Origin of the sequence: Xenorhabdus entomophaga (assembly GCF_037996725.1) — a bacterium.
Classification (GTDB): Bacteria; Pseudomonadota; Gammaproteobacteria; order Enterobacterales; family Enterobacteriaceae; genus Xenorhabdus; species Xenorhabdus khoisanae.
Genome location: NZ_JBBMXH010000008.1, coordinates 1 through 57671 on the forward strand (window position 1 = coordinate 1; position 57671 = coordinate 57671).

At 47.3% G+C, this 57671-nt stretch carries 39 protein-coding genes, 1 rRNA gene, 2 pseudogenes and 1 riboswitch (1 of these 43 running past the window's edge); of the genes and pseudogenes, 17 read left to right on the forward strand and 25 right to left on the reverse strand.

All coding sequences use genetic code 11. The features are described 5' to 3' along the window. Positions 1–585 (reverse strand): 16S ribosomal RNA (locus AAC854_RS02610); the annotation flags it as partial. A 595-nt stretch (positions 586–1180) separates the two neighbouring features. On the opposite strand from AAC854_RS02610, the gene purH reads away from it, so the two are divergent. After that, the gene (purH, locus tag AAC854_RS02615) at positions 1181–2770 is read left to right on the forward strand and encodes a bifunctional phosphoribosylaminoimidazolecarboxamide formyltransferase/IMP cyclohydrolase (protein ID WP_340615775.1); all 1590 of its coding nucleotides are present in this window, start codon (positions 1181–1183) and stop codon (positions 2768–2770) included. A gap of 39 nt (positions 2771–2809) precedes the next feature. Beyond that, a complete protein-coding gene (gene purD, locus AAC854_RS02620) occupies positions 2810–4093 on the forward strand; it encodes a phosphoribosylamine--glycine ligase (protein WP_340615776.1) in 1284 nt (427 codons plus the stop codon). Between the two features lie 20 nt (positions 4094–4113). On the opposite strand, the gene AAC854_RS02625 is transcribed toward purD, so the two are convergent. The 5 genes from AAC854_RS02625 to hemE all read right to left on the reverse strand — a co-directional run bounded on the left by AAC854_RS02625 (position 4114) and on the right by hemE (position 7704). Beyond that, positions 4114–4773, reverse strand: a complete 660-nt coding sequence (locus tag AAC854_RS02625; RefSeq protein WP_340615777.1) for a DUF1481 domain-containing protein — start codon at positions 4771–4773, stop codon at positions 4114–4116. Between the two features lie 44 nt (positions 4774–4817). After that, positions 4818–5090, reverse strand: a complete 273-nt coding sequence (gene hupA, locus AAC854_RS02630) for a nucleoid-associated protein HU-alpha (protein ID WP_010848914.1) — start codon at positions 5088–5090, stop codon at positions 4818–4820. A gap of 185 nt (positions 5091–5275) precedes the next feature. Continuing rightward, the gene (locus AAC854_RS02635; protein ID WP_340615778.1) at positions 5276–5866 is read right to left on the reverse strand and encodes a YjaG family protein; all 591 of its coding nucleotides are present in this window, start codon (positions 5864–5866) and stop codon (positions 5276–5278) included. A 76-nt stretch (positions 5867–5942) separates the two neighbouring features. Then, positions 5943–6620 carry a deoxyribonuclease V gene (gene nfi / locus AAC854_RS02640; RefSeq protein ID WP_340615779.1) on the reverse strand — a complete coding sequence of 226 codons (678 nt, stop codon included), beginning with the start codon at positions 6618–6620 and terminating at the stop codon, positions 5943–5945. A 19-nt stretch (positions 6621–6639) separates the two neighbouring features. Beyond that, positions 6640–7704 carry a uroporphyrinogen decarboxylase gene (hemE, locus tag AAC854_RS02645; protein WP_187654737.1) on the reverse strand — a complete coding sequence of 355 codons (1065 nt, stop codon included), beginning with the start codon at positions 7702–7704 and terminating at the stop codon, positions 6640–6642. 122 nt (positions 7705–7826) lie between these two features. Between hemE and AAC854_RS02650 the strand changes: the two are divergent. Together AAC854_RS02650 and dcp are read left to right on the forward strand one after the other, a co-directional pair. Continuing rightward, a pseudogene (locus AAC854_RS02650) lies at positions 7827–8012 on the forward strand (hypothetical protein); the annotation flags it as partial. A gap of 97 nt (positions 8013–8109) precedes the next feature. Further along, entirely contained in the window at positions 8110–10317 is a 2208-nt protein-coding gene (gene dcp, locus AAC854_RS02655) for a peptidyl-dipeptidase Dcp (protein ID WP_340615780.1), read from the forward strand. An 87-nt stretch (positions 10318–10404) separates the two neighbouring features. Here dcp and nudC read toward each other — a convergent pair whose 3' ends face one another. Further along, entirely contained in the window at positions 10405–11178 is a 774-nt protein-coding gene (gene nudC / locus AAC854_RS02660) for an NAD(+) diphosphatase (RefSeq protein WP_340615819.1), read from the reverse strand. 156 nt (positions 11179–11334) lie between these two features. Here nudC and AAC854_RS02665 point away from each other — a divergent pair, with 156 nt between their 5' ends. Beyond that, the gene (locus AAC854_RS02665) at positions 11335–12006 is read left to right on the forward strand and encodes an HAD family hydrolase (protein ID WP_340615781.1); all 672 of its coding nucleotides are present in this window, start codon (positions 11335–11337) and stop codon (positions 12004–12006) included. A gap of 34 nt (positions 12007–12040) precedes the next feature. Here AAC854_RS02665 and AAC854_RS02670 read toward each other — a convergent pair. The 6 genes and pseudogenes from AAC854_RS02670 to AAC854_RS02695 all read right to left on the reverse strand — a co-directional run. Next, positions 12041–12162: pseudogene (locus tag AAC854_RS02670) on the reverse strand (IS1 family transposase); the annotation flags it as partial. A 117-nt stretch (positions 12163–12279) separates the two neighbouring features. Further along, positions 12280–12630 (reverse strand): hypothetical protein, encoded by a 351-nt coding sequence (locus tag AAC854_RS02675; protein ID WP_340615782.1) that lies wholly within the window; start codon positions 12628–12630, stop codon positions 12280–12282. Continuing rightward, positions 12630–17372 carry an RHS repeat-associated core domain-containing protein gene (locus AAC854_RS02680; RefSeq protein ID WP_340615783.1) on the reverse strand — a complete coding sequence of 1581 codons (4743 nt, stop codon included), beginning with the start codon at positions 17370–17372 and terminating at the stop codon, positions 12630–12632. Before AAC854_RS02680 ends, AAC854_RS02675 begins: the two co-directional genes overlap by 1 nt. A gap of 10 nt (positions 17373–17382) precedes the next feature. Further along, complete coding sequence (locus AAC854_RS02685; RefSeq protein ID WP_340615784.1) at positions 17383–17739, reverse strand: DUF4150 domain-containing protein; 357 nt, start codon at positions 17737–17739, stop codon at positions 17383–17385. Beyond that, entirely contained in the window at positions 17732–18949 is a 1218-nt protein-coding gene (locus AAC854_RS02690; protein ID WP_340615785.1) for a DUF2169 family type VI secretion system accessory protein, read from the reverse strand. The genes AAC854_RS02685 and AAC854_RS02690 overlap by 8 nt, the downstream gene beginning before the upstream one ends. Before the next feature lie 16 nt (positions 18950–18965). Further along, entirely contained in the window at positions 18966–21161 is a 2196-nt protein-coding gene (locus tag AAC854_RS02695) for a type VI secretion system Vgr family protein (RefSeq protein WP_422824033.1), read from the reverse strand. A gap of 903 nt (positions 21162–22064) precedes the next feature. Beyond that, positions 22065–22193: riboswitch (TPP riboswitch) on the forward strand. Positions 22194–22343: 150 nt separating this feature from the next. Between AAC854_RS02695 and thiC the strand changes: the two genes are divergently transcribed. From thiC to AAC854_RS02730, 7 genes are all read left to right on the forward strand, one after another. After that, positions 22344–24320, forward strand: coding sequence for a phosphomethylpyrimidine synthase ThiC (thiC, locus tag AAC854_RS02700; protein WP_340615787.1), 1977 nt, complete (start codon positions 22344–22346; stop codon positions 24318–24320). Beyond that, entirely contained in the window at positions 24304–24975 is a 672-nt protein-coding gene (gene thiE / locus AAC854_RS02705) for a thiamine phosphate synthase (protein WP_340615788.1), read from the forward strand. The genes thiC and thiE overlap by 17 nt, the downstream gene beginning before the upstream one ends. Next, positions 24969–25763, forward strand: a complete 795-nt coding sequence (locus tag AAC854_RS02710; RefSeq protein ID WP_340615789.1) for a HesA/MoeB/ThiF family protein — start codon at positions 24969–24971, stop codon at positions 25761–25763. Before thiE ends, AAC854_RS02710 begins: the two co-directional genes overlap by 7 nt. Further along, positions 25760–25960, forward strand: a complete 201-nt coding sequence (gene thiS / locus AAC854_RS02715; protein ID WP_047962515.1) for a sulfur carrier protein ThiS — start codon at positions 25760–25762, stop codon at positions 25958–25960. The genes AAC854_RS02710 and thiS overlap by 4 nt, the downstream gene beginning before the upstream one ends. Before the next feature lie 18 nt (positions 25961–25978). Then, positions 25979–26746, forward strand: a complete 768-nt coding sequence (locus tag AAC854_RS02720; RefSeq protein WP_340615790.1) for a thiazole synthase — start codon at positions 25979–25981, stop codon at positions 26744–26746. Beyond that, entirely contained in the window at positions 26743–27867 is a 1125-nt protein-coding gene (gene thiH / locus AAC854_RS02725; protein WP_340615791.1) for a 2-iminoacetate synthase ThiH, read from the forward strand. The genes AAC854_RS02720 and thiH overlap by 4 nt, the downstream gene beginning before the upstream one ends. Before the next feature lie 75 nt (positions 27868–27942). Then, the gene (locus tag AAC854_RS02730) at positions 27943–28119 is read left to right on the forward strand and encodes a hypothetical protein (RefSeq protein ID WP_340615792.1); all 177 of its coding nucleotides are present in this window, start codon (positions 27943–27945) and stop codon (positions 28117–28119) included. An 8-nt stretch (positions 28120–28127) separates the two neighbouring features. Here AAC854_RS02730 and AAC854_RS02735 read toward each other — a convergent pair whose 3' ends face one another. From AAC854_RS02735 to malT, 6 genes are all read right to left on the reverse strand, one after another. Beyond that, on the reverse strand, positions 28128–28724 hold the full coding sequence (locus tag AAC854_RS02735) for a DUF1349 domain-containing protein (RefSeq protein WP_273548884.1): 597 nt from the start codon (positions 28722–28724) through the stop codon (positions 28128–28130). A 14-nt stretch (positions 28725–28738) separates the two neighbouring features. After that, positions 28739–29848 carry an MFS transporter gene (locus AAC854_RS02740; RefSeq protein ID WP_420497871.1) on the reverse strand — a complete coding sequence of 370 codons (1110 nt, stop codon included), beginning with the start codon at positions 29846–29848 and terminating at the stop codon, positions 28739–28741. Between the two features lie 164 nt (positions 29849–30012). Further along, on the reverse strand, positions 30013–30675 hold the full coding sequence (locus AAC854_RS02745) for an HAD family hydrolase (RefSeq protein WP_273548886.1): 663 nt from the start codon (positions 30673–30675) through the stop codon (positions 30013–30015). A 27-nt stretch (positions 30676–30702) separates the two neighbouring features. Then, the gene (locus AAC854_RS02750) at positions 30703–31764 is read right to left on the reverse strand and encodes a zinc-dependent alcohol dehydrogenase (RefSeq protein WP_340615793.1); all 1062 of its coding nucleotides are present in this window, start codon (positions 31762–31764) and stop codon (positions 30703–30705) included. Continuing rightward, positions 31764–33014, reverse strand: a complete 1251-nt coding sequence (locus AAC854_RS02755) for a class-III pyridoxal-phosphate-dependent aminotransferase (protein ID WP_340615794.1) — start codon at positions 33012–33014, stop codon at positions 31764–31766. Before AAC854_RS02755 ends, AAC854_RS02750 begins: the two co-directional genes overlap by 1 nt. A 217-nt stretch (positions 33015–33231) precedes the next feature. After that, positions 33232–35946 (reverse strand): HTH-type transcriptional regulator MalT, encoded by a 2715-nt coding sequence (gene malT, locus AAC854_RS02760; RefSeq protein ID WP_340615795.1) that lies wholly within the window; start codon positions 35944–35946, stop codon positions 33232–33234. 356 nt (positions 35947–36302) lie between these two features. Here malT and malP point away from each other — a divergent pair, with 356 nt between their 5' ends. Both malP and malQ read left to right on the forward strand, forming a co-directional pair. Continuing rightward, the gene (gene malP / locus AAC854_RS02765; protein WP_340615796.1) at positions 36303–38747 is read left to right on the forward strand and encodes a maltodextrin phosphorylase; all 2445 of its coding nucleotides are present in this window, start codon (positions 36303–36305) and stop codon (positions 38745–38747) included. A gap of 9 nt (positions 38748–38756) precedes the next feature. After that, positions 38757–40904 (forward strand): 4-alpha-glucanotransferase, encoded by a 2148-nt coding sequence (gene malQ, locus AAC854_RS02770; protein WP_340615797.1) that lies wholly within the window; start codon positions 38757–38759, stop codon positions 40902–40904. Positions 40905–40951: 47 nt separating this feature from the next. Here malQ and malG read toward each other — a convergent pair whose 3' ends face one another. From malG to malE, 3 genes are all read right to left on the reverse strand, one after another. Further along, positions 40952–41842 carry a maltose ABC transporter permease MalG gene (gene malG / locus AAC854_RS02775; RefSeq protein WP_340615798.1) on the reverse strand — a complete coding sequence of 297 codons (891 nt, stop codon included), beginning with the start codon at positions 41840–41842 and terminating at the stop codon, positions 40952–40954. A gap of 12 nt (positions 41843–41854) precedes the next feature. Next, on the reverse strand, positions 41855–43411 hold the full coding sequence (gene malF / locus AAC854_RS02780; protein WP_340615799.1) for a maltose ABC transporter permease MalF: 1557 nt from the start codon (positions 43409–43411) through the stop codon (positions 41855–41857). A 115-nt stretch (positions 43412–43526) separates the two neighbouring features. Then, positions 43527–44705: a maltose/maltodextrin ABC transporter substrate-binding protein MalE gene (gene malE / locus AAC854_RS02785; RefSeq protein WP_422824034.1), complete on the reverse strand. Its 1179-nt coding sequence runs from the start codon at positions 44703–44705 to the stop codon at positions 43527–43529. Between the two features lie 385 nt (positions 44706–45090). On the opposite strand from malE, the gene malK reads away from it, so the two are divergent. Genes malK through malM form a run of 3 tightly spaced genes read left to right on the forward strand, consistent with a single transcriptional unit; the run spans position 45091 to position 48453 of the window. Further along, a complete protein-coding gene (gene malK / locus AAC854_RS02790) occupies positions 45091–46200 on the forward strand; it encodes a maltose/maltodextrin ABC transporter ATP-binding protein MalK (protein ID WP_099114166.1) in 1110 nt (369 codons plus the stop codon). A 34-nt stretch (positions 46201–46234) separates the two neighbouring features. Then, positions 46235–47491: a maltoporin gene (locus AAC854_RS02795; protein WP_340615800.1), complete on the forward strand. Its 1257-nt coding sequence runs from the start codon at positions 46235–46237 to the stop codon at positions 47489–47491. After that, on the forward strand, positions 47491–48453 hold the full coding sequence (gene malM, locus AAC854_RS02800; RefSeq protein WP_340615801.1) for a maltose operon protein MalM: 963 nt from the start codon (positions 47491–47493) through the stop codon (positions 48451–48453). The genes AAC854_RS02795 and malM overlap by 1 nt, the downstream gene beginning before the upstream one ends. A 429-nt stretch (positions 48454–48882) precedes the next feature. Here malM and AAC854_RS02805 read toward each other — a convergent pair whose 3' ends face one another. The 3 genes from AAC854_RS02805 to rpoB all read right to left on the reverse strand — a co-directional run. Beyond that, positions 48883–50178 carry a polysaccharide deacetylase family protein gene (locus AAC854_RS02805; RefSeq protein ID WP_340615802.1) on the reverse strand — a complete coding sequence of 432 codons (1296 nt, stop codon included), beginning with the start codon at positions 50176–50178 and terminating at the stop codon, positions 48883–48885. 95 nt (positions 50179–50273) lie between these two features. Further along, positions 50274–54494, reverse strand: coding sequence for a DNA-directed RNA polymerase subunit beta' (rpoC, locus tag AAC854_RS02810; protein ID WP_340615803.1), 4221 nt, complete (start codon positions 54492–54494; stop codon positions 50274–50276). Between the two features lie 142 nt (positions 54495–54636). After that, a protein-coding gene (gene rpoB / locus AAC854_RS02815; protein WP_340615804.1) for a DNA-directed RNA polymerase subunit beta crosses the window boundary here: on the reverse strand, positions 54637–57671 show its 3' portion. 994 nt of this gene lie beyond the right edge of the window; only the last 3035 of its 4029 coding nucleotides appear in the window; the start codon falls outside the window, past its right edge; the stop codon is at positions 54637–54639.

A 57671-nucleotide genomic window follows, 5' to 3' on the forward strand; every position in this document is an offset into this window, starting at 1 on the left:
CCTGCGTGCGCTTTACGCCCAGTAATTCCGATTAACGCTTGCACCCTCCGTATTACCGCGGCTGCTGGCACGGAGTTAGCCGGTGCTTCTTCTGTGGGTAACGTCAATCGTGAAGCCTATTCAACTTCACGCCTTCCTCCCCACTGAAAGTACTTTACAACCCGAAGGCCTTCTTCATACACGCGGCATGGCTGCATCAGGCTTGCGCCCATTGTGCAATATTCCCCACTGCTGCCTCCCGTAGGAGTCTGGGCCGTGTCTCAGTCCCAGTGTGGCTGGTCATCCTCTCAGACCAGCTAGGGATCGTCGCCTAGGTGGGCCGTTACCCCGCCTACTAGCTAATCCCATCTGGGTTCATCCGATGGCGTGAGGCCCGAAGGTCCCCCACTTTGCTCCAAAGAGGTTATGCGGTATTAGCCACCGTTTCCAGTGGTTATCCCCCTCCATCGGGCAGATCCCCAGACATTACTCACCCGTCCGCCGCTCGCCGGCAAAGAAGCAAGCTTCTTCCCGCTGCCGCTCGACTTGCATGTGTTAGGCCTGCCGCCAGCGTTCAATCTGAGCCATGATCAAACTCTTCAATTAAAGGTTTGATGCTCAAAGAATTAAACTGTTGTTAGTTCGTAATGAATTAACTGTTCAGTCACTCTTCAAGACTTAATATCTTTTTTCGCCTTTCGGCGGAGATAGTGTCCTGCGAGTGCCCACACAGATTGTCTGATTAATTTGTTAAAGAGCGTTGGCAACCGGAATCAATCTCCCGTGTTGCGAGGCTGCGTATCTTACGCTTTTCGCCTCCGGAGTCAAGCGTTTATTTTCGCTTTTCTCCCCCTTTCCTCAGCGGCCTGTGTCAGCTCAGCGTCGGTCAGTGGTGGCGCATTATAGGGAGTTTTACGGCGCTGACAATAGTTTTTTTCGAAAAATATTATCGTTTGCTGCATTACACAGCAAAATACCACCTTATACCAATTTACGCACAAACTTATCCACAATTGGATATTTTGTTAAAATTTGTCGGGCATCACGCAAACGTTTGCGCTACAATCTGCGAAGTAAAAATCGCCACATGATTTTTTCAAATTGTTTTGAAATGTTATTGCAGAAGCCATTTTTTCTATGAAGTCAGTGGTTTTTTCTCAATAGCACATTCTTGTTTTACGAAATTCAAGGGATCACACCAATGCAACAGCTTCGTCCAATCCGTCGTGCCCTGCTGAGTGTTTCTGACAAAGCGGGGATTATTGAATTTGCCAAAGCCTTATCCAGTCGCGGTGTCGAACTGCTTTCAACAGGGGGTACTGCTCGTCTGCTGGCCGAAGCCGGGCTAAATGTCACTGAGGTTTCGGACTATACAGGCTTCCCCGAAATGATGGATGGACGGGTTAAAACACTTCATCCCAAAGTTCATGGCGGCATTCTGGGCCGACGCGGGCAAGATGATGAAATGATGGAGCAACATCAAATTTCTCCGATTGATATGGTCGTCGTTAATCTTTATCCCTTCGCACAAACTGTCGCGAAACCAAATTGCTCTCTGGAAGATGCCGTAGAAAATATCGATATAGGTGGTCCAACTATGGTTCGGTCTGCCGCTAAGAACCACAAGGATGTAGCGATTGTTGTTAACAGTCAGGATTACGACAAAATTATCGAGGAAATGGATAACCATCAAAACTCGCTGACACAGGCCACCCGTTTTGATCTAGCCATTAAGGCATTTGAGCATACAGCCGCTTATGACAGTATGATCGCCAATTACTTCGGTAAACTGGTTCCTCCTTATTATGGCGAGATAAGCCAGCCATCAGGGCGATTCCCTCGCACGTTAAATCTGAACTTCATTAAAAAGCAGGATATGCGTTATGGCGAAAACAGCCATCAGGATGCAGCCTTCTATATAGAAGAACAAATTACTGAGGCTTCAATTGCAACGGCGATCCAGTTACAAGGCAAAGCCCTCTCTTATAATAATATTGCGGATACCGATGCCGCGCTGGAATGTGTAAAAGCTTTCGCCGAGCCAGCCTGTGTGATTGTAAAACATGCCAACCCTTGTGGTGTTGCAATGGGCACCGATATTCATGCCGCTTATGATCACGCCTTTAAAACCGACCCTACTTCCGCGTTTGGTGGCATCATTGCGTTTAATCGTGAATTAGGTGCAGTTACAGCACAAGCCATCATTGAGCGACAATTTGTTGAAGTCATTATTGCTCCTTCTATTAATAAAGCAGCCCTGCCAATACTGGCAACTAAATCAAACGTTCGCGTTTTGGTGTGCGGTGAATGGCATTCACCCGTGGCAGGTTTAGATTTCAAGCGTGTCAACGGTGGTTTGCTTGTTCAGGATCGCGATCTGGGCATGGTCGCAAAAGATGATCTGCGGGTTGTATCCAAACGCCAACCCACAGAACAAGAGATACAGGATGCCCTGTTTTGCTGGAAAGTGGCGAAGTTCGTCAAATCCAATGCTATTGTTTATGCCAAGAACAATATGACAATTGGCATTGGTGCCGGACAGATGAGCCGTGTTTACTCAGCCAAAATTGCAGGCATTAAAGCAGCCGATGAAGGGTTGGAAGTTCAGGGCTGTGTTATGGCATCAGATGCCTTTTTCCCATTCCGTGACGGTATTGATGCCGCCGCCGCAGTGGGTGTGAGCTGTGTTATTCAACCCGGAGGTTCTATCCGTGACGATGAAGTCATTGCGGCTGCCGACGAACATGGCATCGCGATGATTTTCACTGGCATGCGTCATTTCCGCCATTAATAAATTTCACCTTATATTCTTTATATATAGAGGGCTCAGATGAACATCTTGATTATTGGCAGTGGCGGAAGAGAACATGCACTCGCCTGGAAAGCGGCACAGTCACCTTTGGCGAATAAGATCTATGTTGCACCGGGTAACGCGGGCACTGCGCTGGAAACTAATCTGGAAAATGTAGATATTGCGGCAACAGATATTGATGGGCTACTTGCGTTTGCCCAGAATCATAATATTGATCTGACCATCGTGGGGCCTGAGGCTCCGCTCGTTATCGGCGTGGTGGATGCTTTCCTGCAAGCTGGGCTAACGATTTTCGGTCCGACAAAAGCAGCCGCTCAACTGGAAGGTTCCAAAGCTTTCACCAAAGATTTTCTCCATCGCCATCGTATCCCCACGGCAGCCTATCAAAACTTTACAGAAGTTGAGCCTGCTCTGGCCTATTTAGAAAAAATGGGCACACCTATTGTTATTAAAGCGGATGGTCTGGCCGCGGGTAAGGGTGTCGTCGTCGCCATGACGATGGAAGAAGCACAAAGCGCGGTTAAGGATATGTTGGCAGGTAATGTATTTGGTGATGCAGGGCACCGTATCGTTATCGAAGAATTTCTGGATGGAGAAGAAGCCAGCTTTATTGTCATGGTAGATGGCAATAACGTGGTTCCTATGGCAACCAGTCAGGATCACAAGCGTGTCGGTGACGGTGATACCGGGCCAAATACCGGCGGCATGGGCGCTTACTCGCCTGCTCCTGTGGTAACGGATGAGCTCCACCAGCGCATTATGGAAAAAATCATTCACCCTACAGTTAAAGGAATGGCAGCCGAAGGCCATACCTACGTTGGTTTTCTCTATGCCGGGTTGATAATTGATAAACAAGGAGAACCCAAAGTGATCGAATTTAACTGTCGCTTTGGTGATCCTGAAACCCAGCCTATTATGATGCGTTTGAATTCTGATTTAGTCGAACTGTGTTTTGCCGGAGCGAAAGGCCAGTTAAGTGGGAAAACATCCACATGGGACCCTCGTCCTGCGTTGGGTGTCGTATTGGCGGCGGGAGGCTATCCGGCCAATTATGCCAAAGGTGATGTTATCAGCGGGTTAGCTCAGGAAACGAATGCTGATGAAAAAGTCTTTCATGCAGGCACCGCATTTAAGGATGAAAATGTTATCACTGCGGGTGGGCGTGTTTTATGTGTTACTGCATTAGGTGACGATATTGCGGACGCACAGAAAAAAGCTTATCTGAGAGCAGAGCGAATTAATTGGGAAGGATGTTTTTACCGTAAAGATATTGGCTACCGAGCCATTGCCCGTTTGAAATAAACCAATTAAGCTGGCGGAAGTTACAGCTTATCTTCCGTCGGTTCCCAACGACAAAAATCATCATTAGCCACCAATAACAACTGTTTTCCTGCCGGCGAATCCAGCCACGCAATAGTCAATGGGCCAGAACTGTTGTTTTGCCTTTCTTCAATCCATCTCTGATCATGAGGCTCAAACTCAACGAGTAATTGTTTTCCAGCACAGGTGGTAACTCTGCCATACTGCCAATGTCCCTGTAATAGCTTAATATCTCCTGCAATTAAGGTATCACTGGTTTCCTCTATCTGCCTGGCATCAAACCGCAGGCGAGCCATATCATCGGCGGAAAGTGGTTCATTATGTTTTTCTGATTGCCGCAGATTAAAAATGACCGAGTTATTTTGATCGATACGCAATGTTTCTGCAATCGGAGGGTTATCAAGCACATTGCGACGAATCTGCCACAAGTTGCCATAACGATATTCATAAAAAGTAACAACAGTATTGTTATTACGATAAGGACTGTAAACACTCATGATAACCTGAGGTTTACTGTTTTGATCATTCAGACGCCATAAACGGATGGCACCCTCGTCGGTTGTAAAACCACTGGCATTGAAAAGAGGAGTGTTTGATTGAATCGAACAGGCGCTGAGCAAAGAGATGAACCCTAATGCAAACAGCCCCTGTAGAATCAACAAAAGGGGCTTTGAACTTCCCCCTCTTATCTTATTTCGCAATGCAATTACTTAACTGCGTCTTTCAATGCTTTACCAGCGGAGAAAGCAGGTACGTTTGCTGCTGCAATTTTAATTTCTTTACCAGTTTGTGGGTTACGGCCAGTACGTTCCGCACGGTGGTTAACTTTGAAAGTACCAAAGCCTACCAGCTGCACTGCATCACCATTTTTCAGAGATTCAGTGATTGCATTCAAAGTTGATTCCAGAGCTGCTTTAGCCTGAGTTTTAGTCAGATCTGCACCTGCTGCAATTGCATCAACTAATTCGGTCTTATTCATAGATTATCCTTACAGTGTGTTTATCGTTTGCAAAGCATCGAGTGCGACGGATATGCCGATTTGACAGCACCCCTGCATACACGCACCGATAGCCACTTCTTTTCGCCCCCCAATGTAGAACAGAGTGAGGGCAAATGTGAAGCCTTTAAATACGGCAAATCAAGCATTAAGTCACGTTTTATGTGTTACTGCTCCAAATTTATGCCGATGTTGCTAACCCCCGCTTCACGGAGATCAGCCTTTAATCCTTTAATCAATTCGATGTCCCGTTCTTCGCAATTTGCCAATAAACGGAAAATCTCCCATTGAATATCCCATTCTTCTTCAATGGCAGGTAATACTTTTAACTCATCCTCAGTCATTTCCTTACCAGCCTGCGTCATTTCCAACATGGCAACAGTACGGATGGATATCTCACTGGCTGCTATTGCATGTTCTAACGTCGAGCCACTCAGACGAGAATGAATTACTTCACTCAATGCAATGCACGCATCAATCGCTGGATACACACCATAAATATCATAATTTTCTGATGATGGAATAATGGCTTCTAATTTTTCCAGCTGACTATCAAAATTCACTTTTGCATCTTTGACGACCAAGATTTCCCACACTAAATCCAAAATGCGGCGATATTGTGCGGGGTCGGCAAACCCACTCTGGTGACAAAACACCTGATAATTTGGATACATTCGCTCACATAGACTAGCCATAAAAGTCAAATGTTGCCAACTTTCGAGTTTCTCCAACCTCAGATGGATCGGGTTTCTTAACATTGGTCGTTACTCATGATGCCTAATTTGCGTCGAAGTTTACCTGAAAATCAAGAATATCCACACATTTCCGCCGCAATTATAGATTTTTCTGCATTGTTTGCTTAAAAAATGGTCTATTTGAGGCGATCCCATCCGCCCAACGGGTCGGTTCAGGCAGTCTATACCCCTTCAAACAATGCTCAACCCAAAAAATCGCGCTATCAATACTGACCTTATGCCCGATGGAAATATAGAGTGGGTTACATCTTTTTTTGCTTTGTAATACAACCCCAATCTGTTCGCCATGATCCATCAATGGCTGGCGACTTCCCGGAAGTTCTCCTACCGGAGCATGTTCACCACACAAACGGCTTTTTGCCACACCAATTGTCGGAACATCGACCAATACCCCAAAATGACTGGCAACCCCAAAACGTCGGGGATGGGCAATACCCTGACCATCCACCATAAGCAAATCAGGCCGCAGGCTTAATTTTTGCCATGCAGCCATCAATGCAGGATATTCACGAAATGAGAGTAAACCCGGGATATAGGGAAGTACCGTATCAATTCTTGCGATTTGGTATTCGACTAATTCTAGCGAGGGGTATCGCAAAATCGCGATCGCGGCACGGGTTACCGTGCCATCTTTTTCAAAGCCAACATCAGCACCCGCAATGAACTCTGGCGTAAAAGAGGCAGAAAAAACATCATGACGGATAACCTGCCGTGATTTTTCTACCTGTTCCTGACGAAGTGCCTTTGTATTAATCATACTGTTATTACTAATATCGTTATTGATGATATTTTGCTGAAAGTCGGTGTACGGCTTCGACAAATGCACCGGCATGTTCTGGTGGAACATCTTGATGAATGCCATGCCCCAAGTTGAAAACATGCCCACTGCCTACACCAAAATCTTGCAATATTGTCGAAACTTCTTCTTCAATTCTGGCGGGTTGCGCATACAGCATGGATGGGTCCATATTGCCCTGCAAGGCAACCTTATCTCCGACACGACGACGAGCATCAGAAATATTCGTTGTCCAATCCAAACCAAGTGCATCACACCCTGTTGCCGCCATTGCTTCAAGCCATTGCCCTCCCCCTTTGGTAAACAGGGTCACAGGCACACGGCGGCCTTCATGTTCGCGGATCAGTCCATCAACAATTTTATGCATATACTGGAGGGAGAATTCCAAATAATCGCGATGAGATAAAACGCCACCCCAAGTATCAAAAATCATGACAGATTGGGCTCCCGCCCTTATTTGCGCGTTCAGATATAGAATAACGCTGTTTGCCAATTTATCCAGTAACAGATGTAATGTAGCAGGCTCGGCATACATCATGGCCTTGATCTTAGTGAACGCCTTACTGCTTCCGCCTTCAACCATATAGGTTGCCAATGTCCACGGGCTGCCAGAAAAGCCGATGAGCGGAACTTGTCCTGCCAACGCCTTGCGGATCGCACGAACGGCATCCATCACATAACCCAGTTCCATTTCTGGATCGGGTACAGGCAGTTTTTCCACATCGGCATGATTCATAATCGGGGAGTGAAAACGCGGCCCCTCACCCGTTTCAAAATAAAGCCCCAGCCCCATCGCATCGGGAATCGTCAAAATATCAGAAAACAGGATTGCCGCATCCAGTGGAAAACGGCGCAAGGGTTGAAGTGTGACTTCGCAAGCTAATTCGGTATTTTTGCATAACGAGATGAAATCTCCCGCTTCCTGACGTGTCGCTTTATATTCAGGCAAATATCGGCCAGCCTGGCGCATCATCCATACCGGTGTGACATCGACAGGCTGACGTAATAAGGCACGCAGATAGCGGTCGTTTTTCAACGCATTCATGACAAGCTCCCTTGATTATCAACAAAAAGCGCCCGCATGATAACACGTCGGAAGCCGAACTTCCGTCGTGACCACCAATAAATAAACGTCAAGCACCCATCCCCCAAAACGAACGACGTCAGATGAAAAAATTTATGTACAGAGTCACAAAACCCGGAACAAGAACTATGCACACTGGCTCATCGCTCTCATTATGTTACATTCATGTAACACATGCGTTACATGAAGGCAATGCCGTTTCTCACGTTGCCATAACCCTTCATTGTTTGCGCTCTTCAATTAATCGTTGGATGAATTGGTTTACGTTAGTTAATTGACTGTAGTCAATTGGCTGTATCAAAGCGCTTATGAAGTCATTTTCATTGATAAATAACCTATTAGACCTACATGGAGGAGTTTCTATTGATGCGTTTATCCACTTTAGTACTGGCTATTGGCTTAGCACTAGGCACTCAGGTGCAGGCCGAAGAAAATAAACCGGGATCTGACCATACGAACCTCTCAAGTGCTCAGGTAAAGGAGATGAGTGTGACTGGTGAAGCTAATCAACAGCAATACAAGAACAAAAACCCTTTCTTCTATCCGAGTGTACTACCGTTCCAGACTCCTCCGTTCGATAAGATAAAAGAAACAGACTATGCACCCGCGATTGCTGCCGGTATTAAACAGAAACTGAAAGAAGTAGAACAGATCGCCAATAATCCTGCCACGCCTGACTTTGAAAATACATTTGTCGCGCTGGAGAAATCGGGCGCAACGTTGACACGAGTGATGAACGTATTTGGGGCGATGACGTCAGCTAATACCACTGATAGACTGCAAAAACTGGATGAGGAAATTGCACCAAAGCTGGCGGCGATGAATGATGAAATTATGCTGAACAGTAAACTGTTCAACCGTATCAAAGCCATTTACCAGCAACGCGGGACGTTGAATCTGGATCCGGAATCGCGCCGATTGGTGGAGGTGACTTATCAAAGTTTCGAGTTAGCGGGAGCCAACTTGTCTGATGCGGATAAAGCCAAACTAAAGGCTTTGAATCAGGAAGCTGCCACACTCAGTACCCAGTTTACCAACAAACTGCTGGCAGCAACCAAAAATGGCGCACTGGCGATTCAGGATAAAGCCAGACTGAACGGTCTGTCCGATGGCGAAATTGCTGCGGCGGCGCAGGCTGCCAGTGAGCGTAAGCTAGACAAACAATGGCTGTTGGTATTGCAAAACACCACCCAGCAGCCGAACCTGCAAAGCCTGAAAGATCGCAATACGCGTAAAGCATTATTTGAGGCATCGTGGACCCGGGCCGAAAAAGGTGACGATAATGACACGCGTCAAACCCTGACCCGGTTAGCGAAGATCCGTGCTGAGCAGGCTAAGCTGCTGGGCTTCCCGGATTACGCATCGTGGAAACTGCAAAATCAGATGGCAAAAACGCCTAAAGCCGCGTTGAAATTTTTGCGTGATATTGTACCGGCGGCAACAGCACGCGCTGAGCGCGAGGCCAAAGACATTCAAGCGGTGATTGACCAGCAAAAAGGGGGCTTCGAGCTGGAGGCCTGGGATTGGCCGTTTTATGCCGAACAGGTACGCAAGGCAAAATATGATTTAGATGAATCACAGATTAAGCCGTATTTCGAGCTGAATAACGTCCTGAATAATGGCGTGTTCTATGCCGCCAATCTGCTGTATGGCATTACCTTTAAAGAGCGCAAAGACATCCCTGTTTATCAACCCGACGTCCGCGTGTATGAGGTTTTCGATAAAGACGGGAAGCCATTGGCGTTGTTTTATACCGATTACTTTAAGCGCGACAACAAAAGTGGTGGAGCCTGGATGAGTAATTTTGTCGATCAGTCAAAGCTCACCGGAACCAAACCGGTGATTTACAACGTCGCCAACTTTACCAAACCTGCGCCGGGCCAACCTGCACTATTGTCGTATGATGACGTGATCACAATCTTCCATGAATTTGGGCATGCCTTGCACGGCATGTTTGCCGATCAGGAATATCCGAGCCTGTCCGGCACCAATACCGCCCGTGACTTTGTGGAATTCCCATCGCAATTTAATGAGTATTGGGCGCGTGATCCCAAGGTGTTTGCCCATTACGCCAAGCATTACCAAACCAATGAGGCAATGCCACAGGCGTTGGTGGATAAGATCAATAAGGCTGACAAATTCAACAAAGGTTATAGCATGACCGAGCTGCTGTCAGCCGCGTTGTTGGATATGCACTGGCATATGCTGACCGCTGATCAGCCACAGCAAGACGTGGATAAGTTTGAAGCCGGGTCTCTGCAACAAGACAACATCTATATCAGCTACGTGCCGCCGCGCTATCGTTCCAGCTACTTCAAACACATTTGGGGTGGCGGTTATGCTGCCGGTTATTATGCTTATCTGTGGACCGAAATGCTGGCAGATGATGCTTTTGCCTGGTTTACCGAACACGGAGGCCTGACACCCGAGAATGGCCAACGTTTCCGCGATAAGGTGTTGTCACGTGGTAATAGTGAAGACTTGGAAAATCTATATATCAACTGGCGCGGTAAGCCACCAAGTATTGAATCTATGCTGAAAAACCGGGGCCTGAAGGAACAAAAACAGCCTTAATCTGCCACTGAACCTTAAGTGCTTGAGAGTTACCCGCTTTGGTAAGGTAGCTCTCATTTTTATACATAACTCATTGATCAATTAACATCACTGCTGACGACATAACGCCACAGTATCCTCGATCAAACGGCGAGCAATTGTATCAGGAGGTGGAATCAAAGGAAGTTTATCGTAGCGATACCAATCTGCACTGACTAATTCAACGGGGTCATGATTGATTTCACCGCTATCATAATCAGCTAAAAACCCCGTCATTAATGAATTCGGGAAAGGCCACGGCTGGGAAGCAACATAACGCAAGTTCCGGATTTTAATGCCACTCTCTTCCATCACTTCACGATGGACAGCTTCTTCCAGCGTTTCCCCCACTTCAACAAATCCGGCAAGTACGGTATGAATACCATTACTACGGTGACGCTGGTGTTGTGCCAACAAAATATGGTCATCACGACGGATACCCACGATAATACTGGGTGCAATTTGTGGATAATAACGCTCTTCGCAATGGCTGCATAAACAGGCCCATTCGTATTGGCTATGCTGCATTTCATGCCCACAATAACCGCAATAACGGTGCGAACGATAAAATTCAGCCAATTGGACGCCGCGCCCTACCATCTGAAATAATTTGGCATCCCGATCAGCAATTAAACGGGGAGAAGACATATTTGAAGTCATTCTATGGCGAATCAGCCAAACCGTTTCCCCCTGCCACTCGCCGATAGACCGCGCCATATGGCCTTGCAATAACCACTGATTAGCCGTTCCTGATGGTAACACTCCCTGTGGTAGCCAAACCTGATTCTCAAGACTGACAATCCACCAGCCCCGTTCTGTACCTGTCAGTTTTTGTTGCGTCATTTGTCTCTGTTCCGTCATGGGTTGTGTGATTATTTCCATCATATGTTGTTCAAAATCAACACGAATAAAGCATACTCCTTTTTATCTTATTTCGTCTTTAATCTTGTTATATTAACTCTTCCTCTCAACACTGGCCTTAAACCAGGGATTACAAAAATGGCAAAACAAATCGCTGTATTTGATTTGGACGAGACACTGATTGGTGGGGATTCCGCCCAGCTCTGGACAAAATATCTATGGGAAAACGAGATCATTACCGATCCTCGTTTTATAGAAGCCGATCAGAAAATGATATCTGATTACTGTGCGGGAAAGCTGGATATGCAGGAATATCTGGCAGCCAGTTTACAAGCACTTAAACACATTCCTTCAGAGCAAATCGATATCTGGTTAACCGATTTTGTGGAAACCAAAATCAAACCTATTTTTTATCCCGCCGCTCAAAAACAACTGGATATTTACCGGCAACAGAACATCCCTGTCATTATTATCTCTGCGACGGTTTCTTTCGTGGTCAAGAAAATCACGTCAGCCTTTGGCATACAGACAGCCATGGGCATTGATATGGTGATGAAAGAAGGTTGCTATACGGGTGAGATTCACGGAATACCGACCTTCCGTGAAGGCAAAGTTGCCCGCTTGCAGCAATGGCTCGAAGAACAGAACTTATCACCGGAGCATATTTCATTTTATACCGATTCCATTAATGACCTGCCGATGTGTTTATTTGCTGATGAGGTATTTACCATCAACGCAGATAAAAAATTGCAGGCAGAAGCTGAAATACAGGGTTGGAAACAGTTGAATTGGGAATTATATTCCCGATAGATTTCCGGGTCATGCTTCCAATAGTTAGATCACCCTATAAGCAATAGAATTTTCTTTCAAAAAAATACCGATAACTTTATTGTGCATTTCTTCTGATTTGGAATAACCCAGCGTTTTTCGGTTCAGTCTTTTTATCCGGATACGGTTAGTGAGATCAAGCTCCAGATGCGGGAACTGATTGGGGACTACAACAGCAACTAAGGGTAGGGAGTAAGCGGCGCTTAAACAGAACAAGCCGGAAGATCACGGGGATCTTTCCGGCTTTAAATTTAACTATTCATATTTTCCAGTAAACATAAATTCTTCAAGCATGTTAATGAACTTGGCCTTATTTCTTGTTTGCTTACTACCTAGAAATGTTTCCTCTTCTGTTTTTCCTGTTTTTTTATTTGTTTTTATGATGAAAAAATCTAATACAAATAAACCATTAGGGTCTCCTTCTGGTTCATACCGTGAATCAAAGCAAAGGCCATCAAGCGAATTATGTCCACTAATCAAAATTGACCCATAGAACCAATCCATATTTTCTTTAGTAGGCTCATAGTCATAGAAATTATTTACATCAATTACCCACCTGCTAGGTATTCTCAAGGGTTGAATATTCTTCCATATATCTTTTTTCATTAACGAACTCCAGGAATGTATTTTCCGACTTGTTCCAACGATGCGGGGAAACTGTGAATAGTAGGAATAGGTGCATTCGTCATTTCAATTCTTACCCAATCGGTTAATTTTCCTTCATTATACCCAACATGACCTGTAGGGTTTTTATAGAACATGAATCGAGTTCCGCCGTGGTCAAAAGCATGACCATTCCGAATAGCTCCATATGCGGCTTGTTTCTCAAATCCAGCAATCTTACCTGCATATTCCGGGAAATAAGATGCTTCAGGTCTTTTATCTAAGCTTCCTTTACCTACACTCAGATTTTTAGCTTCATTAACATCTTTTGCGTTGATATGTTTTGTTGCATGACGACCAGCAGTAGGACGTTGAGCATTATAAACGTCTGTTCGAAGAGCCTTGCGTTTATGATATCCAGTAGGATCACAACCCGCTAACCCGAACGGATCTACAAATCCAACCGGATTATGGACGTATCCATACGGATTCACGCCCCCCACTAGCCCTATCGGGTCAGGACTGAGATATTGCCCCGTCTCCGGCGAATAATACCTAAACCGATTGTAGTATAACCCGCTTTCCTCATCCTCATACTGGCCCATAAAGCGCAGGTTACAGTTAACATGATAATCTGCATTATTGGAAGCGATCACCTGAAAACGATCTGCCTGTCCCCATGTTCTCAGTCGCTGTGCCCATATGAGCTGGCCTTCCTCATTGAGCATCTCACGCGGGGTGCCTTGATGGTCGCTGACGATATAGTGGAGCTTGCCGCGTTCAAAACGGGCCGAAGGCGTCAGTGTGCCGGGTTCATACAGCCAGCGAACACGCTGATTTTCCTCGGGCGTGCCATCCGCATAAATCGGTGTTTCCTCGATAAGCTGGTCACCGCTCCACAGGTAATCCTGCCCCATCATGGCATTGGCTCTCGGCGCTAAATCCGGTTTGCCTGCCAGCCACAACTGTAAATTAGCGGCAGCCAGCTTACCATCATGCACTTTCAGTTTACGAATTCGTCGGCCAAACGCATCGTAGAGATAATGCCAGCGCGAGCCATTCGGGGTTTCGCAGTGGGTCAGCTGGTTTTGCGTATCCCAGCGGTAGCGCCAGATTTGCGGGCGGAAGCCATCACGGTGTTCGGTTTTTTCTACCAGACGCCCATTGTCATCATAGCGATAACGGATATCCCCTTGCTGCACAACGCGCCCGGCTTGCTGGCGTTGGTTGATTTGCGCCACTGCCCCCCGCGCATCGGTCGGTAGATGTTGGCTCAGGTTGCCATTGGCATCATAGCTGAATTGCTCTTCATGCGGACGCGCACCTTCGAACAGGGTATGCAGTATTTGGTCGTTAGTATTGTAACGGTAACGGGTTTGCCCCCAACGACTGTCGTCTATCACCCGGACGTTATGCGCACGGTCATATTGCCAACTTCGGTTGACGGCGGTGGCCTGTGGCGGGAAGTGCGGGTCATTTTGTGCCAGCGTTTCCCTGAAAAATTGGGTGGACTGACCTGCCGATTGGTGTGCCAATAAACCGGTTGCTGTGTAGCGGCTGGCAAGGATAAAACCGTTGGCACTTTCGCGCACGGTTTCCCGTCCCAGTACATCATGCTGGAATGTCAGCGGCGTATGCTGATTGAGCTGAAAGTGGTTCAGACTCCCCAACAGGTTATAGCCAAAGTGCAGGGTGTTGCCATCCACGCTTTCGCTGACTGGGCGTCCGGTCAGATTGTCCCATTCGCGCGTAATTTCCCGCCCGTTGATACGTTCACAGGTCGGCAGGCCAGTGGCCTTGTCATACTCATATTCCACCACTGCATCGGCGTTAGTGGCTTTCACCAACTGATGCCGCTTGTTGTATTCGTAACGCGTCGTGGCTTTCAGCACCAGTTGGTTATTTTCCGGCTGCCAGCTTTCCTGTTTGACCAGTAAACCCGCAGCAGAATAATGCCAGCGAAGCTGCTGCCCATCGGGATATTGAGTCAGTGTCCGGCGTCCCAGTTTATCGTACTGATAGTCAATGGTACGCCCGGTAAAATCGGTTTCGCGGATGATTTGCCCGGCGGCATCCCGCTTATAACGGTAGGTTTCGCCGGTGGAGGCGGTCACTGAGTTCAACCGGGTCAGACGGTCATAACCAAAGTGTAATATAGTACCGTCGGGTCGGGTAACCTGATTGAGCAGGTCAAACGCGCCATAGGTGTAGCGGGTGGTACGGCCTTCGCCATCAGTCACTGCCATCACGCGCCGTTCACTGTCATAAGCCAGTTGCTGCGTGGTACCATCCGGCAGTTCAACATCGGTCAGGCTGCCATTAAGGCTGGCATGGTCATCGCTGTAACGGTAGTGAGTTTGTTGTTTGAGCGCATCTGTGAATTGGCGCAATCGACCCAATTCATCCAGTTGCAGGCTGGTGGTTTGCCCATCCGGGGTCATCACCGCCGCCAGCCGCTGTTGCTCATCGTAGGCGTAGTGCCACTGACGCCCATCTGGCAGTAAACGCTGGCGTAATTCACCGTGGGTGCCATATTGGTATCCTTCTTTGTGCCTCAATGGATTGGTCAGCGCTGTCAGGTTGCCTTGCTCATCATAGTGAAATTGCCAACGTTCACCGGTTGGCAGGACACTTTCAATCAGCTGCCCGTGTTCGTCATAACCATAAGCAAACGTTTCACCTGTCGGTGTTTTTACTTCTGTCAGAGCACCGTCAGGATTGTAATCGAAAGTCGTGATCCCCCCTGCTGCATCGGCTTCCCAGACGATTTGACTATGGCGCCACTGACGACGTGTGACGCGCCCCAGCGGATCGACCTCACGGATTACCAGCCCGTTGTGATCATAGTGGTGTTGGGTTTCACCGCCTTCAGCATCCCGGTAAGTGGTGATACGCGCCTGATCGTCATAGTGGAAACTGTCACTCCAGTAGCCACTGGGGGATGTCATGCTCAGTACCCGCCCCTGCGCATCATAAGTGAGATGCAGATCAGTCTGGTCAGTATCGTGCCAGCGTATCATCCGCCCCTGCGCGTCATATTCATGCCACAGGTGGTTATGCTGGAATGCTTCGCATTGATTCAGATAACCTTGTGGGTCATAGTGGCAGGTCACCAGCCGTTGTTGCTTTTTCTGTGCCAGATAATCCACTGTCTGGAGCTGTTGGCCTTGATAATCTAAGATCAGCCGGAAACCATCGGTGCGAGTGACTTCAACCAGTTGCGACTGTTTATCATAGATAAACCGAATTGCGTTCTGACGGCGATCGGTGATCGCGGATAATTTACGGATAGACCCGACGGCATGATTGAAGTGGTAGGTAAGCTGGGATTGGCGGTTGGTCAGTTGCAATTCGCCATTCAACTCGCCGGTTAACACATAATGAGGAATATGCTGATTACGGGCGAGCACTGTGTTATCCGGTGTATTGAAATCGTAGATCACTCCGTCTGCATCAGTGAAATTGATTTTATCGTCAATCAGTACAAGCTGGCGTGACCAGTCATCTGCCCATTTGGGACCAAATAGGCCGTTTAAGTTGGCGGTAGAGCGATAGGTACGGGTTAGGGTGATCGGCAACAATCCGGGGATAGCGATAACTGGCCAAACTTGCAAAAAGTCGCCGGTAGCCATATCGACAGGTTCACTTTCTGTGCTACAAGTGCCATTGCAGCTGCCGTCTTTGTCGGTGGACTTGTTATCAACGTGGTCTTCTTTAGCGTTTTGGGGTTTATCGTGTGAGGGAGTGGCATTTTTCGCCGATTGGCCTTCGATTCTGGCACCTTCTAGGGCTGTGGTTTCCTCAGTAAGCACTTTTCTTTCAGCTTTGGTCGCCGCATTACTGACTTTGTTTGCAGCAGAAGCTAATTCAGTCGAACTCTTTTGGATAACCCCGGTTTTCCCAGCAGGCAAACCAATCACCTCGATAACCTTGACATCAAATATTCCCGCTTCTTGTGCTTGGTTGCTGGGGGTAGCTTTCCAGTCATTCAGATTAAATTCCCCACTTTGCTTTTTCTGAATTTCTGCGACTTCACGTACCGTCTTCGCTTTTTCAGTTTCGCCATATATTTCAAGCCACCGAGCTGTATCCTCCGAGTCTTTGGCACTTTCAAAATAAGCCCCTTGGATATAGGACTCTACCGTGTCAACCACGCTGTTATAGGCACCTTTTACATGTCCTTTAGCCCGCTCAACCGGATGTTTCATCCCTTCGGCATGATTAATCGCCTTCTCCTTCGCCCAATCAACGACCTCATCCTTGGTTTTCACCATTGACTCCCACGCTTTTGTCCGCCAGCTTTTTTCTTCCGGTGTTTCTGCTTTGGGAATAGGATTGGCTTCTGCCACTGGCACTTGCGTGGGGGCTGCCTGAGCGGTAATTATTCCGGGGGTGTTTCCTGTCCCAGTGGGACTGTCATCCCGGACTTTAGCTGGTAAGGGAGTATTGGGTTGAGGATGTGCATTATATTCGTCGCCTTCATCTACCGCCTCCCATTCTTTCAGTGGGTATTCCCCGCTTTTGAATTTTTCAGCTACCTTATCAGCTAGTCTTGTTTCACCGTCTAAAATAAATGCCTTATCATCCGAGGTCAGTCGAGGGTTGTTGGCAAATTCTGCCTCTAATAAGGCAGGAAGATTTTTTTGGGTTCTTTCAAAATCAGCCAATGAGCGAATATTGTATTCTTTGCAAAATACGGCTTCATCACGCCCTCCGGTAATTGCGATAACGGGTTCTTCTGACATGGCTCCCTCCTTATGCCCCATTCATCCAAAACTTATCCCCGTGGCGCAGCACCAGCTTATTGCCGGCGCGTACTGTGCGGGTGTGCTCCTTCGGATGGCATTTGCCGCCTACCGTGCCGCTTTTGACGCCATTTGCTACACCGGGTTGATCTCCTATGGTTTGCGGTACAAAACTCTGGGCAAACACCACCACCGGTTTGCCATTGGCACGGACGGTTTTTTCCGCCGCCGAGCTGTCTGCCAGTTTCGCCACGACCGGGTACGGGATCGGCGGTGTGGAAGATCCCATCGGGGTTTTGCACACATCCGGCAGGATACCGACAATCATCCAGGTGCCCGCAGTACGGGCGATATAGTTATCAGCCATCCTTTTTCTCCTCTTCCAGCGGTGCCAGTTTGAGCAACGGCGCCTCCGGGTTAATTTCAAACCGGGCTTCGGCGACCCGTACGGGCAGGGAGGCTTTGAAGCTCAGGCGGCAGGTCATATGCAGCGTCCTGGCCTCGCTGTCGATAATTAACGTATCCATACGCATCGGTACGGGCAGTAGCATGCCGTTGTGCATCCGCAGCAAAATGAACGGGCGGTGTCCCGGTAGTTTGACATGCAGGTCACCATGGGGCGTCAGGCCGCTCAGGGTGAGGGCAATATCGGTTTCCGGCCAGTCTATCTGCTGGTCAGCCGGTGCACCGTTCCAGTAACCGAAGTCAAAATCCTTTGGCAGATAAGGGTGGCGGTGCTCCAGCCAGTCGGCATCGTAAGTCCCGGCAAGCTGACGGCGGGGCAGCCACGGACGACCGATAAAGCCCATGCCCTGTGGCTGACAGGCTGGGGTATCGGGCGGTAATGTTCCGGTCAGTTGCTCCGCAAAATGCGGCGCGGTAAATGGCGCATCCGGCCGGGTAATGCGCGGTGCGGGGTAGTGGGTGAGTGGTTTGGCGTTGGCGTACCACGGGGTGATAAACCCCATTCCCAGCGGATTGCTTTCACAGGTGGCATGAGCGACCGGTGCTTTTTCCCCGTCCGGGTGCTGCTGGCGTTGTTCGGGTGTCAGCCGGTCACTTTCCTTGAGCTGTTGACTCGCTTTATCGGCTGCCTGAATTTTGCATTCGCCACCAAAGGCATAGCGGTAGTCCAACGGCAGGGTGGTAAACGGTTTTGGCTCTGTCAGTTGCCAGTGACCGCTGGTGTCACGGATAAATTCTCGTTCGCCAGTCACGGTCAGTGTTTTGTCGAGCAGGGTCTGGCCCTGCTTGCTCTGTACCTGTAATCGAATGGGGAATTCGGTACAGGACTGACCTTCCGGCGCATAGGCTGTGCCGTTGACAATCACGTCACAGCGCGGTTTAAACGGGGCAAGGTCACTTTCCTGCAACACCTGCGAGGCATTCATCTGTCCGCGATATTCATCCTGTAAACACAGGGGCGGTGCGGGCAATAATTCGGCGACGTACTCCCCCTGTCCGGCAGGCATCAGCTGGTAGCCGATTTTCATGACCGCCACATGATGCTCGGTATCTTCGACATCGAACATTGAGTAGTTCATCACCGCGAAGGGGGTGAGGTTACGAAATTCCATCTCAAGTCTGTCCTTGTTAGTTCAGGTCGATGTCTTTACCGGTGATTTGTACCGGGCCACTGGCCTCAAATTTGAATTCACTGCCCTGTATGGTGATTTTTCCCGCGCTGTCCATACGCAGGACGCTGGCACCACATTTCAACTCAATCACATCATTGGCACTGATAGACAGGGTATTACCGACCGTGACAGATTTATGGTGGCCCACCTGCTCGGTCTGGCTGGCGACCACGGTGGTGTTCATGCTGGCGCCGACGGTCAATGCGTAGACCATGCCGATGGTTTCTGTGCTGGTGAATCTCACCATCTCGTTTTTGTGCGCATTCACTTTAATGGTCTGGTTTTTCTCCACCGTTTCGCTGTGGTTCGCCAGTACATGGGTATCACGGTTATTGAGTACCTTGGTGTTCATGTCTTTCTGGGCGTGCAGTGACAGGAGCTCACTGCCCTTGGCATCTTCAAACAGCAGTTCGTTATAGCCTTGCCCCTTATGGGTTTTGGAGCGGAACGCCATCTGGGTTTTGCTGCCCGGCAAGGCACCCGGCGGGATGTTGCTGGCATGGTAAGTACGTCCGGTGACGATTGGCTGGTCGGGGTCGCCGTGCAGAAAATCCACCACCACTTCCTGCCCGATACGCGGAATGGCGAGCATGCCCCAGCCCTGACCGGCCCACGGCTGGCTGACCCGTATCCAGCAGGAACTCTGGTCGTCACTCTTGCCGTAACGGTCCCACGGGAATTGCAGGCGCACCCGACCGTATTGGTCACAGAAAATTTCTTCCCCCGCCGGGCCGACTACTTTGGCAATTTGCGGGCCATCAATCACTGGTTTGGGCAACGGCGCCGGGCGCCAGTTCTGGTTCTGGCGGATGAAGTGGAAATTGCTGTGCAAGGTGGTCCCCGAGCCTGAGCTGGCCGTTTCCAGTGCCTGTGGCTGGCTGCCGCTGTGACTGGCTGCGACGGTCTGCCATGACTGATTCAGGTCTGCCCGGGGATGATTATCGAGAATGAACAGTTTACCCGGTTGCAGGGCGATGGCATTGCCGCTGCCCTGTCCGGTCACGGCGTCACTGCGCAGTGCCTCCAGCCGGTAGCGGGTAAAATCCTTGCCATGCGCCTCGTCTTTGAAGCGGCCCGGATAGTCGTAGTGCTCGTAATACAGTTGTTGCAGGTTCTCATCCCGCATCTGCTGCTGAAATTCTGCCGGCCAGGCCGGGTTCTTGAAGGTGTAATCCTTCAGCTGTACCTGAGCCGGGCGTACCTGTGCGCTGCTGGTCAGGCTGCTGACCGCCGGTTCGCCCAGTGTGCTGGCCTCACCCGGTTGATAAGGCAGGCGGATGCCCGGTGGTACGGAGCCGCAGTCGTCGGCGAACACCAACGTGTTGCGCCCGTTACTGCATTCGAAGAAGTAGAAAATACCTTCTTCCGCCGTCAGCCGTTGCAGGAAATCAAAGTCGCTTTCCTGATACTGTACGCAGAATTCGCGCTCCGGGTGCGGGTGGCGCAGGTTGAACACCACGTCGCGGATGCTGTGCTCCTTGAGAATTTTGGTGATGATGCCGGCGATATTGAGCTGCTGGAAGATGCGTGAGTTCTGCCGCAGGGTGGTGCGCCACAGGTCGGGGCGGATGCTCATCCGGTAGGTGGTCTGGTGTAAGCCGGAGTTGCCCTGCTCAAAGCGGGTGACGATGCCGGTGACGCTGCGCTGTTCGACACCGCTTTGCAGAATGGTCAGCGTCGCCGTGCGGTCAAGCACCAGTGGGAAGTCAATGGCGGAATCGGCGCTCGCCAGCCCCACTTCCAGCGCAAAGGGGCGCGAGAAGTGTTCGCTCAGGCTGAAGTCGGTGACAACAAAGGTCTGTGCCGGCAAGCCGCCCGCCGTCAGGGTGAACAGCAGGCCGCTGGGATCAGCCCCGCCACCGCCGCCCAGCCCCAGTTTTTGGCCCAGCTGTTGCAGTGTCTTCGCCGCTCTTGAATTACCTGCGATAGCTTTGGTTGCCAGTCCCGGCCCGCCGAGGGCTTTGCCCGCATCGCCAGTAAAACCACCGCCGGAGATCAGGCTGCCGGCACCGAGGCCACCGAATGTCTTGCCCGCACTGCCGGCAAAACCACCACCGCTGATCAGATTGTCGGCGCTGAGGCCACCGAGTGCTTTACCTGTGCCACTGAGCGACCCGACCTTGCCGACTATTCCAGACACAGAACCGAGCATATCGGCAGCTTTGCCAGCGCCGCTGGGTAATCCGACCTTACCGGCTATTCCGGTTACAGAGCTGAGCATATCGGCGGCTTTGCCTGCTCCATCGGGCACTGTCACAGAGCTGAGGATATCGCTGGCGCTACCTCCTGCACCCGACAATAGATCCTTGGCCTGTTTTGTTATTTCCCCCTGCCCCTGTTCTAACAGGGCCTTTCCTTCTTGCAGCTTTGTGATGTGCTTTTTCTCTGACATAGTCTGTCTCCCTGAGGTCATGCCGAAACATTATGGAATAGGCTATCCTGCCTGATAGCAACGCAGGCCATAACATTCAGGCTCAAGATTTGAATCTAATTCTAACTCACGTTGTCTCTGACAAAATTGTTAATTAAGGGCGTTAATACGCTATATTGCGATAATTTGAAGAGGTGTTGGGTCGGAATATATCGTTTAATTCATGAAAAATAATAATGAGGGCAAATGATAGGTAAGAGATCAGTGAAAACCAAACGAAATCAAGTGAAATAAAAAACGGAATCCGGCAATAACAGCGCAAAAAGTTAAAATGATTGCCGTTGAAGAATAATATCCTGATATTGAGTATATTATTAGTTTATACAACCACTTAATATTTACCCATAAAAGGTGTTTTTTTCGTAACATTATGAGGTAAAAATAAAAAAAAGGTAACAGATTTGACAAAATCATGATCATTTCCATTTCATGAACTCGATCACAAAAAAACTGTTTTAAGAAATAAGGTTTTTTATTTCCTGTCTTTTTTGTTTAATAAAAAAGAGCGTAATAATGAAGGATATGTTTGCATTGAATATATAAATTCCAGCCATTCAAATAAAAGTAAATAAGTACAAGTTTTAGGTTGTAGTTTTCACCATCCCCTTTATACTCTGGGGTGTTTTTTTCTTGTCGGAGTGCCTAGCGTTTACTTTGGGTCATACATAGTAAACACAGGCTGAGACCGTTAATTCGGGATCCGCAGAACCTGATCGGGCTAATACCCGCGAAGGGAACAAGAGTAATCACTCCGCTGTTAGTATCAACGTACATCTATACAAATAGCGTGTACAAATACCAATCAGCATCAACCATTACTCCCTGCGAGCTCCAGACAAGCAATTTTCTCAACTTAAGCCTGTTCAGCAATGAGAAAGGCGATAACACAGTCAGGAATTTGCTATGTCTAAGTCCAACAATACCGTTGTTTCCGGTTCCGTTATTCCAGCCACGGATATCTCCCCCAAAACCCACCCTGCAAGGCCGCGCAAAGCGCAGCGAGATGCAGCTCAGGCATTTATCAGTTCCATTCAGGGTGTGGCGTTTCCCAGCTCAAAACGCATTTATCTTGAAGGTTCCCGTCAGGATATTCAGGTTCCGATGCGTGAAATTCAGTTATCCCCCACACTGGTGGGTGGCACAAAAGAGCAACCTCAATTTGAGGAAAACGAACCCGTGCACGTTTATGACACTTCCGGCCCTTATGGTGACCCTGCTTCCGTGCTGGATGTGCAGACGGGATTACACAAGATCCGCCAGCCGTGGATCGATGAACGCAATGATACCGAACCTGTTTCAATCCTCAGCTCCGATTTTACGCAACAACGCCTTGCCGATGCCGGGCTGGATCACCTGCGTTTTCACCATCGCCCACATCCACTGAAATCCAGACAAGGCAAACGTGTTACCCAATTGCACTATGCACGCCAAGGCATCATCACGCCAGAAATGGAATTTATTGCACTGCGCGAAAATATGGGACGCGAGCGTATTCGCAGTGAAATCCTGCGCCAACAACATGCAGGGCAAAGTTTCGGGGCCAACTTACCGGAAAACATCACGCCAGAATTTGTCCGTCAGGAAGTTGCTGCCGGTCGTGCGATTATCCCCGCCAATATTAACCATCCCGAATCCGAACCCATGATTATTGGCCGCAATTTTTTGGTGAAGGTTAATGCGAATATCGGTAACTCTTCTGTCACCTCATCCATTGAAGAAGAGGTGGAAAAACTGATTTGGTCTACCCGCTGGGGTGCTGATACGGTGATGGATCTCTCTACCGGACGCTACATCCATGAAACCCGTGAATGGATACTGCGCAATAGCCCGGTCCCCATTGGTACAGTACCGATTTATCAGGCATTGGAAAAAGTCAATGGCATAGCGGAAAACCTGACATGGGAAATGTTCCGCGATACGTTGCTGGAACAAGCCGAACAAGGTGTAGATTACTTCACCATTCACGCAGGGGTATTACTGCGTTACGTGCCAATGACCGCCAAGCGCCTGACGGGCATTGTTTCCCGTGGTGGCTCGATTATGGCGAAATGGTGCCTCTCCCATCATCAGGAAAATTTCCTCTACACGCATTTCCGTGAAATTTGTGAAATCTGTGCCGCCTATGATGTTTCCCTCTCTTTGGGTGACGGATTGCGTCCCGGCTCCATTCAGGATGCCAATGATGAAGCACAGTTTTCTGAACTGCATACTCTGGGAGAACTGACCAGAATCGCATGGGAGTACGATGTTCAGGTCATGATAGAAGGGCCGGGGCATATCCCGATGCAACTAATCCGCCGCAATATGACGGAAGAGCTGGAGCATTGCCACGAAGCCCCGTTCTACACATTAGGGCCACTGACGACGGATATCGCCCCCGGTTATGACCATTTCACCTCCGGCATAGGCGCTGCCATGATTGGTTGGTTTGGTTGTGCCATGCTGTGTTATGTCACGCCAAAAGAACACCTCGGCTTACCCAATAAAGAAGATGTCAAACAAGGGCTGATTACTTACAAAATCGCGGCCCATGCGGCTGATCTTGCCAAAGGCCATCCGGGTGCTCAGATCCGTGATAACGCCATGTCGAAAGCGCGTTTTGAATTCCGTTGGGAAGATCAATTCAACCTCGCGCTTGATCCTGATACCGCCCGTGCTTATCACGATGAAACCTTACCGCAGGAGTCCGGCAAGGTCGCCCATTTCTGCTCCATGTGCGGGCCAAAATTCTGTTCAATGAAAATCACACAAGACGTGCGTGATTATGCGGCGAAACTGGAACAGGAAACAGGTATGGAACAGATGTCAGAAGAGTTCCGCGCCCGTGGCAGCGAGCTGTATCACAGTGCTGAGGATACCGCCAATGAAAAATCAGCGTGAAACACTGCATGACACATCATCATTTGCTCCAACCGCACATCGGTTGGGGCTGTATCCCGTTGTGGACTCCCTGATGTGGATTGAACGATTACTGGAAGCCGGCGTCAGGACTTTGCAACTGCGCATCAAAGATAAGCCCGAAGAACAGGTAGAGCAGGATATTCAGTCCGCCATTGTACTCGGCCGTCAATACAATGCCCGGCTGTTCATTAACGACTACTGGCGGCTGGCAATCAAATATCAGGCCTATGGCGTTCATTTAGGGCAGGAAGATCTGGATATCGCCGATCTTAGCGCTATCCGGCAAGCAGGGCTGCGTTTGGGGATTTCCACTCACGATCAACAAGAGCTGGCGCGGGCAAAATCCCTGCGCCCCTCTTATATCGCATTAGGGCATATTTTCCCCACCACCACGAAAGAGATGCCGTCGTCACCTCAAGGTGTTGCAGCACTGAAACATCAGGTTGCGATCACACCGGAATATCCTACCGTCGCCATTGGAGGTATCTCGCTGGAACGTGTACCGGATGTCGTTGCAACAGGTGTTGGTGGCGTTGCATTAGTCAGTGCCATCACGAAATCGAAAGATTGGCAGCAAACCACAGCGAAGTTACTTCATTTAGTTGAAGGACAAGAGCGGGGGAATTTATGCTAAACGATCAAGAATTTATGCGTTACAGCCGCCAATTACTTCTGGAAGATATTGGCCCTGAAGGTCAGGAAAAATTAAAAGCCAGCAAGGTGCTGATTGTCGGTCTGGGTGGCTTAGGTTCACCCGCAGCGCTCTATCTCGCCGCAGCCGGCATAGGGCACCTTTATCTTGCCGATGATGACACGTTGCATATCTCGAACCTGCAACGCCAAATTATCTACCGCACCGCAGATATTCCTGCCAACAAAGCCCTATCAGCCGCAAAACAACTGGCTGATTTAAATCCACAGATCAATGTTACTGGCCTCACCGAACGGCAAGATCGTGAGTCTTTGGCGAATATTGTCAGCCGGGTCGATTTGGTACTGGATTGCAGTGATAACATGGCAACCCGCCATGCCATCAATGCCGCCTGTGTTGCTGAAAACAAACCGCTCATCAGTGGCAGTGCTATCGGTTTCAGTGGGCAACTGATGGTTTTCGAATTTCCTTATCAATATGGATGCTATGCCTGTCTCTATCCTGATCAAGAAGAACCCCAACGCAATTGCAGAACCGCGGGGATATTAGGCCCAATCGTTGGTGTCATTGGGACATTGCAATCATTGGAAGCGATAAAAATGCTGTCAGGTCTTCCCTCTCCTTTGAGTGGAAAGCTCCGTCTGTTTGATGGCAAACAACAGAGCTGGAGCACGTTACAACTGACTCGCTCACCACAGTGTCCAGTTTGCAGCTCAGTTATCGAAAACGCCAATATCGATAAACAACGGGCAGGAAAAGAAGTCGTATGAACATTATCGTTAACGATCAGGTGATGACACTCAGTACCCCCATGACGGTGCAACAGTTGCTTGAACACATCCAGCGCACCCAATCCGGCACCGCATTGGCTATCAATCAAACCATCATTCCACGCTCAGAGTGGCATACCCATCAGGTGAATGACGGGGACAATATCTTGCTGTTTCAGGCCATTGCTGGTGGCTAATATTGCTGGAGGCTAATTATGTTAAAGATTGCTGATACCACCTTCGACTCCCGTCTATTTACCGGAACAGGCAAATTTGCCAATGCCGGATTAATGATCGAGGCAATTCGGGCCTCAGGCAGCCAATTAGTCACAATGGCGATGAAGCGTATTGATCTCCATGGGAATGACGATGGTATTCTCGCGCCCTTGCAACAGTTGGGCGTTAAACTACTCCCCAATACTTCTGGAGCCAAAACGGCGGAAGAAGCCATCTTTGCCGCTCGTCTTGCACGGGAAGCGCTGGGAACTCACTGGATTAAACTGGAGATCCACCCCGACGTAAAATACCTGCTACCTGACCCGATTGAGACACTGAAAGGCGCAGAACAGTTAGTGAAAGAAGGATTTGTCGTCCTGCCTTATTGCGGTGCTGATCCGGTTCTGTGTCGGCGGTTGGAAGAAGTCGGCTGCGCGGCTGTCATGCCATTAGGGGCTCCCATCGGCTCAAATAAGGGATTACTGACGCGTGACTTTCTGCAAATCATCATCGAACAAGCCAATGTACCTGTTGTTGTGGATGCAGGGATCGGCGCCCCCAGCCATGCACTGGCCGCCATCGAAATGGGGGCAGATGCCGTGCTGGTCAATACCGCCATCGCTGTTGCCCGCAACCCTGTCAAAATGGCTCAGGCGTTTAAAACTGCCATTGAAGCAGGTGAGCTTGCACATCAGGCCGGCGTAGCAAGCCAGAAATCCCATGCAGAGGCTTCCAGCCCTCTTACCGAGTTTCTGGGGGCGTTATGACCAACAGTACGTTTCGTCAACACTGGCAACAATTGGATTGGGACGACCTCACCCTGCGCATCAACAGCAAAACATCACGGGATATTGAACATGCGCTAACCAACGATCACTTAACGCTGGATGATTTTATGGCTTTGCTCTCCCCTGCGGCTCTGCCTCATCTTGAATCACTCGCTCAACGCGCACAGCAACTGACCCGACAGCGTTTTGGCAATACCGTGGGATTTTTCATCCCACTTTATCTTTCCAATCTGTGCGCCAACGACTGCACCTATTGTGGTTTTTCTATGAGTAATCACATTAAGCGCAAGACACTCAATGAACAGGAAGTCGAAGAGGAATGCCTCGCACTGAAAAAACTGGGATTTGAGCATATCTTGCTGGTAACGGGGGAGCATCAGAACAAAGTGGGTATGGATTATTTTCGCCGCTTCCTTCCTCTGATCCGCCGCCATTTCAGCTCAGTTTCAATGGAAGTCCAGCCACTGGCACAAGAAGAATACGCTGAGTTGAAAACATTGGGACTGGATGGCGTGATGGTCTATCAGGAAACTTATCACCAACCCAGTTACCAATTGCACCATTTGAAAGGCAAAAAGCAGGATTTCCACTGGCGATTGGAAACCCCGGAACGCCTTGGACGGGCAGGTATCGACAAAATCGGGCTGGGTGCCCTGATTGGGCTATCCCACAATTGGCGAACCGACTGCTATATGGTGGCGGAGCACCTCTTTTTCCTGCAAAAACAGTTTTGGAAAAGTCGCTATTCCATCTCCTTCCCACGGCTACGCCCCTGCGCTGGCGGCATTGAGCCAGCCTCGTTGATGAATGAAGCGGAATTAGTACAACTCATTTGCGCGTTCCGCCTGTTGGCACCGGATGTCGAACTTTCTCTTTCAACCCGTGAGTCACCCTACTTCCGCGATCACGTTGTACCACTCGCTATCAATAACATCAGTGCCGGCTCCAAAACCCAGCCCGGCGGTTATGCTGACGGTCATCACGAGTTGGAGCAATTCGCTCCTCACGACAATCGCCCTGTTTTTCAGGTTGCCGAAGCCTTAGTTAAATCAGGTTTACAACCCGTTTGGAAAGATTGGGACAATTATCTGGGGCGATAGTTATTTTATTTGGGATAACAGTTAATTAGTGCCATCGCTACTTGATATAGCCTATGACTTGAGGATGCTGCAACTGTGGCATCCTTAATAAGGAGTAAAAACATATCCAAACGTTTTACAAAGAAATACATTGACGAATTGGTCGAAGAAGTTAAGGAAAGTGTTTCTCTTTGGCCTGAATTGGCCAAAGAGAATGAAGTACCGCTTTCATTAATAGAAGAAATTGAAGCTAACCTTCGTCTGGATATTTAATTAAGCAATTAACTTAAATCATGCAGGTGTTTTCTCAGCGACGACATCAATTTGAAATCAGAGAATTTCACCTGTAACCCTTCACGTTCTGGTGAACAACACATAGCTCCAACAAAGATACGCTGACTATTCAGCGTAAAAGGAGATAATCTCAGTAATGGCCATGTCACACCATCAGTGGAATATTGCAACCGGATAGCACCGTTACTATAAGTCAGTCGTAGCCAAAATTTATCGGGATTACCCTGAAAAACCCCCATCGCCCAGTCAGACTCACCATTCGTCAGTACACTGCCAATCGTTGCCTGCCCGTCTGAATGCTCAATGCCAGCTTTTAGCCAATGTTGTTCATCCACCAGCAACATAATGCCCGCCTGATCGTATAACTTCTCAAACTGCCCTTCTATGCAAAGCTGAAAAGTAAAACCAGCATCAAGCTGAAAATCATCAACATAACCTCCAAATACATGACCGCTATGACGTTGGAAGCCATACCACGTATCACGCCAGAAATCGGTTTTATTATCCGTCGTGACATGAAGCTCATCTTCCTGACACTGCCAGGAAGCCGGTTCATTTAACCAATGACATTGCTGCAAATTCATCAATATTTACCCTGTTATTTTTTGGTGGGATTAATCAAGCCATACCCCGCCAACAATGAAAGAGAAAGCAAAGCAATACAGGCAAAAGCACCATGTAACGTAACTTGGTGCGCTAAACCTCCGATAATTGCCGGGCCAAGCAAAATGCCCGAATATCCCATCGTCGAAACAGCAGAAACAGCCAGCGCATCAGGCATGACTTTCTGTTGCCCTGAAGCAGTGAAAAACATCGGGGCCAAATTAGATAATCCAGCACCAATCATCAGGAAAGCAATTGCTAGCTGAACAGTACCCGTTGCCAGATAAATCAGAACAAAACCCGAAGTCGCCAAAATGGCACTTCCCAAAAATACACGCCGATACCCGAACGCCGCAATGATCTTATCACCCAGAAACCGGCCACATGTCATGGTAATCGCAAAAAGGGTATAACCGAACCCGGCTTGATGGCTGCTCATGTTATGCACACTGCTTAACAAGATCCCGCTCCAATCCAACATCGAGCCTTCCATCAGATAGACAACAAAACAGAGAGAACCAATCAGTATGACAATGCCACGCGGTAAGGCAAAAAATGGCGTATCTTCCGTTTCAGTGTTATCCAGTAACCCATTCCACGCAGGCAATAACAGTAAAATCACGAATAAAGCCACAGCAATTGTGACCTGAAACGGAGGAATACCCATAAACAACAATAAGCTGACAGAGCCTGCTCCCGCAATTCCACCTAAGCTGAACAACGCATGAAAGCCTGACATAATCGGCTGATGTACTCTTTTTTCAACATTGACCGCATGAATATTGATGACAACATCGCTCGCCCCAATTCCTGCACCAAATAAAAACAGAGCACAAGCCAACGTCAGTGGCGTCGAAAGCACACTTAACCCCGGCAATACCAAAATAGCCAGCAAAGCAAAAAAGGTAAAAACTTTTCGGCAACCAAAACGAGTCGCCAACATTCCGGCTATCGGCATCATGATAAAAGAGCCAATACCAAACAACAGTATCAGCAACCCAATTGAGCCATCATCTAACCCCAAGCGTTCCTTCACCAATGGGATCAGGGGTGCCCAACTCGCAATACTGAATCCCGCAATAAAAAATGAAATTCGCGTTGCCATAACAGGCTGCTTTATTGAAGAGATTGTATATTCTTCAGACAATTCAATTCCTCCAGACAAGATTCCTAAAAAACAAGACTTCTAAACAATATTTTCAAATAACGCTTTAAAATATGCCCTCTACTGACTTTAGTGGAGGGCATTAAATATTGCTCATCAAGGCATTACATTAACTTCGCATTTATTCCAGAAAACTGGGGAATATCCGCTAACCCTTCAATGACACGGGTCGCCTGCTTATACTGTTCTGTCAACGACAGAGCGTGAGGCCAGGCATAGATACATGGAATACCCGCCTGTTTTGCCGCTTCTATTCCCAAATCAGTATCTTCAATCACCAGAGTTTGCTGAACATCCATCGCTTTCAGTTTCAACATTGCCAGATAAGGATCAGGGAAAGGTTTGGTTCTTTCCACATCATCACCAGAGATCAGGGCCGGTGATTCATCCAGATCCAACAATCTTAAATTCGCCAAACACACTTCACGCGGAGCAGTGGAAACAAATCCAAAATGAGTGCCATTTTGTTGCAAGGCCGCAATCAAGCTAGTAATCCCCGGACGCAGATAATGTTTAGACAATTTTTCTTGATAACGCGAAATAATCCTTTCAGTAATACCTTGCTGCATTGATGCCGGAAGGCCAATCGCATCCAGTGTTTCCGCCAGACTTAATCCAATCAATTGCTGCGGCTGGATATCCTTCACGTGCTCTGGTGCCTGTTCACCCAATACATCACCGACTACATCACGCAATACATCAAAATGCAGTTGTTCACTATCGACAATAACGCCGTCGATATCAAAAATGACATTCCATTTATTCATCGGGAAGCAGTGCCTCAAAACAGTTAATTATTTTATATCAGATATCCTAATCAACACTTTGCAATTTGGGGTATTGAGAGGAACTTGGGCTTTCGCCGTAAGATCACAGCCGACAATGAGAAAAGCCTGTTGGTAATCTTTGAAAGCAAAGGTCTGACTAATCAAACGCCCTACAGGAATGACGCCATCACGGATCATGGCATAGGCACGCTCAAAGCTATTGTTCAGGGAATCAATGGAGCCAATGACAGAAAGGCTTTTATCCGCAATTTTCATGATATCCAGACTGGCATGTTTATCCTTCAGGGCAACATTCAGCAGCTTTCCTCCGGGTGCCAGATGATCGAAAACATATTCGGTCAATTGCCCTGTTGTATCCACGCACAAATCAATCAACGTCGATTGATCACCATATTCTTGCATCAGTGCCGTATCAAAATCGGGGTATAACTGACATTCTGGCGGCAAATTATCTTTGGCGAATTGCATCCGGCTCTCATTTTTCTCAACCATAAATGCCTTCACGCCCCGCTCATACAGTGCCCAAATGTACAACATCCCCATTGGGCCGGCGCCTGCCACTACCGCTCGAATATTCGTATGGGTGATCCCCAGTTTATCCACGCCGGTTAATGTGCAACTTAGTGGCTCAGTCAGCGAAGCCTCTTCCATACTGACGTGATCGTCCAACTTAATCAGCAAGTTTTCTTTTGCCAGATACTGACCAGCAAACGCGCCATCATAGGAAACACCGGCTTCTGTCCCAAACTTTCTCTCACAATGGTTGGGATTTCCTATCTGGCACATCCGGCAATGCCCACAAAAGTAGGTCGGGTTAATGACAACACGATCTCCCACCTGAAACTGAGTCACACCGCTACCGATTTCAGCCACCACACCGGCGGTTTCATGGCCCAACGTCGTCCCCGATACGGCAACAGGATAAGACCCCGTAATGATCCCTACATCCGTACCACAAATGCCACACACGGCGATATCAACAACAACATCATCCGGTTCAATACAGGACACGGGTTCAACTTGTTGAAGCCCGACGTTCCATGCCTGATGGTATTTAAGCGCTAACATTATGCAATCTCCCTATATTCATGTGTGGTAGAGCTTAACTCTGAAAAAGTCAGGTCTATCTTATGCAGGATTTCATTCAAATGTTCTTGTGTACAAATCAACGGTGGACGCACTTTGATTGCCTTTCCTTTACCATAGCGGGAGCCACGCAGAATTAAGTGGTGGCGGCTGGCAGTTGCGATGGCCTGTGCAGCAAATTCCGGGTTTGGTGTATCAAAGCCATACATATAACCTACCCCTCTGACGCCTGTGATTTCAGGATATTTATGCTGTAACTTCAACAAACCATCACGCAGATAGGCTTCATTTTGTTGTACATTTTCCAGGATTTTGTCATCTTCAATAATGTCGATGATTTCGTTGAGGGCAACTAAAGAGAGAGGGTTGGCACCAGAAGTGCTGGAATGTTCAAATGATTCCAACACATCCAGTGAATGACGCATCAGTACACCACCGATCGGAATACCAATACCGCCAGCACCTTTGGCGAAAACGATAATATCCGGCTCCAATTCCTTGGCATAGCCTGCCGATGCAAAGAAAGTTCCTGTGCGACCAAATCCGGTTTGTACTTCATCTGCAATAATGATGATGCCATACCGGTGGCAAATCTCCCTGATCTTGCGGTAGAACGCCACAGGGAAAACCGTGTTTCCGCCGTTCCCCTGAATCGGTTCAATAATCAGACATGCAATATTGTCGCTAGAGCCTAATTGAATGAATTGCTCTAAATCAACAAATTTATCTTCTTCCAACTGTGATTGTGATTCAGCCAGAACACTGGCAGGAGCAGGAATTTTTATCGAACCATCGATATTAATATGAAAGTCTTTAATTCTGAATGCGTTACCCGAAATATGAGCTGTTGCTAAAGATTGACCGTGGTGAGCAAGAAAGAACGAAATAATGCCTGAACGCCTTGTGGCTTTTTGTGCTATCCGAATGGCACATTCAACCGCACCAGAGCCGGAAACATCTCGCAACCAGATACGATCTATTCCCTCTGGGGTATATTTCTGTAATTTAGTCAAAATATACTGTGACATTTCACGTGTATAAGCCGAACTTAAATGCGTACATCTATCAATCTGCTGCTTGAGTTTTTCTGCAATCCTCTGATTTGTGTAGCCAAGCGGCAAATTAAACGTACCTGATGCCGCATCAATATATTTTTCACCATCAATGACCAAATAAGGGCCATGACCCACAAAACGAGAAAGCATCTCTTCAAGATCGTTTTTATTTTCCATAATGACTCACCACTAATTAGTTATATTAAATAATAAGAAAACACCTACTGTGATGAGAACAGCTTAAGCACATTTAAATTTTATTTCGATCACGAAAACGTCATAAAAAATATTATGTAATTTTAAAAATTATTTAATATTTGAAATATCATATATTTTTCCATTAATATTTTTTTATTATATTAAACCAAAAGTAAATCACTTCTGGAAATAGCCATTAAACCCCCAACCCCATCATTTGCATCAAATTCTGAGCCTGATGAATAGCTTCCTGCCGATGAGTAATGCCCATTTTCTGATATAAATTACGTATATGGGTTTTAATAGTTGTCGTAGCGACATCCAATTCGGCAGCTATCTGGTCGTTGCTGTAGCCAGAATAAATCAGCCCCAATACCTGCCATTCACGCTGGGTAAGCGGGCTATTACGAATCAGTTCTGGCACATCAGGATGATGAATCAATTGTTCGACAAACGCTTCATCAAAGTGGGCAAATTTATGTCGGTGCTGGCGGTTGATTTCCCGCAGGATACGCTGTGCCCGATGTTGTTCCATTTCCGGCAAAATATTAAGCTGGATCAGCTGGCGTAATTGCAAAGCCATCAGTTCCCCTTCAATGACAAAGTGGCTGATGAATCCCGTGCGATTAGCCAAACGCAAAGCTTCCATCAAAACATCCTGAGCCTCAGCTTTCCGTCCAAGCTGCCAGTAAAGCAGATTGCACAGCAGAAGATTTCTGTTCAGGTCGCTGACCAGCGCCAACTCTCTTGCGTATTTATTCAGTGTCTTTAAGATAGATTCGGCTTCCGCATACTGCCCCAGCAGGATTTGTGCGCGGGCAATATTGCGCCATTGATTTTGATTGAAGTGATTACAGAAACTTTCAGGCCGTTCTGCCTGCACCAGCCATTGAGTCATCGAATTGCTGTCTTCCACACTCTGCCAGATAATAACGCGCAGTTTGTCAGTGTTCGTCCGCCAATCACGGTGATACTGACCATTACTCAGCAAATTCTCACAACGGGATAGATAACGGCGGGCATTATCAATATCTCCACGAATCAAAGAACATTTCGCCAATTGAGTCAGACATTGTAATTGCTGCTGTGGCTGGAAATTAGACAACACGTCCAATCCTTGGCGGGCCGCTTCTTCCGATTCATCAATGCGTGCCCAACACCACAAAAGCTGTGAGCGAATTCTCAGTAGAAACTCATGCATCGGCAATTGTTCCAAATGCTGCTCACGAATTAAATCAAAAGCATGGGTTTGGATATCATAAGCAGCCTGTAAATAACCCTGAGCCAGTAAAATCTCACTTTGTTGCAGCAACGCCCATAAAGCATAGTGGTAAACATGGCAAAGGCGGGCAAGTTGCTCCGTCTGCTTCATCAGAGCCAGCGCACTAACCAGTTGCCCATTGCAATGCAATACTTCGCCTTTCACCGACATAGCCACAATACGACCATATTGATTATCCGGCAGCAGGGTCGCCAGCGCCTTTTCAGCCAAGGCATCCGCATCGGCTGGCCGCCCATCGTTAATTGCCACTTGAGCGCGCAAAGCATCAAACTCCGCCAGCAACTCTGGTTCAATAACTATTTGTTTCTGCTTAAGCGATTGCTCCGTCTGATTCAATAAGGCATTCACCTCATAGTGGCGGTGCTGACTTTGTGCCAGCCACGCTTGCAACAGTACCAAACGCGGGCTTTCCAATAATTGTTCATATGGCAGTGCATTCATGCACTCTTCCAGCAAAGACAGTTTGCTGTGGTTAAACAGATCCCAGGCATGTTGCAGTAAAATATCCCGCAACAACACGCTATCCCCAGCGGCAAGGGCATGGTGAATAGCTTCTCCCGGATATCCCTGCATCAACCATCCTTTCACTGCCGCTCTGTGTAATTCAGGCAATTTCGCCGCCATTTCCCATTGGCAGCGCTGGCGCAAAAATGATGCAAACAAAGGATGAAAACAGAACCATTCGCCGGAATCATCCATTCGCTGAATAAACAGCCCCTGACGCTCAATATCTTCAAGGCGCTGCTGGCCGTTTTCTTCTCCCGTCAGACAAACAATCAAACCATCATTCATGGAACGCAAGATAGAACTATGCAGCAAAAAATCCCGCGTCGCTTGATCTACACGATTTAACACCTCATCCACAAGATAATCCGCAAGATGGCTGGCATTAATCCCCGAAAGGCGCTTCGCTGACATTTCAGCCGTGTTGCCCGATTGACGGGCAGAAAGCGCAATAAGCTGCAAGGCCGTCGCCCATCCTGCAACGTCATTGCACAACTGTTTGCAATTATCGGCATCCAGTGGATTCGCCAGCCGTTTGGCAAAGAATTGCTGAGTTTCCTGATAATCGAAAGCTAATTGCTGACTATCAATCTCCAATAGCTGTTCACGCACACGTAAATTTGCCACGCCTAATGAAGGCAAATGGCGCGATAAAATTATCAGCGTTAAATTCTCTGGCTGGTGGCGGAGAAAAAAGCGCATCGCTTCGTGAATAAGGTCATTTTCGATAAGATGGTAATCATCAATCACCAGAAAAATTGGCTGCTGCCATTCACTGAGTTCAATAAAAAGTTGAGCAAACAGTGCGGATAAATTGGCATACTGATGCTTCTGAGCCAGCACCTCACTTTTCGCACAGTGACTTTGCGTTGCCTGCTGAATAGCAGCTATCAAGTAGCTGGCAAAACGCTCTGGCTGATTGTCGCTGTCATCGAGAGAATACCAGCCCAGATTATCCCGTCCGGCAGCCCATTGTGACATAAGGGTGGTTTTACCATACCCTGCCGGACTGGTTATCAACACCAAGCGATAATCTTGTGCCTCTTTGAGCTTTTCTAACAGACGCTCCCGCATAACCATATTATTCAGGCGAAGTGGACGACTGAGTTTCGATGGGATAAGCATTAATTTTCTCCCCCACACAGGCAATGAATAAAACTGATACCAGAATTCCGTTTGATGCGATTGGCTGACTTACGCCCTTAACATACATCAATGCCAACCAAATTTAGAGAAACGCCCATCTTTTGCAAACAAGTTGTTTGATTTCATTGTGTTAAATTGCACCCTGTCACATTCTTTCACTACAATCTTTCTATTTCTCTATGAAATTGCGAAAAGATTCGAAAGAAATGGCTACGCCCTTGCACTCCTCCCCGCGAATATTTTCACGGGATGATGTTTCCCATGCCATGAGCATTCAGCATATTCCGCTAAAGAATCTCTACATTTTCCTTATTCAGTGACAGGATGACGACGCCATGCAACAATTCGAATCAGGTGAAAAAACCAAGCTAAATAAAGCCACATTCCAAGCGGCTCTCACACGCCAATGGCAACGCTTTGGTCTTACCTCCTCACAAGAGATGACCCCACATCAGTGGTGGCTCGCCGTGAGTGCCGCACTTTCTGAATTACTTCCTCTTTCTTCCCAGAAAAATCATGGTAACCCCTCTCATGGCAATCCATCCCAAAGTAAGCAACGTCATGTGAACTATATTTCGATGGAGTTCCTGATAGGCCGCCTGACGGCTAATAACTTATTGAATCTGGGGTGGTATGACGATGTGCAGGCTTATCTGGCGGAAGAAGGCATCGTTTTAACTGATTTGCTGGAAGAAGAAACCGATCCTGCATTGGGTAACGGCGGGCTGGGGCGGTTGGCAGCTTGCTTTCTTGATTCCATGGCAACAATCAATCAACCCGCCACAGGATATGGCCTGAATTACCAATACGGCCTGTTCCGCCAATCCTTTGAACACGGGCAACAGATCGAAGCACCCGATAATTGGGAACGAGAGTCTTACCCGTGGTTCCACCATAACACCCAGCTAAAAGTTGATGTTAGTTTTGGTGGCGAAATCGTGACAACTGCCGATGGTCATGAAACGTGGAACCCGGCATTTACCCTGATTGGCGAAGCGTGGGATTTACCGGTAATTGGGTATGGCAATGGCATTACTCAACCACTGCGCTTATGGCAGGCAACATATGATAGCCCCTTTGATCTATCACTTTTCAATGATGGGCAATTTCTGCTTGCTGAACAGCAAGGCATTGACGCCGCCAGCTTAACCAAGGTGCTCTATCCGAACGATAATCATCAGGCCGGCAAACGCCTGCGCCTGATGCAACAATACTTCCAATGTGCCTGTGCCGTGGCAGATATTCTGTGCCGTCACCAACAAGCAGGGCGTAAAATAGAAGAACTGTCACGTTACGAAGTTATCCAGCTTAACGATACTCATCCAACTATCGCTATTCCTGAAATGATGCGTCTTCTGCTGGATGAATACCAGTTAGATTGGGAAACAGCATGGAAAATTACGGGACAAACATTCGCCTATACTAACCATACACTTCTGCCGGAAGGCCTGGAACGTTGGGATGAAAAGCTGGTTATTGATCTCCTGCCACGTCACCACCGCATCATTCAAGAAATCAACCGACGCTTTAAAGAAACCGTGGAGCAAACCTGGCCTGACAACCAACAAGTCTGGGAAAAACTGGCGGTTATCCATGACAATCAGGTAAGAATGGCTAATCTCTGCGTTGTCGCCTGTTTTGCCGTCAATGGCGTCGCAGCACTGCATTCATCTTTGATCGTGTCTGATTTATTCCCTGAATATAATCAATTGTGGCCAACAAAATTCCACAACGTCACCAATGGGGTAACTCCCCGTCGTTGGTTAAAACAGTGCAACCCAGCGCTTTCTTCATTAATCAGCCAGACATTAAACCAAGAATGGGTTAATGATCTTGATGCTCTCAAACAACTCGAACCTTATGCTGATGACGCCACGTTTTGTACAGCTTATCGCACCATCAAACAGGAAAATAAAATTCGCTTGTCCAACCATGTGAATAAGGTGATGGGGCTCAAACTTGATCCGCATGCCATTTTCGATGTGCAGATAAAACGCCTGCATGAATACAAGCGTCAGCATTTGAACCTGCTCCATATTTTGTCACTTTACCGACAAATTCAGGAAAATCCGGCTTTGGATATCCACCCCCGTGTTTTCTTGTTCGGTGCCAAAGCGGCTCCCGGTTACTATCTGGCGAAAAACATCATTTCAGCCATTAATCATGCGGCGGAAAAGATCAATCATGATCCGATCGTCCGCGATCGCATCAAGATTGCCTTCATCCCTGACTACAACGTTTCCGTAGCGGAACTGATGATCCCCGCCGCTGATGTATCAGAGCAAATCTCCACTGCGGGCAAAGAAGCCTCCGGAACAGGCAACATGAAACTGGCCTTAAACGGCGCGCTCACTATCGGAACACTGGATGGCGCAAATGTCGAAATCGCCGAACAGGTCGGAGACGACAATATCTTTATCTTCGGTAAAACTGTGGAAGAGGCAAAAGCCCTGCTGAATAGTGGCTACAATCCACACGATATTCTTCAACAAGATCATCATCTGAAAGGCATATTGGATTCCCTTGCTAATGGCGAATTCAGCCACGGAGATACACACGCATTTGATCTCATGTTACATAGCCTGATTGATGCTGGTGACCCTTATTTAGTGCTGGCTGATTTTGCCTCCTATTGCCATGCCCATAAGCAAATTGATTCCCTGTATCGTGACTCTCAACGTTGGACACGCAGTGCTGTACTCAACACTGCCCGGATGAGTAAATTTAGTTCTGACCGCACTATTCGGGATTACCAACAGCGTATTTGGCAAACCAAATAGGGATTGAGCATGGAAAACAAATGGCTAGATGATTTAGCAACTGAAGCCGGTATTACCAGCGAATATATTAATGCCTATGGAAAACCACAGGCGATCCCGGCTGAAACCCGGCATCGGATATTGGAAGCCATGAGTAAAAATACACCGGTCGATAGACCGGTTTCTTACTTACAGGATTCTTTTTCACCTCAGGTTAAAGTGATTATTCAAGGTCAGGAGATAACTCTGCCGCTAAAAGAGCTAAACAGTTACCAATGGCAGATAACCACTGAACAAGGGGAAGTGCTTCATGGTCACTGTCAGCATCAACTCACTTTGCCAAGCGACCTCCCTTTGGGGTATCACACTCTGACGCTGATACCAAAAGCGGAACAAGAAGCCCGTTCTCAACAACAAACTTTGCAACTCATTGTTGCTCCTGAACGTTGTTATGAACCACAGGCGCTGATACATGGAGAAAAACTTTGGGGCGCTTGCGTTCAGCTTTATACCCTGCGCTCAGAACATAACTGGGGAATTGGTGATTTTGGCGATCTGAAATACATGTTGCAAGAACTGGCATTGCGTGGAGGTGCTTTTGTCGGCCTGAATCCTCTTCATGCCATCTATCCTGCCATGCCTGAAAATGCCAGCCCTTACAGCCCATCCTCCCGTCACTGGCTCAATATCATCTATATTGCAGTGCATCAGGTAGAGGATTTTAAGGATAGTGCCAAAGCACAAGCATGGTGGCACTCACCGGAAACACAGCTCAAACTCCAGCAAGCCCGCCAGGCAGAATGGGTTGATTACACAACTGTCATGGCACTAAAAATGGCCGCCCTACGTCTCGCTTATCCACAATTTAAAAACCGAATCGGCAATGATCCCCAGAAAATTGCTTTCCAACAATTTGTAACCAAAGGCGGCAAAAACCTTTACTCTCAAGCAGCTTATGATGCACTTCACCATAAACTATATGGAGAAAACAATATTTACTGGGGCTGGCCGGTATGGCCGGAAAAATATCGTGAATTCGACAGTGAGGCAGTGAAAAAATTTTGTCATTCACACCCTCAGGAAATCGAATTTTTCCTTTGGTTACAATGGATAGCTGATATTCAACTTGCTGAATGCTTCACAACCAGCCAATCGAACCACATGCCGATAGGCATTTACCGTGATCTCGCCGTGGGTGTAGCCCAAGGAGGCTCTGAAACATGGTGTAACCGCAACATTTATTGCACTCAGGCATCGGTAGGAGCACCACCTGACATTCTGGGACCACTGGGGCAAAATTGGGGGCTTCCGCCAATGAATCCTCATGTATTAAAAGCTCAGTCATATCAACCGTTCATTGAGTTATTACGTAGCAATATGCGTCATTGCGGTGCATTGCGTATCGATCATGTGATGTCTTTACTCAGACTCTGGTGGATCCCCCAAGGAGAAACGGCTGATAAAGGTGTCTATGTCCATTATCCGGTCGATGATCTTCTGGCGATACTGGCACTGGAAAGCCAGCGTCATCATTGTCTGGTGATTGGTGAAGATTTGGGTATTGTCCCGGAAGAGATTGTAGATAAGTTACGCGTTCGGGGCGTTTATTCATATAAAGTGTTTTACTTTGAACGCAACGAGCGAGGTGAATATCGCTCCCCTGATGAATATCCTGTGCAAGCAATGGCAACCATTACCACTCATGATTTACCTACCTTACGTGGATTTTGGCAAAACGGAGATCTCTCTTTAGGAGAAGACATTGGCTTGTACCCCGATAAAGCACTGCTTGCTGAGTTACATACTGAACGTAAACGTTGCAGGCAAGCATTATTGGCAAGTTTAAATCAACATGGCTATTTATCAGAAACATTGCCTATAACGGATAAACAGCCATCATCACAGCAAACTGCATTACAGGGGCAAGCCGAACACCCCATGTCTGCTTCTATCAATTACGCTGTACATCACTATATCGCTCATAGCAATTGCGCCTTATTAGGATTACAGCCTGAAGACTGGCTAGATATGGAAAACCCCGTCAATATTCCCGGTACAACTGAGGAATATCCCAACTGGCGACGCAAGCTCACTGTCACATTGGAAGCTATGTTTACGGATGCGCATATCAGGCAATTATTGCAAACAGTAAGAGAAGCCAGAAAACAAGCTTCATAAACCAGCTAAACCGGCAACGATCGTTATCCTATCGTTGCCGATTTATTTCAGCCTTTCACGCCTCCCGATGTCAACCCACCGACCAACCAGCGTTGAGCAACCAAGAAAACTACCGTAATAGGAATAGCTGACAGCACAGCCGCAGCGGCAAAGTCTCCCCAAAGATAATTTTGTGGGTGAAGATATTGCTGCATACCCACTGCCAACGTGTAATTATCTACATCCCGTAATAGCAGGGATGCAACAGGCACTTCGGTAATCACACCAATAAAAGATAGGATAAACACAACAGCCAATATCGGTACAGAAAGTGGTAGCAATATCAAACGGAAAACTTGCCACGTTGTCGCCCCATCCAGCATGGCAGACTCTTCAAGCGAACGATCTATCGTTTCAAAATAGCCTTTGATCGTCCACACATGCAGAGCAATCCCTCCCATATAGGCAAAAATCACGCCACCGTGGGTATTGAGCCCAAGGAAAGGGATATATTCCCCTATCCGATCAAACAAAGCATATAACGCGACTAATGAGAGTACAGCAGGGAACATCTGAAAAATCAGCATACTTTTCAGTAAAGTACTTTTGCCACGAAAACGCATGCGGGCAAACGCATAAGCACAGGTTGTTGACAGTACAACAATTCCAATCGCAGTAATGGACGCAACTTTTACTGAATTCCAAAGCCACTGCATAACCGGAAATGGCGGCGGAACCACTCTTCCATCAGGGGATTCCACACTATAACCAAATGCCAGTTTCCAGTGTTCCCAAGAAATGGTGTCTGGGATCAGGCTACCAGTGGCAAAATTCCCCGGGCGCAAAGAAATAGCAATCACCATCAACAAAGGAAATAAAATCAAGGCAATAAAAGCCAGCATAAACGCATGCGTTGCCCATACCCGCCAACGTTGCGATTTAGGTTGTACCATCGCCATATTCTTCTCTCCTCAATCAAATTTAATGCGGGTGGTTTTCAAATTGATGATGGCTAATGCCCCCACTAACAGGAAGATTAACGTCGCAATCGCTGCTGCCAGACCAAAATCCTGTCCGCCACCGCCTTCAAATGCAATGCGGTAGGTATAACTCACTAAAAGATCGGTATAACCCGCAGGAGTCGTTGTACCAATATGGTCAGGTCTGCCGTTGGTTAACAATTGAATCAGAACAAAGTTATTAAAGTTAAAAGCAAAGCTGGCAATCATTAACGGTGTCAGTGGCTTAATCAACAGCGGGAAGGTTATTTTGGTGAAGTTCTGCCATGCCCCTGCACCATCAATGGCTGACGCTTCATAGAGATCATCAGGAATAGCCTTAAGCAGCCCCATGCAAAGAATCATCATATAGGGATAGCCCAGCCAGGTATTTACGATAATCAACATCGTCCGGGCCAGAGTTGGATCTGTAAACCAATCTGGTTTAAGACCAAACAGGCCGTTAAGCACTAGATTAATTTCACCGAAACTCTGGTTAAACAATCCCTTAAAAATCAAAATGGAGATAAAAGAAGGAACGGCATAAGGCAAGATAAGGAGTACACGATAAATAGCCCGTCCTTTAAGGGCTTCCCACTGCACAATACACGCGAGGATCATTCCTAATGCAACCGTTAATACTACCGTCAGCAGCGAGAAGATCACCGTCCAGACAAAAATAGACAAAAAAGGTTTTTGAATACCTTCATCCTGTATCACCCGCAGGAAATTTTTCCAGCCAATGGAAACTGTAAACCCCGGGCTTAATGTTTCCTGTCCCCAACCACTATCAGCATTAACGGATTGATAAAACCCTGTCTCCATATTCGGCCGGTATTGCACGCTGGTTTGTTTATTGGTCAATGTGGCGCCATCTTCTTCAAGGGAATAAAGAGAATGTATAGCGGAAAACTGGCGTAATGAACTCATCCGTAACTGACCGCCATCGGGAAGAACCGCGACCAATCGGCCCAAGGCTTGGCGATTTTGGGTAATCGTACGTAATGTTGCCGCATCACCTTCAACACTTTTCTCTTGTTCACGTAGAGGTAAGGTAATGTCTTCCGTCTCAGAAAAAGAAAAAGGCATTGATACCAGTGGTTGAGTGCTGTCTGGAACGCTCAGCGCCAGAACCCACTTATCAGATGCAGGGTAGAGTTTGTAATTAAAGGATTGCCCCGCCTGATATTGACGACTCATTAAGACAGTCTGGGCACGTTCAAAAGTTAATTGGTTGGTACTGCTATAGTTTGTGAAAGCAATGGCAATCGTGCAAATAAGCGGAAACAGTATAAACAACCCTATTCCAGCAATTCCTGGGTAGGTATAGCGCCAAACATACGCTTTGCGATTGGCAAAAACATAAATACCGCTTCCCAGTAATATCAATGTCAACATAGCAAACAGGTATTCTCCCTGCGCATACATCAATACAACCAGATAACCGGTAAAAAGCAGGCACACACCTACAGCAAACCATTTCAAGGCAGGATGCTGCCACCATACTGTTTTTTCTAATGTCGCTGACATCTTGCACTTCCTGTTACGATTACTCGAGATAAAATTCCCGTAATTCAATTCCCGTAATTAAGGGCCTATCCAATGGGTACTCAGGCTCCTTTCACATCAGGAGCCTGTTATTTGTTTATTTTGTCATTCTTGATTCAGCATCATTAAGCGCAGCATCTATTGTCTGACGACCATTAATACTGTTAAGAACAGCGCTGCGCATGGCGTACCAGAAGCTACTCATTTGAGAGATATTAGGCATAATTTCACCTTTCTGAGCATTTTCCATCGTGGCAGCAATACGTGGATCTTTCGCAAGGACCTCCTGATAAGATTTCAAAGCCACCGCTCCCAACGGCTTATCTTTATCTATCATTGTTAAGCCTTCGTTCGTAAGCAGATAGTTCTCCAAAAACTCCTTCGCCAATTCTTTATTGGGGCTGGCCGCATTAATTCCTGCCGTTAAAATACCCACAAAAGGTTTAGATGGCTTTCCTTTGAATGTCGGCAATAACGTAACGCCATAGTTAATTTTGTTTTTATCTATATTTGTCCATGCCCACGGGCCGTTTATCGTCATTGCTGTTTTGCCTTTATTAAAGTTGACTTCAGCAATCGAGTAATCGATATCAGCACTGAGATGTTTGTTTTTGACTAAATCGACCAAAAACTGCATACCTGCTTTAGAACCCGCGTTATTCACTCCGCTATCTTTAACGTTATAAGTCCCGTTTTCTGCCTTGAAAGCGTAACCGCCATCTGCGGAAATCAGTGGCCAGGTGAAATAAGGTTCCTGCAAATTGAACATGATTGCGCTTTTATTTTGCTTTTTCAGTTCATTATCCAATGCAGGAATTTCTTCCCATGTTTTAGGCGGAGATTTGATTAAATCTTTATTGTAGATAAGAGAAAGCGCTTCAACTGCAACAGGATATCCCATCAGTTTTCCATCATAACGAACAGCATCCCAAGTAAAAGGGAATAGCTTATTGATGAAAGCGCTGTCAGGTGTAATTTCAGAGACTAAACCGGATTGAGCGTAACCACCAAAACGATCATGTGCCCAAAAAATGATATCCGGCCCGCCTCCTGTAGCCGCTATTTGGGTATATTTTTCTTCCAGCTTGTCAGGGTGTTCAACAACAACAGGAATTCCCGTTTCCTTTGCAAATTTTTCACCGACCTGAGCCAGTCCATTGTAGCCTTTATCTCCATTGATCCAAATCACCAGCTTGCCTTCCTCAAACTTTGCAAAAGCTGGGGCAGACAATACCAATGTCGTTAAAACAGACAGCATAAGGGTGCGGGTACCCATTTGAAAATTTTTTTTGATCATCATTCCGCCCTTTTATCATTTGTCAGTTCAGATGAGTTTCTTCATTACTCATTTCTTTGCTACATGGCTAAAAAATGGTTCTCAGTGTGCAATTAATAGAAAAAAGACTCATCCTCCCCTGCTCTACGCCTCAATCAGAATGAGTGTGAGCTGGGTTACAAAAATAATTAAAATCATAACGTTAACACCAAGAAGGTATTATTTTTTGCGATTTGAATCACATCTTATCTGACAATTGGCTCCTTCATCCCCTAACCGCATTAATCTCATCATCCTGATTCCTCCCCCATAAAAAACTCGGGAATGGAGGATTCTTACACCTGTTATTTTGTACACAATCTTGCCAATCCGAGGGAGGGAACAAATGTCTAGCGTCACATTCCGCAATGTATCTAAATCATATGGTGAAACAGTCATCTCCAGAGATCTCAATCTTGATATTCAGGAAGGAGAATTTGTCGTATTTGTCGGCCCATCAGGGTGTGGAAAATCGACGTTACTGAGGATGATCGCGGGCTTGGAAGACATCACATCCGGTGATTTGCTGATGGCGGGAAAACGGATGAATGATGTTCCACCCGCTAAGCGCAGCGTCGGCATGGTTTTTCAATCTTATGCGCTATATCCCCATCTCTCTGTTGCTGACAACATGTCATTCGGCATGAAGCTGGCAGGAGTCAAAAAAAGTGATATTCAAAAACGGGTGCAACAGGTTGCAGAAACCCTCCAGCTTGCTCATTTGCTCGATCGTCGCCCTAAGGCACTATCCGGTGGGCAACGCCAACGGGTCGCGATTGGGAGAACACTTGTCGCAGAGCCAAATATCTTTCTGCTGGATGAGCCTCTTTCTAATCTGGATGCGGCCTTACGTGTACAAATGAGAATTGAGATTTCACGTCTGCACAAGCGCCTGCAACGCACGATGATTTATGTAACCCATGATCAGACTGAAGCCATGACGCTGGCGGATAAAATTGTTGTGCTGGATGGTGGAAACATTGCTCAGGTCGGCAAACCTCTTGAAATTTATCACTACCCTGCCAATCGCTTTGTTGCAGGTTTTATTGGTTCACCGAAAATGAATTTCCTACCTGTCAAAGTCTCAGCTATTGCCGTCGATCAGGTACAAATTACCCTGCCTAATGGTCAACTTGTTTGGTTGCCTGTTGAAAGTAAAGGACTCACTGTTGGTAGTAATGTCTCTTTGGGAATTCGCCCCGAACACCTTTTGCCTAATGATGTTGCTGATGTTACGTTAGAGGGGACAGTACAGATAGTGGAACAACTGGGTAATGAAACCCAAATTCACATCCGCATACCTGCCATTCACCAAAACTTAGTCTACCGCCAGCCTGATATTGTTCTCGTGCAAGAAGGAGCAGACTTCACTATCGGGTTAGCTCCCCACCGTTGCCATCTTTTCCGCGAAGATGGAACTGCATGCCAACGTTTACATAAAGAACCCGGGATCTAGATCCGCGGTTATCAAAAATAACAGGAGAATCATTATGCGTATATTGCCTCTCTCATTGGCCATGCTCACTGGTTTGTTATCCATGCAGGCTGCTGCGGTAGATTTCCACGGCTATGCCCGTTCAGGAATTGGCTGGACAGGTAGCGGCGGCGATCAAAAATGCGCCCCAGTCACAGGCGCTCAGAGTAAGTACCGTCTCGGCAATGAATGTGAAACCTATGCGGAACTTAAGCTAGGTCAGGAATTATGGAAAGAAGGTGACAAGAGTTTCTATTTTGATACCAATTTAGCTTACTCCGTATCTCAAGAAAAAGACTGGGAATCAACCAATCCTGCTTTCCGTGAAGCAAACGTAAAAGCAACCAATATCATTGACTGGTTGCCCGGTTCTACATTGTGGGCAGGTAAACGTTTCTACCAACGCCATGATGTTCATATGATCGACTTCTATTACTGGGATATTTCTGGCCCCGGCGCAGGGTTGGAGAATATTGATCTTGGTTTCGGCAACCTTTCCTTTGCTGTAACCCGCAATACAGAATCCGGTGGCTCACATGGCTGGGTTGCGGGTGAACATAAAAAAATCTCAACCTCAAATGATGTTTTCGATATAAGACTCGCTAAATTACCCGTCAATGATGGCGGCACATTGGAGCTTGGCATTAATTATGGACGCGCTAATGCACGCAAAGGATATCAGCTTGATCACAAGGCATCCAAAGACGGTGTGATGCTGACTGCTGAACATACCCAAAGTATGCTCGGTGGTTTCAACAAATTTGTCTTACAGTATGCAACTGACGCTATGACTTCCAGCAGGAATGGGCGTGTTGAAGGCGCTAGTGTCAACAATGACGGGCATATGCTGCGCGTTCTGAATCATGGTGCCATCAGTGTTGCAAAAAACTGGGATCTGATGTACGTCGCCATGTATCAAGATATTGATCTCGACAATAACAATGGCGATACATGGTACACGGTAGGTGTCCGCCCAATGTACAAATGGACACCAGTAATGAGTACCTTGATGGAAGTTGGCTATGACAATGTAAAATCCCAACGAACCAGCAAGAGCAATAATCAGTACAAAATTACACTGGCCCAACAGTGGCAAGCCGGTGATAGTATCTGGTCACGCCCTGCCATTCGTTTATTCGCTACCTACACCAAATGGGATGAGAAGTGGGGTTATAATAACGGCGTAGCTTATCGTGATACACCAGCGCACCGATTCAGCCGTGGTAACAGCGATGAATTTACGTTTGGTGCTCAGTTTGAGGCTTGGTGGTGATGAAAACGAAATTACTCGTGCTTTGTCTCAGTACGTTATTCTACAGCATGATTCCTGCCGGAAGTTATGCTGCATCGAATGCTGTAATCACTAATAAAGCAAATTCAGGAATAGAAACATCCAACGCTATTGCACCAAGGTTGTCTCTGTCAGCCTTACACAAGTTACAATGGCAGCCCATTAGTACGCATGACACACAAACCGTTATTCTCAGTGGCGCGTCACAACAACTTAATAATGAGGATATCCGCGGGGCGATAGCGGCATTTGCTTTGCCTGCTAATCAAGGTTCATTAGAGATCACGTTAAACAGTCTGATAAAGGATAATCAGGTATATTCGCCAAATGTTCTGGTACTTGATGAACAATTGAACCCTGCTGCCTTTTATCCAAACCACTATTTTCACTATCAACAACCGGGCATTATGTCCGTTGACAGGCTTCAGGGTGTATTAAAACTGACGCCTGCATTGGGACAACAGCGAATTTATTTACTGGTTTATACAACTCTTGCTGATTTGCAGTCCTCTACACAAATGGTCAATCCTGCTAAAGCCTATGCACAAGGAGTAGGTAACGCAGTGCCGGATATTCCGGATCCGATCGCTCGCCATACGGAAACAGGAACTTTAACGCTAAAAGTGAAGTCAGAACGTGATGCCGGCAATATTCTGATTGGTCAGGTATTTTCTACACCAGCACCAAAACCCGTTACCATAGGCTCTACACAAGAGGTATCCACTTCACCAGTAAGAACAACCCCTGTGGCTGTACCACAATCTACGGCACCCGCAGCTAAACCTGTACTGAGCGATACAGAACAGTATTTCAATAATGCCATCAAGAGAGCTATTAATCATGGTGATATTGATAAGGCGCTGAAACTGTTGGATGAAGCGGAACGTCTGGGTTCCCCAACCGCACGAGAAACTTTTATTAAGCTGATAAAAAATAAAGGCTAAATTTAATTCATGAAAGGGTTATAGTGATATCTAGTTCTCAAACTCAATAAGCTATAACCCTGTCATTATTTCTTAACAGGCTTTTGTTATCACTCATTACTGTATGATATTTAATTAAAATTCTCTTTAACTCCCTTTCTTATCAAGGTACTTTTTTATTTTCCCGCGAAATTTATAGACGAAACCAATAACCAACACTAATAATAAGATAATAAACATAATTCTGGGTATTATTACTGAAAATAACAAACAGAATAAAATACCCATAGACAGCAACGAAATAACGATATCCTTCATTGCAACATTAAATAACCATGCAATAAACTTAATAGTATACTTTATGATTTTATAAAATATTTCCAGTATTGTTGCTAACACATCTACCAATATATCCACCAGCATCATTCCTTGTAAAAAATATTTTACATCTTACATACGATTATCAATTGGCTGCAAAGGCATTGATTTCGGATTATTAGCAATCATTTTTGCCATTTTTTCAATCGGATCTGTCCTTAGTATATATAAACGTTTCAGGGAAAATGGGTTATCACCCAGCTGTACTTTACCTTGTATCGTGGTAACCGCCAAATGAAACCCGGCTTGTTCAGCTGCTTTCATGGCTGTCGGGTTATATCCACCAAAAGGATACGAGAGGTAAAGCACATGAGGGTTAAACTGTGACAAGGCTCGTCTGGAACGTTCGAAATCATACAAAATAGTACGATATGACCGACTGAATAGTATGGGTTGCTTATTTTTCCCCAAGCGATGTAAAAAGTGGGTATGTGATTGAAAATCAAACACATCCTGCATGGTATATAATTCAGAGAGGCTGGTAAATTGCAGACTATCAGGGTTCCATTTCTGCGGATGACGTTTAATACGAGATGAAATAATAAAAAATGTCGCTTTCTGTTTGTTTTCTTTCAAAATTGGGTAAGCATAACGATACACAGACTTCAAGCCATCATCAAAAGTCAAAGCAACTACTTTTGCTGGCAAATTAATGGTGCCATTTATATAACCTTCCAATTCATATAATGAAATTGTGGTGTAACCTGCTTGCTTCAAATAAGCCATCTGCTCACGAAAGGCTGTCAGAGATGTCGTTGTTGAGGTATGGAGAAAACGTTTATTCTCTTTATCCTGCAAAATATGATGATAGGTTAATAGGGGAATGCCATTATCCAATTCAGCATCCTGATCACTAATGTAGCCTAATCGATCACCCACATTAATTTCATACCAGGTATGACGTGAAGGATCTTGTAACTTACTTACAATCGGGTAACGGAGGTTCTCCATCAAAACACCAACTGGCTCGCTATCAATTTCAGGTGTGCTATAGATTTTGGCTTCTTTAAAAACCACCAAATTTTGGGTAACTTTTTTATGGAGAATATTGAAGGGATCTGCGGGAAACGCCGATTTTTTTATTTTCTTTAAATGCTCTTTGGCAATATAGCCAGTGCCATTACCAAAATGAAACGCATAATAATCTTTATCTTCCCTTTCTTCTTCAAACACCTTCAGGCTTTGCCTTTTCTTTAATACACCAGCCTTGATAACGTGTTCACCGATCCAGGCATAAATTTCACTGTCTCTCGTCGCCTCCATGTAGTGATAGTCAGGCAAGTCATGGGGCTGCGCTAAAGCAGGATAGGAAAAACATAATAAAAGTGGCAAGAAAACCATTGCAATAACATGAACGATTCGTCTCATTTCAATTTTCCATCCAATAAAAAATGCCCTCTACCAAGAGAGGGCATTTCACGATTAGCCATACCTATGTATGCTACGCATCACGATATTAGTCGTTATTTGCTGCTGCTACCGAAACCTGCATTCAACAATTCAGCAAGGTTTGCAGTGGCTTCGTCAACGCTAACTTGTGGTGCTTCAACCACTTCGTTTGCTTGACGACGGCGGATACGATCCTGATGGTAAGCATAACCTGTACCAGCAGGGATCAGACGACCAACGATAACGTTCTCTTTCAGGCCACGCAGTTCATCACGTTTACCTGCAACGGCTGCTTCAGTCAGTACGCGAGTTGTTTCCTGGAACGACGCCGCAGAGATGAAGGATTCTGTTGCCAGTGATGCCTTGGTGATACCCAACAGGTCACGGTGGAAAGTCGCCGGGACCTTACCATCCAATTCCAGCTTACGGTTCGCGACTTTAACGCGCGCGTATTCAACCTGCTCGCCTTCAAGGAATTCAGAACTACCTGAGCTCGCGATGGTAACTTTACGCAGCATCTGACGAACGATAACTTCAATGTGCTTATCGTTAATCTTAACGCCTTGCAGACGGTAAACTTCCTGTACTTCGTTAGTGATGTAACGAGCAACCGCGTGCACACCACGCAGACGCAGAATGTCATGTGGAGATTCTGGGCCATCGGAGATCACGTCACCGCGTTCAACAACTTCACCTTCGAATACGTTGAGCTGACGCCATTTAGGGATCATCTCTTCGTAAGCATCGCCACCATCCAGTGGGCTGATAACCAGACGACGTTTGCCTTTAGTTTCTTTACCGAAGGAAACAATACCGCTGATTTCTGCCAGAATAGCAGGCTCTTTCGGACGACGAGCTTCAAACAGGTCCGCAACGCGTGGCAGACCACCGGTGATATCTTTAGTACCGCCGGATTCTTGAGGAATACGCGCTAACGTATCACCCGCAGAGATGGACATGCCATCTTCCAGCTGAACAATCGCTTTACCCGGCAGGAAGTACTGAGCAGGCATATCTGTACCTGAGATCAGAACATCGTTACCCTGAGCATCAACGATTTTCAGTGATGGACGCAGGTCTTTACCGCTACCGGTACGCTCTGCACTATCCAGAACCACCAGTGAAGACAGGCCGGTCAGTTCGTCCGTCTGACGGGTAATGGTCTGGCCATCAACCATGTCGTAGAACTGAATGATACCGGATACTTCACTCACAACTGGCATGGTATGTGGATCCCAGTTCGCAACGGTTTCGCCGCCGGTTACTGTCTCACCATCACCTTTAGCCAATACCGAGCCGTAAGGGACTTTATAGCTTTCTTTAGTACGGCCGAAATCGTCGATCAGGCGCAATTCGGTATTACGGGAAGTAATAACCAGTTTGCCCGCTGAGTTAGTCACGAATTTCGCGTTGGTCAGTTTCAAGTGACCTTTGTTACGTACCTGAATGCTGGATTCTGCTGCCGCACGAGATGCCGCACCACCGATGTGGAACGTACGCATCGTCAACTGTGTACCTGGCTCACCGATTGACTGTGCCGCGATAACACCAACTGCTTCACCTTTGTTGATGCGATGACCACGAGCAAGGTCGCGACCGTAACAGTTCGCACAAACACCAAAGTCAGTTTCACAGCTTACTACGGAACGTACCTTCACGCTGTCAACGGAGTTTTCTTCTAACAGATCACACCATTTTTCATTCAGCAGTGTATTACGTGCAACCAGAATGTCTGCTGTGCCCGGTTTCAGAACGTCTTCAGCCGTCACACGACCCAATACGCGCTCACGCAATGGTTCTTTAACGTCGCCACCTTCGATAACCGGAGTCATCAGGATACCGTTGTGAGTACCACAGTCGTCTTCAGTCACAACCAAGTCTTGGGCAACGTCAACCAGACGACGAGTCAGGTAACCGGAGTTCGCAGTTTTCAATGCGGTATCCGCAAGACCTTTACGAGCACCATGGGTTGAGATGAAGTACTGGAGTACGTTCAGACCTTCACGGAAGTTCGCGGTAATCGGGGTTTCGATGATGGAGCCATCTGGTGTTGCCATCAGGCCACGCATACCCGCCAACTGACGGATCTGAGCAGCAGAACCACGCGCACCAGAGTCGGCCATCATAAAGATGTTGTTGAAAGAAACTTGCTGTTCTTCTTCACCGTTACGGTTAATAACAGTTTCAGTAGACAGGTTTTCCATCATCGCCTTAGCAACACGTTCGTTCGCCGCAGCCCAGATATCGATAACCTTGTTATAGCGTTCGCCAGCGGTTACCAGACCTGATTGGAACTGTTCCTGAATTTCAGCCACTTCCGCTTCCGCTTCTGCGATGATGCCTTCTTTCTTCTCAGGAATAACCATGTCGTCGATACCTACGGATACCCCTGAACGAGCAGCGTAAGCAAAGCCGGTATACATGGTCTGGTCAGCCAAAATAACCGTTGGTTTCAGGCCCAGTACGCGGTAACAGGTATTCAGCATTCTGGAGATTGCTTTTTTACCCAGCGCCTGGTTAATCAGTGAGTATGGCAGGCCTCTCGGTACGATCATCCACAGGATGGCACGACCGACAGTTGTATCAACCAGCCCTGTATTAACGGTGATATTGCCTTCGCCATCTTTCACTTCTTCAGTGATACGAACTTTGACGCGAGCGTGCAAAGAAGCCAGACCTGCGCGGTAAACACGCTCTGCTTCTTTAGGGCCGCTCAGAACCATGCCTTCGCCTTTCGCGTTAACACAGTCACGAGTCATATAGTACAGACCCAATACAACGTCCTGAGATGGAACGATGATTGGTTCACCGCTCGCCGGAGACAGGATGTTGTTGGTAGACATCATCAGCGCACGCGCTTCCAACTGGGCTTCCAGTGTCAACGGTACGTGAACAGCCATCTGGTCACCATCGAAGTCGGCGTTATAAGCCGCACACACGAGTGGGTGCAACTGGATCGCTTTACCTTCGATCAGAACAGGTTCAAATGCCTGAATACCCAAACGGTGAAGGGTCGGTGCACGGTTCAGCAGAACAGGGTGCTCACGGATCACTTCATCCAGGATATCCCATACGACGGCTTCTTCACGCTCAACCATTTTCTTGGCGGCTTTGATAGTCGTCGCCAGACCACGCAGTTCCAGTTTGCCGTAGATGAATGGCTTGAATAGCTCCAGAGCCATCTTCTTAGGAAGACCACACTGATGCAAACGCAGGTATGGACCTACGGTAATTACGGAACGGCCTGAGTAGTCAACACGTTTACCCAGCAGGTTCTGACGGAAACGACCCTGTTTACCCTTGATCATGTCTGCCAGGGATTTCAGAGGACGCTTATTAGAACCCGTAATCGCCCGACCGCGACGACCGTTGTCCAGCAAGGCATCAACCGCTTCCTGCAACATACGTTTTTCGTTACGTACGATGATGTCTGGCGCAGCCAGATCCAGCAGGCGTTTCAGACGGTTGTTACGGTTAATTACGCGACGATACAGATCGTTCAGGTCTGAAGTTGCGAAACGACCGCCATCCAGTGGAACCAGTGGACGCAGATCCGGTGGCAGAACTGGCAGAACGGTCAGAACCATCCACTCTGGTTTGTTGCCAGACTGAATGAACGCTTCCAGCAGTTTAATACGCTTGGTCAGCTTCTTACGCTTGGTTTCAGAGTTGGTTTCGTTCAGCTCTTCGCGCAAGGTTTCACATTCGTTTTCCAGATCGATGCTTTTCAGCAAAGATTGGATCGCTTCTGCACCCATTTTTGCGTCGAATTCATCACCGAACTCTTCCAAGGCATCCAGATACTGTTCTTCAGTCAGAATCTGGCTACGCTCAAGGCTGGTCATGCCGCCTTCAACAACCACATAGGATTCGAAGTACAGTACGCGTTCAATATCGCGCAGAGGCATATCCAGCAACAAACCGATGCGGGATGGCAGAGATTTCAGGAACCAGATGTGAGCGGTTGGAGATGCCAGCTCGATATGACCCATACGATCACGACGAACTTTAGTCTGGGTTACTTCAACGCCACATTTCTCACAAATCACACCACGGTGTTTCAAACGCTTGTATTTACCACACAAGCATTCGTAGTCTTTTACCGGCCCGAAAATACGTGCACAGAAAAGACCGTCACGTTCAGGCTTGAACGTACGGTAGTTAATAGTTTCTGGCTTTTTTACTTCCCCGAATGACCACGAACGGATCATATCTGGGGAGGCCAGAGCAATTTTGATCGCATCAAACTCTTCGGTCTTAGTTTGCGCTTTCAGAAACTTCAATAAGTCTTTCACGAAATAGCTCCTGTCGGAGTTAGACCTGTTAGGTGAGTGGCCCATGCCACTCCCCCCTATGACCAGTGTAACCACTGGCTGGTAAACTGCCCGGCTTTTTATGCTTCAACATAAAGCCGGGCAGTACCAGCGGGAAAACAATTTATTCGTCTTCCAGCTCGATGTTGATACCCAACGAACGGATTTCTTTCAGCAATACGTTGAAAGATTCCGGCATGCCTGGTTCCATCTGGTGGTTACCATCCACGATGTTTTTATACATCTTGGTACGACCGTTAACATCGTCGGATTTAACGGTGAGCATTTCTTGCAGGGTGTACGCAGCACCGTATGCTTCCAATGCCCACACTTCCATCTCACCGAAACGCTGACCACCGAACTGAGCCTTACCACCCAGCGGCTGCTGAGTAACCAGGCTGTAAGAACCGGTAGAACGGGCGTGCATCTTGTCATCAACCAAGTGGTTCAATTTCAGCATGTACATGTAACCAACGGTTACTTGACGCTCGAATTGTTCACCAGTACGGCCGTCGAACAGTGTGATCTGACCGGAAGTCGGCAAGCCACCCAATTTCAGCAGCTCTTTGATTTCGGTTTCTTTAGCACCGTCAAAGACTGGTGTTGCGATTGGCATACCTTTTCTCAGGTTTTCTGCCAGACGCATCACTTCTTCGTCAGAGAAGGTATTCAAGTCAACTTTCTGACGAGTATCGTCACCCAGATCATAAGCTTTCTGGATAAATTCACGCAGCTTGGCAACTTCCTGCTGTTGTTTCAGCATTGCATTGATCTTGTCACCAATGCCTTTTGCCGCCATACCCAAGTGAGTTTCCAGAATCTGACCGATGTTCATACGTGATGGTACGCCCAGCGGGTTCAGTACGATGTCAACAGGAGTACCGTTTTCATCGTAAGGCATGTCTTCGATCGGGTTGATCTTGGAGATAACACCTTTGTTACCGTGACGACCTGCCATCTTGTCACCAGGCTGGATTTGACGTTTCACCGCCAAATACACTTTGACAATTTTCAGTACGCCCGGTGCCAGATCGTCACCTTGTGTGATCTTACGACGTTTAGCATCCAGTTTTTTCTCGAACTCTGCTTTCAGTTCGTCATACTGTTCTGCCAACTGCTCCAGCTGATTTTGTTTTTCTTCATCAGCCAGACCCAGTTCCAACCAACGTTGGCGAGGCAGTTTGCTGAGTTTTTCTGCTTCAATACCACCTGCAACCAGTACAGAGTGAATACGAGCAAACAAGCCAGCTTCGAAAATTTGCAGTTCTTCTGTCAGGTCTTTCTTCGCCTCACGCAACTGCATCTCTTCGATTTCTAACGCACGCTTGTCTTTTTCTACGCCATCACGGGTAAAGACCTGTACGTCGATAACAGTACCGGAAACGCCGTTTGGTACGCGCAGAGAAGAGTCTTTAACATCAGACGCTTTCTCACCGAAGATCGCACGCAGCAATTTTTCTTCTGGAGTCAGCTGAGTTTCACCTTTTGGCGTCACTTTACCAACCAGAATGTCGCCGCCTTTCACTTCTGCACCGATATAAACGATACCGGATTCGTCCAGCTTAGACAGCGCAGCTTCACCCACGTTAGGGATGTCAGCCGTAATCTCTTCAGGCCCCAGTTTGGTGTCACGGGACACACAAGCCAGTTCTTGAATGTGAATCGTTGTGAAACGGTCTTCCTGAACAACACGCTCAGATACGAGGATGGAGTCCTCGAAGTTATAACCATTCCATGGCATGAACGCCACGCGCATGTTCTGACCCAGCGCCAATTCACCCAAGTCGGTGGATGGGCCATCAGCCAGTACGTCACCACGCTCTACCAATTCGCCCAGAGAAACACATGGCATCTGATTGATACAGGTGTTCTGGTTAGAACGGGTATATTTGGTCAGGTTATAGATATCAATGCCCGCTTCACCCGCGTACATTTCATCTTCGTTAACCTTGATAACGATACGAGATGCGTCAACGTACTGAACCATACCACCGCGTTTAGCAACAGAGGTTACACCAGAGTCAACTGCTACCGCGCGTTCCATACCTGTTCCGACCAGCGGCTTGTCAGCGCGCAGTGTTGGAACCGCCTGACGTTGCATGTTCGCACCCATCAATGCACGGTTGGCGTCATCGTGTTCAAGGAATGGGATCAGGGAAGCACCGACGGACACGATCTGTTGTGTCGAAACGTCCATGTACTGAACCTGATCACGGTTGAACAAGCTGGATTCATCGTAATGACGGCAAGTTACCAATTCTTCAACGAAGTGGCCTTCTTCATCCAATACGGTGTTAGCCTGTGCAATAACGTAGTTACCTTCTTCGATCGCAGACAGGTAGTGAATTTCATCGGTCACTACACCATCACGAACCAAGCGGTAAGGGGTTTCAAGGAAACCATACTCATTGGTACGCGCATAAACGGACAATGAGTTAATCAAACCGATGTTTGGACCTTCAGGCGTTTCGATTGGACATACACGACCGTAGTGAGTCGGGTGTACGTCTCGAACTTCAAAGCCTGCACGTTCACGAGTCAAACCACCCGGACCCAACGCAGAAATACGGCGTTTGTGGGTAATTTCAGACAGTGGGTTGTTCTGGTCCATGAACTGGGATAGCTGGCTGGAACCAAAGAACTCTTTCACCGCCGCAGAAATTGGCTTGGCGTTGATCATGTCCTGTGGCATCAGAGTGTCCAGATCGCCCAGAGACAGACGCTCTTTCACTGCGCGCTCTACACGAACCAAACCTACACGGAACTGGTTTTCAGCCATTTCACCGACAGAACGGATACGACGGTTGCCCAAGTGGTCGATATCATCGACTTCACCTTTACCGTTACGGATATCGATGAGCTTCTTCATCACGTCAATGATGTCTTCTTTGCTCAGGATACCGGAACCTTCAATCTGATCGCGATCCAAAGAACGGTTGAACTTCATACGACCAACCGCAGACAGATCATAACGATCTTCAGAGAAGAACAGGTTCTCAAACAGGTTTTCTGCAGCTTCTCGTGTTGGTGGTTCACCCGGACGCATCATGCGATAGATTTCAACCAGTGCGCTCAGGCGATCGTTGGTTGGGTCAACACGCAGAGTTTCGGAAATGTATGCACCGTGATCCAGATCGTTGGTAAACAGGGTCTCGATAG

Bases quoted from the DNA above. Each gene is read 5' to 3' on its own strand.
- purH (WP_340615775.1), top strand. From the start codon at position 1,181: ATGCAACAGCTTCGTCCAATCCGTCGTGCCCTGCTGAGTGTTTCTGAC.
- purD (WP_340615776.1), top strand. From the start codon at position 2,810: ATGAACATCTTGATTATTGGCAGTGGCGGAAGAGAACATGCACTCGCC.
- hupA (WP_010848914.1), bottom strand. From the start codon at position 5,090: ATGAATAAGACCGAATTAGTTGATGCAATTGCAGCAGGTGCAGATCTG.
- AAC854_RS02635 (WP_340615778.1), bottom strand. From the start codon at position 5,866: ATGTTAAGAAACCCGATCCATCTGAGGTTGGAGAAACTCGAAAGTTGG.
- nfi (WP_340615779.1), bottom strand. From the start codon at position 6,620: ATGATTAATACAAAGGCACTTCGTCAGGAACAGGTAGAAAAATCACGG.
- hemE (WP_187654737.1), bottom strand. From the start codon at position 7,704: ATGAATGCGTTGAAAAACGACCGCTATCTGCGTGCCTTATTACGTCAG.
- dcp (WP_340615780.1), top strand. From the start codon at position 8,110: ATGCGTTTATCCACTTTAGTACTGGCTATTGGCTTAGCACTAGGCACT.
- nudC (WP_340615819.1), bottom strand. From the start codon at position 11,178: ATGACGCAACAAAAACTGACAGGTACAGAACGGGGCTGGTGGATTGTC.
- AAC854_RS02665 (WP_340615781.1), top strand. From the start codon at position 11,335: ATGGCAAAACAAATCGCTGTATTTGATTTGGACGAGACACTGATTGGT.
- AAC854_RS02675 (WP_340615782.1), bottom strand. From the start codon at position 12,630: ATGAAAAAAGATATATGGAAGAATATTCAACCCTTGAGAATACCTAGC.
- AAC854_RS02680 (WP_340615783.1), bottom strand. From the start codon at position 17,372: ATGTCAGAAGAACCCGTTATCGCAATTACCGGAGGGCGTGATGAAGCC.
- AAC854_RS02685 (WP_340615784.1), bottom strand. From the start codon at position 17,739: ATGGCTGATAACTATATCGCCCGTACTGCGGGCACCTGGATGATTGTC.
- AAC854_RS02690 (WP_340615785.1), bottom strand. From the start codon at position 18,949: ATGGAATTTCGTAACCTCACCCCCTTCGCGGTGATGAACTACTCAATG.
- AAC854_RS02695 (WP_422824033.1), bottom strand. From the start codon at position 21,161: ATGCTCGGTTCTGTGTCTGGAATAGTCGGCAAGGTCGGGTCGCTCAGT.
- thiC (WP_340615787.1), top strand. From the start codon at position 22,344: ATGTCTAAGTCCAACAATACCGTTGTTTCCGGTTCCGTTATTCCAGCC.
- thiE (WP_340615788.1), top strand. From the start codon at position 24,304: ATGAAAAATCAGCGTGAAACACTGCATGACACATCATCATTTGCTCCA.
- AAC854_RS02710 (WP_340615789.1), top strand. From the start codon at position 24,969: ATGCTAAACGATCAAGAATTTATGCGTTACAGCCGCCAATTACTTCTG.
- thiS (WP_047962515.1), top strand. From the start codon at position 25,760: ATGAACATTATCGTTAACGATCAGGTGATGACACTCAGTACCCCCATG.
- AAC854_RS02720 (WP_340615790.1), top strand. From the start codon at position 25,979: ATGTTAAAGATTGCTGATACCACCTTCGACTCCCGTCTATTTACCGGA.
- thiH (WP_340615791.1), top strand. From the start codon at position 26,743: ATGACCAACAGTACGTTTCGTCAACACTGGCAACAATTGGATTGGGAC.
- AAC854_RS02735 (WP_273548884.1), bottom strand. From the start codon at position 28,724: ATGAATTTGCAGCAATGTCATTGGTTAAATGAACCGGCTTCCTGGCAG.
- AAC854_RS02740 (WP_420497871.1), bottom strand. From the start codon at position 29,848: ATGGCAACGCGAATTTCATTTTTTATTGCGGGATTCAGTATTGCGAGT.
- AAC854_RS02745 (WP_273548886.1), bottom strand. From the start codon at position 30,675: ATGAATAAATGGAATGTCATTTTTGATATCGACGGCGTTATTGTCGAT.
- AAC854_RS02750 (WP_340615793.1), bottom strand. From the start codon at position 31,764: ATGTTAGCGCTTAAATACCATCAGGCATGGAACGTCGGGCTTCAACAA.
- AAC854_RS02755 (WP_340615794.1), bottom strand. From the start codon at position 33,014: ATGGAAAATAAAAACGATCTTGAAGAGATGCTTTCTCGTTTTGTGGGT.
- malT (WP_340615795.1), bottom strand. From the start codon at position 35,946: ATGCTTATCCCATCGAAACTCAGTCGTCCACTTCGCCTGAATAATATG.
- malP (WP_340615796.1), top strand. From the start codon at position 36,303: ATGCAACAATTCGAATCAGGTGAAAAAACCAAGCTAAATAAAGCCACA.
- malQ (WP_340615797.1), top strand. From the start codon at position 38,757: ATGGAAAACAAATGGCTAGATGATTTAGCAACTGAAGCCGGTATTACC.
- malG (WP_340615798.1), bottom strand. From the start codon at position 41,842: ATGGCGATGGTACAACCTAAATCGCAACGTTGGCGGGTATGGGCAACG.
- malF (WP_340615799.1), bottom strand. From the start codon at position 43,411: ATGTCAGCGACATTAGAAAAAACAGTATGGTGGCAGCATCCTGCCTTG.
- malE (WP_422824034.1), bottom strand. From the start codon at position 44,705: ATGGGTACCCGCACCCTTATGCTGTCTGTTTTAACGACATTGGTATTG.
- malK (WP_099114166.1), top strand. From the start codon at position 45,091: ATGTCTAGCGTCACATTCCGCAATGTATCTAAATCATATGGTGAAACA.
- AAC854_RS02795 (WP_340615800.1), top strand. From the start codon at position 46,235: ATGCGTATATTGCCTCTCTCATTGGCCATGCTCACTGGTTTGTTATCC.
- malM (WP_340615801.1), top strand. From the start codon at position 47,491: ATGAAAACGAAATTACTCGTGCTTTGTCTCAGTACGTTATTCTACAGC.
- AAC854_RS02805 (WP_340615802.1), bottom strand. From the start codon at position 50,178: ATGAGACGAATCGTTCATGTTATTGCAATGGTTTTCTTGCCACTTTTA.